Source organism: Chitinophaga eiseniae, from assembly GCF_012641265.1.
Classification (GTDB): domain Bacteria; phylum Bacteroidota; class Bacteroidia; order Chitinophagales; family Chitinophagaceae; genus Chitinophaga; species Chitinophaga eiseniae_A.
Map to the genome: position 1 here is coordinate 1 of NZ_JABAHZ010000003.1, position 57,671 is coordinate 57,671.

Genomic DNA, 57,671 nt, shown 5'->3' on the forward strand with positions numbered 1-57,671 from the left:
CATACCCAAATTTAACTACCCTGACCAACACTTGAAAGTCTTTTTTTCAACCAGATTATCTGGATAAATCAGCCCTTTTTTCTCAAAATTAAAGAGGGTGCCTCAAAATTACTTTTGAGACACCCTCTTTTCCTTATTTATTAGAATGAACGAAAGGATTATTCCCTTGCAGGAAATGCTTATTTACTATCAGCCGAAGGCATGAACCGCCATTTAATATCCTTATATGCCTGCTTTACTCCCTGCTTGTTTTCTATCACTACCTTTTCCTGCCATTTTCCCTGCTTATTCTTTTTAGCGGAAAGCTGGTACTGCATATATTTCCCTTGCTGGTAGTCATAAGATTCCCCGTCATCGTCATACAGTACTGATGCACTTTCCGCCTCTCCATAGTGGCGGATTTCCAGCGGAAGCTGCTCGCCGGGCGCCGGGGTATGTGTTACCGGTGGTATCATGGGGATAATGCCGCCGTCTTTTACATACAGGGGTATTTTATCCAGGCCTGGCTTAGCTACAATGATACTGCCGTTTCCAACATATTCGCCGGTGTAAAAGTCGTACCATTTGCCTTGCGGCAGTATCACCTTTCTTTCGGTTTGGCCAGCAAACATCGGTGCTACCAGGAGGTTATCTCCCAGCATAAACTGATCTTTTACATCTTCCCGCAGGGCTACCTGGTAGGGATTTTCTGTTCCATCCAGTGCTGCTTTCTCCGACTGATGATTAAACGAGAAGCCCTCCACCAGGTTCATGGCTCTAACCGGCGGTTTACCTTCCAGGTAGTATTGAGAGAAAACGGTATAGAGATAGGGGAATAACTGCATGCGCAGTAATGCCACATCCTTCACCTGTTTTTCCACTTCCGGGAAACTCCATGGTTTGGTACCATCTGCCCAGGCATTGAGCATGGCCATCGGGGAAAAGCAAGCCGACTGCATACGCCGCAACCATTCCTCCGCTGTTTTGGATGCCCTTACCTCCGGCGTCCAGAGCACGCCAATAAAACTACTGTTGCACAACGCTGTGATGAAATCACGATGGTTGTAATAATCATTATAGATCACATACGGCAGCGAAGACGCGCCAGCATTGGAAGCACGTACCAATCCGTAGGTACGCACCCCATTCTCTTTGAACCATTCTGCGGTGGCGCGCTGCATCATTACCCCAAACAATTGGCGCATTTGTTCAGCACTTGTTCCGGACGGGAAAGTAGCTACATCCGGCCATAGCCAGTTATCAAATCCATCTACTTCATCAATTTTGTAACCGGAAACGCCTATATCAACATGCTGCTTTTTGAAAAGCTGCTTATACAGCTCCTGCGCGGGCTGCAAAGTAAAATCCGGTACCAGCCCGTTCCATACTGTATGAGAACCTGATAATGGCTTCGCCACTTCATATAGCGATGAAGCTGGTGACAGGTAAGGATTCAACCATAAATTGAGACGAATACCTTTTGCCTTCATATCTTTTACAAAACCTGCCGGATCGGGGAATCTTGTTTTATCCCACTCAAAGGTGCAGGGATAGGCTTTTGTTTGCCAACCTGGCTCCAGCCCGATAAAATCCAGCGGAAAGCCATGTTGTTTGAATGCGTCCGCTTCTGCTTCCACCTGGTCTGCAGTAGACAACGTAGGCATACGATGTGTAAAACCGAGTCCCCATTTGGGAGGCAGCACACCTCCACCATTGAGCAGGTTATAACGTTGCACTACTTCCATCGGGGTATTACCGGCAAAAACATATACCTCTGTACCGGTTGTTGGCACCAACATTTCCACCGCGTCGGAATAGGGCTGCGCACTCCAGTCAGCTTCTGTGTTCCGGTCGTAAACCTTCGGAGGATGCTCACTGTTCACCCGCACGGCTGTTCCCGCATACACCGTGATATAACGGGCACTATTTACCAACACACCATATCCCTTGCTGGAAATATAAAAAGGAACCGGGGCATGGGAACGGCCATTATCGCTGCCGCCGTAGTGGTCCATGTGCAGGTCCAGTACTTGTCCCCGGCGGTTAACCGTTTTAAATTGCAGCCCCAGGCCAAACAGCTGTTCTTCTGCCTGTAAGGGAAAACGCAGGTAAACCTTTCCCTCCTTTACTTCCGCATTACAATCCGGCAAAGGAAGCGGGAATGGCTGTTCGCCCAGCTTTTGCAACGCCTCTTTCCGGGGTCTTCCGCCTGCTGTTCCCAACAGGTCTACCTTATCCGGCTGTCCTACAGTAGCTTTCCAGATACCTGGCGCCACCTGTTCCCATTTTAAAGGTACCCGCTGCGCCCGCGCTAATGATCCGATAAAAATGCAGATCAGAAAAAAAAGCAATTTTGTCTTCATAAAAATTATTGCAAGGGATCAAATGCACCTCCATCCCATCCGTTTGTCTGTTTGAGATTACCATTCAACTCCAGGTGCGTGGTGTTGATGGGATAAAAATAATAATTGCTTTTAAAATCAACCTTAAAAACCTTATCTACGGCTACCAGCGAATCCTTAAAATACTGGCTGTAGTTCTGGTCAAGATTAACCGTATCTTGTATTTTGCTGAATTCATTCTGTGGTATCAGTAATGTAATCACAAGGCCATGTCTTACTTTACCATTGAGTTCTTTTTCAAACAGCTTCCATCTGCGCAGGTCCCAGTAACGTTTTCCTTCATACGCAAACTCTATTTTTCTTTCCAGCCTGATAGCATCGCGCATAGCATCAGTGTTCATACCGGGTTTCATGCCGTATAGGTTATCGCCACCGGCTTCAATGCCGGCGCGTTTCCTGATCAGCTTGAGTATTTCATAGGCCTCACTGGTGTTACCCGTTTCGTTGGCACATTCCGCGAGGTTCATCAGCACTTCTGCGAAACGTATTTCCACCCAATCCGTACTGCTGTTGTAGGTAAAGAACCTGGAATAACTTACATCTACTGCTTTCTTGCAATAAAAGCCGGTTTCAGAAAGGAACTGTGTTTCTGCCCCTACGTAGTTCCATTGTCTTCGTCCCGCTTTCCCACTCAGCTCCCAGGGACAACCATTGTAAGCGATCGTTGCTGCAAAACGGGGATCCCTGTTTTTCCAATAGTGTACAGGATCATAGCCTGCCGCGGGATCGGTGATAGGCCGGCCGTCTTTCATAGGGAAAGCATTCACCATTTCCAGTGTGGGATGATTGGCGCCGGTGGCATTCTGCGCTTCACTCAGCGGGCGCGTAGCAGCATTCCAGTCATTCACCTTATCGGGGTATGCATAGCGGTTTACAAAAACCACTTCCTTATTCATTTCATCAAACCAGATATTGGCAAACTTATCATACAACCCTGCTCCTGCCGCCTCCAGTACTTCCCTTGCCATCTTATTGGCAGCATAGGCATTTTGCCATCTCACGGCATCGTTGGCGGGATTGAACTGGGGGCTTGCATAATATAGCAGTATCCTTCCTTTCAGCGCCAGGGCAGCTCCTTTAGTAACCCTGCCCAGGTCATCGCCAGTCCACGAGGCTGGTAAAAGTTTGGCCGCGTTGTCCAGGTCGGCCACCATCTGTGCAACACAGGCAGATGTTTTGTCTCTCGGTACTTCCAGGTTATCTGTGATCTTTTGTGGCTCCAGTATCAGCGGCACACCTCCATATAGCCGCACCATGCCAAAGTAGTCCCATGCTCTTAAAAAGAATGCCTGTCCTTTTAACAGGTCTTTTGTTGCAGCAGGAAGCGTCCCACCATCGATGTTCTTCAAAAGGATATTAATGTTCCTGATATTACTATAAGACCATAAGTCGAACGAGTTAATCGTAAGCTGACCGTACATAATAGCGTCCCCTCCAGGCGCTTCATCAGAAGTAGCGGCATCGGAAGTGTTCCAACCGGGGAGGTTATCGTCATATAATTTGTTTACATAGGCAGTAGCCAGTTTATTGTCCTTCCAGACATCAGACTCGTTAACAGCACCGAGATCTTTTTTGTCGAGTATTGCCTTGGTACAATGCGTGAAGCAACAAAGAAAAAACAAGGCATATATGGTAGTATATCTGAATTTCATAAATATTTTCTTTTCACGTTATAAAGTAATGTTCAGGCCAAAAGTGTAGTTCTTCATCAAAGGATAAGAGCGCATGCTCGCGGCTTCCGGATCCCTCACCTTCACGTGATCTTCCAGCAACAGCAAGTTGGTGCCTGTAAAGAACAGCCGCACGGCAGCGAGGCCGCTTCTTTTAACTAACAACCTGGGCAACTCATACGACAGGTTCACATTCTTTAACCGTAAAAAGGAGCCGTTCCGCAGCCAGAATGTCGACGCGTCGTCGGCAGTATTCCTTCCGGCGCGGGGAAATGCAGCATTAGGGTTTTCCGGCGTCCAGTGATCATTCCAGTAGGCAAAATTCGTTTCTTCTGTTCTGGCCTGTACATAGCGCACATCTATCATTGTTTTATAACCTGCCAGTCCCTGGAAAACGAGGTCCAGGCTCAGTCCTTTCCAGGTACATCCCATAGCTATACCATAATTGACAGGAGGAGTGTTGTGACTTGCAATGTATTGTGCATCATTTTCGTCTATTTTTCCATCCGGCTTATCATCTACCGCTCCGCGGGTATCGCGGTAATTAAGCATGCCTAACTCTGGTTTCTGCCCAAAAATGGTGTACCCGGCAGGTAAAGCATCAAGATCCGCCTGTGTACGGATAATCCCGGTAGCCTCATACCCCCAGATACGGTCCATGTTATACCCGAGAACAGATTTATAAGCGCGTTGATTCACTGGTTGATCCTGTACCTTTACTTCATTGGTAGCATATCCGACGTTGCCGGATACATAGTAACCGAAATTTTTGTTTACAACGCCATTGTATTTTACTGATAGTTCAAAGCCCTTTGAGTTGATAACACCATAATTTTCCGCCGGCAGTGTTGCCCCGAAAGTCGATGGAACACTTTTCTGCCGGGCCCCGAGAATGTCATAAGTATGTGTACGGAATATATCTGCTGAAAAACTTAATTTATTATTCAGCACGTAGGCGTCCAGTCCGCCATTCCAGGAGACAGATTTTTCCCAGGTAATATTGGGGTTCGACAACGAACCCGGAGCGATGCCGCTGGTTATACTGCCCAAAACAGCACCATTCGCAATATTATAGCGTTGCATCCATTGCCAGCCGCCGATGGCGTCATTACCTATCAAAGCGATCGTGCTTCTCAGCTTAAGGTCGTTGACAAAACTTATATTATTCCTGAAGAAGGGTTCTTCTGAAATCCGCCACACCGCAGACAAAGACGGAAAAAAGCCCCATCGTTGTGAGGGCGCAAACTTTACAGAGCCATCATATCTGAAGGCACCTTCCAGGATATACTTGTCAGCATAGTTATAATTCAATCTGCCTATATAGGAAGCACGCCCATCCTCCCATCCACTCCCATTGGCAAACTGACTGGCGGCGCTACCTGCAAACAGCTGGTCTATGGAAGGTGAAATAAAATTATTACGTTTCGCGTTAAAATTATCTCCCTTGCTTTCTGCCTGCTCATACACCAATAATGCGCTCAGCTTATGGGCGCCAAAGGAGCGATGATAGGAAATGTATCCATCCAGCTGGTAAGCTTCCTGGTTATCGTAAGATTCATAAAGGAATTCTCCGTCGTCGCGCACCTTTACACTCTCTAATTCATCTGTTACAATATGATTATGTTCCCCTCTGCGTTTAAATACAGATAATTCATACGGCAAACTAAACTGCTTCACGAAATTGTTCCTGGAATACTTATTGAACATGAGTTTAAGTTCAAGCCCGGGAAGAAATGGCGCCTTGTAACGTAGGGTGGCAATAGTGTTATAATCAACAAACTTCTTCTTGTTATAACCGGTTTGGCCGTTTGTTATAGCCACCGGGGACCATTCAACATAAGTACCATTCAACCTGCCATTGATATACGGGGGTACAGTCTGGGTTCTGAACAGAAAAGCCTTGTACAGGTCTTGCATGTTATCTCCATCATTGTCATACATCCAAAATGGTTTCTGATCATTCCTGACATCCATACTTACATTTAAAGAGGCGGTAAGATTGCTGGTAATATCAGCATCTACATTCGCTCTTAAAGTATTTTTGCGAAAATCCAGCTTATTGAAAGATCCTGTTGCATAAAAATAAGTGCCATTCATGAAGTAGCGGATTTTGGGTGAGCCGCCGCTTACAGACAATGAATGCCGGGTTGTTACGGGGTTTTTCCAGGCATCCTCAATCCAGTTCCAGTTATGTGTTTTGAAGTAATCCAACTCGTCAGGCGAATAATACCTGGCATCACTGGTGGGCACATTATCGATACGCAGCGCATCGTTGATCGTAATGGCCTGGTGATATGCATTCTGGGTTTCAGGAATGTGTATCGGCTTTTCCACGCCAATTGAACCATTATACGAAATGGTCGCTTTCCCTTCTCTACCCACCCTGGTTGTTACCAGCACAACACCATTAGCGGCGCGGGAACCGTATACGGCTGCGGAAGCTCCGTCCTTCAATATGGAGATGTTATCTACTTCACTTGGATCCAGTGCATCAAAAGCAAACTTATCGCGCACCACCCCGTCAATGACGTAAAGGGGATCAGTATTATTCCAGGTGCCGGCAGCACGGATACTAACAGAAGATGCCATGCCAGGCTTACCACCGGATTGCGTAATGCGCACTCCCGGAAGCCTTCCCGCTAATGCGTTGGAAAGATTTGCGACGGGCAGATCTTTTATCTCTTTCCCTGAAACAGTGGCAACAGCACCTGCAAGCGTGGCTTTTTTCTCTGTTCCGTACCCAACTACCACGATTTCATTCAGTCCGCTTAAGGTACTGCTCAATATCACATCCAGGAATGGTTTCCCTCCAAGGACAGTTTCCCGCCGGTCAAATCCTATATAAGAAAATACCAGGGTGGCATCCGGTTCCGCTTTAATGGCATAATGCCCGTTCTTATCGGTAACCGCTCCGCCAGGTGCCCCTTTTACCTGTACAGTAACACCTACCAGTGGCGTTCCAAGGGTATCTCTTACATTTCCTGAAACGAGGAAGGTATCTGCAGTTACAGCCTTCTCCTGGGGCTGGGCCGGGTTTCTTAAAGCACCCGGAGCCTGTTGAAAGTTACTTTGCAAGGCACCTTTTGGCATATTGGTCTTCACGGTAATAGTATTTCCCAACTGCTTGAAAGACCAGTTTAACTTTTCAGATAAACTGTCCAGTATATTGTCTACTGCTAAATGATGGCTGTTTATCCGTACAACTGTATCAAGATTGATACTACGGGCATCGAATACAAAAGTGATAGCAGTTTTTTGATTGATAATGGAAAATAGTTTTCTTACTGAAATGTTTCGAAGGTCTGCTGTAATGATGCTATTGGTTTGGGCATTTACATTTTTTCCCGACGAAGTGTTGAATGCTACTAGTTCTGCCAGGAAATAAATGATCAAACACCTGGCGCAGACCAGTAATACCTTAGGTAGTTTTTTTTTCATAACTTTAACGTGTTTTTGTTTAAGCAAACGTGTCCTGTGCACGGAGCTCCACTTCCGCACAGTAACGTATTTTTACACTAACCAGCCGGTAGTCCTCTCCGATTACCGGCTTTTTGCTAGATGCAGTTATTCCATATGTATCAGTATTTAAAATTCAGATAGGGTTACTTTTCCCGCTTCAATCCTGTATTTTAAATCATAGTTAAACGAAAGGCTTTCCAGTACTTCGGGAAGCGTTGGATTGCTATACTCCCCGGTGAGCCGCCATTGCCGCGACTTCAATTGGCTGATATCAAAATGTACACCGTAAAACCTTTCCAGTTTGGCAAGCACTTCGTCAATACCTGCGTTATCAAAATAAATTATCCGCTGCCTCCAGGCTAAGCGCTCCCTGGAATTAAATACCCCTTTTTCGAAATGGTCTGCTTTCCTGGTATATACCACCTCTTCCCCCGGTGTCAGCACAACTCCTTTTGCGTCATCTTTCTCTACCAATACTTTACCATTTGTCAGGGAAACTATTATCTGTGGATCATTGCCAAAGGCGGCTACGTTAAAGGCAGTTCCTAACGCGGTAACGGATAACTTCCCGGTATGCACCGTAAAAGCCTTTCCAGGCTGGGATCGTACGTCAAAACAGGCTTCCCCGCGAAGCTCCACATCACGATGCTTCTCACCAAAGTTACGCCCCACCTTTAGCACGGAACAGGCATTGAGTGTTACAGTAGTGCCATCTTCCAGGCGAATACTCCTAACCTCACCAAATGAAGTGGTATATTCTTTTTCATAACCGTGGAAATAGTTAAAGTAAACAAGACTTCCTCCCAGCAATAGGAACAACATAGCAGCAGCCAGCCACCACCTTCCACGGGAAGTATCGCTACTTCCGGGAGAAGGCACCGCACTGAGTCCTTCGTCAAGCCTGGCCAATTGCTTCCACCCTTCTCTCAACTTCCGTTCCTGCTTCCTTTTGCCATGCACGTCGGGATATTCGTCCAGGTCGTTCTCATCCAACCACCGGTATACCAGGCTTTCCTCTTCCGGACTACATGCTCCGTTGAAATATTTTTCTAATAATGCCTTATCTATGGGCGCCATAGCATTACGCTTAAAATTGACCGTCTATTATATAAGTGTAAAAAACACCCACTACACCCTAAACGAATTTGAAAAAAAAGTTAAATTTTTTGGGAAGCTATTTTTCTAAGGGCCAGGGACACGTGGTACTCCACTGTTTTCACGGATATCTCCATCCTACTGGCAATGTCTGCATAGGTAAGGCCACAATAGCGGCTCAGGTAAAAAATCTCCCGTGTTTTATGCGAAAGGGATTCCAGGAGATGATGAAGGTATGCCTGCATATCTTTATAACGTACATGCTCCTCCGGTCCGTCTAATGCCTGCGGAATGGCAGCATGTTCGGTAGCTTGTTTTTTCTTTTGCCTCATTTTGAGATAAAAAAAGGCAGTGTATTTAGCACAACGGGTAATATAGTTTTCAAGAGAGCCTTTTAATTCAATTTTTTCACGCCGCAACCAGAGGGAGGTAAACACGTCCTGTACAATATCTTCTGCATCTTCTTCCGAATCCGTATAATAAAAAGCGATGTTATATATACGCCGTTCATATGCCTGATAGATCAGGCGAAACACCATAGCATCGCCCTGGGCAAGCCCTGTTAATAAATAGATATCATCATTGGAAAGGAGCGGGAGTTCAGGCGCCATTCACTATTTAATTTGCAAGGAAGGTAGTAAAGTCTTTACCGATTTCATAGTATCATTTGACCGATTCCTACCAGTATTTTCACCAACCCATTTATCCTTTGCGCATCCTGCAGGTGCCTTTCACCTGCTAGCCAAATGAACATTTTTTAGTCCCCACGGAACTTTTAGTCTATATTTGCCCTGTTAAAATCCGGACGGGAGATAAGATTAAAGTCTTTACCGTCTTGAATGATACACAAAAGTGATATGGTTCACCTCTTACCTGCCTGGTAATAGGTGATTAAAAGGGAACACCGGTGTAAATCCGGGACAGTCCCGCTGCTGTAAGTCTCACACAATGCCAGGGCATTACTACAAAAACCACTGTCTCTACTGAGTAAAGATGGGAAGGTTGCCCGAAGCAGAGATAAGTCAGAATACCTGCCATACTACCTGGTTTTTAAGCTTTCGTGGAATGAAGCTTGGGAATAGTTGCTGGCAGCGGGTTTACGCCCGTCTACGATCGACTTCCTGGTTATTTTTTTTATGAACGAAAGCTGTTGATGAAATATTAACAGTAGAAATGACGCTTTTCGTTAAACGATGCAAACAGTCCGGCTGCCTGGCTGTGCTGCTGGGTTGTGCGCAACTTGCAGTGGCGCAACAAGCCGATAGCAGCCATACCAAACACTTACAGGAGGTATCGGTTACTGCGCCCAGAACCACTAAAGAAATCAGTCCCGGGCAAAAGCTGCAGGCCAAAGACCTGGAGCGGCTGAGCAGCCACTCCGTAGCGGATGCCATCCGCTTCTTTGCCGGCGTACAAATAAAAGACTACGGCGGCATAGGCGGCCTCAAAACCGTGGACATCCGTAGCATGGGCAGCAACCATACCGGCGTATTTTACGACGGTATCGCCATTGGCAACGCCCAGAACGGACAGGTAGACCTGGGCCGGTTTTCATTGGATAACATGGAAGAAATTGCCCTGTACAACGGGCAAAAAAGCAATATTTTCCAACCTGCCCGCGACTTTAGCACCGCTGGCGGTATTTACATGACCTCCCTGAAACCCCGCTTTGCAGCCGGAGAAAAAACACACGCCAGAGGTACCCTCAAAACCGGTTCCTTCGGGCTGTTCAACCCTTCACTGCTCTGGCAACAAAAAATCAACGACAAAGTATCCGCATCCTTCAGCACCGAATGGGTAAATGCTACCGGCAGGTATAAATTCAGGTATACCGTACGTGATAAACAAGGCAACATTGCCTACGACACCAGTGCTTACCGAAAAAATGGCGATATCAATGCTGTACGTGCTGAAGGCGGCTTTAACGGCGTAATGAATGAAGGCGAATGGAGCGCAAAAGTATACTACTACCAGTCAGAAAGAGGACTGCCGGGCTTTGTGGTAAATAATGTATTCGGGCACGTAGACCGTCAATGGGATCAGAGCATCTTCGTACAATCGTCCTTCCGCAAAGACATCAGCAAACGTTATAGCCTGCTGCTGAATGGTAAATATGCATACGATTATTCCCGCTACCTGGCGCCTGATACCGCCCGCTTATATGTAGACAATCATTACCGGACCTACGAGACCTATATATCCATGGCCAACCAATATGCACTGACCAGCTGGTGGAACCTCTCTGCCTCCGGTGATTTCCAATGGAGCCGGATGGACGCCGATTTGAAGAACTTCACGTTCCCTACGCGGTATACTACGCTTATAGCAGCAGCAACGGCTATCACCTTTAACCGGTGGAGCGCACAGGCCAGTATACTTGGTACTTTTGTTTCGGAAGATGTGAAAAAAAACACGGCCCTCGCCTATCAGCAAAAGTATACCCCGACGGTGATTGTTTCCTGGCAGCCCTTTTCCGTGGCAGACTTCCGGCTACGTGCCTTTTATAAAAATATCTTCCGCCTGCCGACTTTTAACGATCTCTTTTATACCGAAATCGGCAGCAAGATCCTGAAACCGGAATTTGCTACCCAGTACGATGTGGGCATTACCTGGAATAAAACCTTTACTAACCGAAACCTCGTACTGGCAGGCCTGGAAGCAGATGCTTACTACAACGATGTAACAGATAAAATTGTGGCCGTTCCCGGCCAAAACCAGGTCATCTGGACCATGCAGAACCTGGGCAAAGTGAAAATAAAAGGTCTCGATGTAAAGGCGAAAGCGGCCTGGCAAATAAAACAAGTCCTTCAACTGCAAACGAAACTGACGTACACCTTTCAGCGGGCGCAGGATTTCACCAATCCGTCCGACCGGTTTTATGGCCACCAGATCGTGTATATTCCACGCCACAGCGGGTCGGCGATACTGGGCGCCGACTACAAAAGCTGGCAGGCCAACTATAGCTTCATCTACACAGGAGAAAGATATAACGGCAAAGAAAATATACCGGAAAATTACGTACAGCCCTGGTATACCAGTGATATTTCTCTCGGTAAACAATTCAATTATAAACACACCCGCTTCAGGATCACTGCCCAGGTCAATAACCTGGCCAATCAATATTTTGAAGTAGTGCAGAGCTATCCTATGCCAGGAAGAAATTACCGGTTCATTTTAACAGTAAATATCTAATCATACAGCATGAAAAAATTATTATTCACCGTTCATATAGGGTTGGCTGTTACTGCCCTGCTACTGGCCAGTTGCAGGAAGGATGCCACCATTGTACCGCCGGTCGTTACACCGGTAACACCTCCCACTCCCAACGCCACTGTTACGGGGATGTACCTGCTCAACGAAGGTAACATGGGCAGCAACAAAGCATCTTTGGATTATTTCGATTTCACCACCGGCATTTATAACAAAAATATTTACGCTACGGCCAACCCCACCGCCGTAAAAGAACTGGGTGATGTAGGCAATGATATACAGGTATATGGCAGCAAGGTGTATGCGGTGATCAATGTGTCTAACAAGGTAGAAGTAATGAATGCCGCTACTGCCGTGCGCATCAAGTCAATTGATGTACTCAACTGCCGCTACATCACCTTTGCTAACGGTAAAGCCTATATTAGCTCCTATGCAGGTCCTGTACTGGTAGATCCCAATGCGCCCATTGGCTTCGTAGCAGAAGTGGATACCGCCACGCTGGAAATTACCCGCAAAGTAATAGTGGGCTATCAACCGGAGGAGATGGCGGTAGTGGGCAATAAATTGTATGTAGCCAATTCAGGCGGATACCGGGTTCCCAATTACGACCACACCGTGTCGGTGATTGATTTGAATACGTTTAAGGAAATCAAAAAGATTGATGTAGCGATTAATCTCGACCGGCTGAAGGCAGACAATACGGGTAATATCTACGTGAGCTCCAGGGGAGATTATTACAACGTTCCTTCCAGGCTGTTTATGATCGATACCAAAACAGACCAGGTAAAAACAACGTATGATATCGCCACCAGTAATTTCTGCATCATGGGCGACACGGCTTACCTCTACGGTTCTGCCTTCAATTACAATACCGCTAAGTGGACCATCAGCTACAATATGCTGAATGTAAAAACAGGCATGCTGCTCAACACCAACTTCATCACCGATGGTACCGAAAAAGAAATCAAGATGCCGTATGGCATAGCCGTAAATCCGGAAACCCGGGAAATTTTTGTGACCGATGCGCGCGACTATGTATCATCCGGTACGCTTTACTGCTTTAGTCCCGGGGGTAAAAAGAAATGGTCGGTAGCCACCGGCGAAATACCGGCACATATGGCCTTTGTATCCACCCGCTAATCATCCGTTTACTTCAACAATTACCTAAACACAGATATGAAAAGAAAACATTTACTCTTCGCGCTGACAGCCGCATTGGCCGCCGGCAGTTGCTCCAAAGACAAGAACGACGTACAGGCGCCAGGTAGCCAGATCGTGATCACGACTGCCGATGTAGTACCAGCTACCCAACTGAAATGGGTAAAAATCACTCCCCAGGTAGATAAGGCTGATAATGCCAGCTACCTCTGGACAATGGGCAAGGATACGCTGGCTGTTACCAAAGACCTGATGTATGCCTTTGATACCACCGGTAACATCTCCCTGAAATTTTCTGTAAAAACGGCTACTGACAGTAGTCAAAAAAATATTGTGGTACAACTGGCCGCTCCTGCCGCGCCGTATACCAATGCGGTGACCAAGGTATTTGAATACTTCCCGGCGCCCGGACAGTTCATCAACACATTGCCCGAATGGAAAGCCGGTCAAACCGATAAAGACATGGCCGATGCTGCTCTCGCAAAACTCAACAAAGAGAACATGATTTCTTTGGGCGGATTTGGCGGCTACGTGATAATGGGCTTCGACCATACCATCGTAAACAAGCCAGGTAAAAGCTCTTTCCTGGTATTGGGCAATGCATTTGCCAACAACGCCGAGCCAGGTGTGATCATGGTGGCTGCCGATGCCAATGGCAACGGCTTACCGGATGATCCGTGGTATGAAATTGCCGGTTCCGAATACAATAATCCCAAAACGATTAAAAACTACCAGATCACCTATTATAAACCTGACGAAAACAAAACGCCGGTAACCGATCCTAATGATCCATATTCCTCGGATGTTCAGTACATCCGCTGGGAAGATAACCAGGGTAAATCCGGCTACCTGGTTAAAAACCCATATCATACCCAGTCTTACTATCCCCAGTGGAAAGGCAACAGCATCGTATTTACCGGTACCAGGTTACCCGACGATCAGATCAGGAATACCTCTTCTAATCCGGCGTCTCCTTACTGGGTATTACCGGCGTTCCCGTATGGATACGTGGATAACCAGGCAAATACCGATGTAAATGCCCAGATAAAACTGGATTGGGCGGTAGATAATACCGGAAAACCCGTGAAACTGAGTGGTATCGATTTTATCAGGGTACACAGTGGTATCCGCAAAGAAGCCGGCTGGTTAGGGGAAGTGTCCACCGAAGTAGCCGGTGTCCGGGACCTGAACCTGAAATAATCGTCAACACCATTTACCTTTTGCCCTGGATTTTGCTGGTACCCACCAAAAAAATCCGGGGCTTTTTAGTGCTAAAATGTGTATTTTGTTGTCAAATCGTGATAACAGTGGGTAATGACGAAGCTGTTCTGTTGGGGAAACTGCAGGGAGGGGATGCAGACGCTTTTATAACATTATACAATCAATATTCCCCCTCACTTTATACCTACATCCTTCATTTTATCAACACACCAGCTTTAGCGGAAGATGTGCTGCAGGACGTGTTTATAAAAATCTGGGAGATCCGTGAGCGGATTAAACCAGAGTTGTCTTTCAGCGGGTACCTGTACCGGATTACCCGTAATCATGTTTTTAAATTACTGAAGAAAATAACAGCCGACGAAGCCCTGCGCCTCCGCGTGATGCAGGACCTGTACCAGCAAACTACCGATGCCGATACACTGCTGCAATGGAAGCAATATGAAACCTTATTGCATACCGCCATTGACCGGCTCCCACCCCAGCGCCAGAAGGTATTCCGGCTATGCCGGGAAGAGCTGAAAAGCTACGAAGAAGTGGCCCGTGAACTGGGCATTTCCCGCAATACCGTAAAAGAACACATGATGCTGGCCATGAAAAGCATCCGTTTCTTTGTTTATTCCAATGCCGATGGCATACTCCCGCTCCTGCTGACAGCCGCCCTGTTAAAAGACATCCCCAGGCCCTGAAAAATATTTTTCCGGACACACCCACCCTACCTGTCGGTTTTAGGATAGTATAGATATGCCGACATCCAAATCACCTGACCGGTACCAACAATTATTGCAACGCTGGCAACAGCGCACCTGTAGTCCACAGGAAGCCATTGAGCTGATGGAATACCTGCGGAACGACGCTTCCAACCGGGTATTGCTGGAGGAATTACAGGCCGCATTCCGGCAGGTACAGCCAGGAGAAGAGGGGATGTCTTCTCAGCCCATCAACAGGGTCAGGGAGGGGCTTTTAAAACATATACAGGGCGCCCCGGTGGTACCGATCCAGCGCTCCCGTAAACCGGGCGCCTGGCTACGCTGGTCGGCCGCTGCCGCTTTACTGGCCGCAATGGCCTTACCCGCCGGCTACGTTTTAAGACATCAAAGCGCCACATCATCTGCTAAAAAACCAATAGCTGCCGCTCCAGTGGCCGAACAACGTAAAACCGTGCTTACGCTGGCCAACGGGCAAAAGGTGGAACTGGACAAAGCAGGTATGGCGCAGCTGGCACAAGGCAATAGTACCATTCGCAATCAGAACGGACAACTCATCTACGAACAAACCAACAGCGGTCAGGCCGCATTGCTTTATAATACGCTCACCACCGCTCCCCGGGAAACTTATCCCCTGGTATTGGCCGATGGGAGTAAGATATGGCTCAACGCCGGCTCGTCCCTTCGCTTCCCGGCCGCCTTTGCCGGCAACGAGCGCAAAGTGGAGCTAACCGGGGAAGCCTACTTTGAAATTGCAACAGATGCACATAAGCCTTTCCGCATACAGGTAAAACAGATGACGGTAGAAGTGCTGGGCACCCATTTCAATATCAACGCCTATACCGACGAAACCACCATGAATACCACCCTGCTGGAAGGCGCCGTAAATATCAATAGCGGCAGGAGCAGCCTGCGGCTCGCCCCAGGTGAACAATCGCAGGTAAGCGGAGATGGACAAATAAAGAAAATTACCGGTGTAAACACCGACGAGATAATGGCCTGGAAAGAAGGCTACTTTAAGTTCGAGAACGCAGATCTGGCCACCGTATTAAGACAATTTTCACATTGGTACGATGTTGACGTGGTATACGAAGGCAACGTAAAACCAAGAAAATTCTTCGGCATGATCAGTCGCAAGAGCACCTTACCAAACGTATTAAAAATGCTGAATGCCAATGATATTGCCTACCGCATCGACGGTAGAAAGCTCATCATCGAGGGAAACTAATCGGGGAAAATTAAGGAACAGGATATAGGTGAACAATTATATCAACCAATAGTCAGGGTGAGTGCCAGCATAAAACATAGATAGAATATAATACTGTAACGCTCAACCAAACCATTTATCTAAATCAAAACTCAGTAGAGTATGCAATCCACTATTGCGGGTACGCGGTGTGATAGCCACCGGCGTTCAACCAAACATCTAAAGCTCAGGGGACTGGTCTCCCTGCTTTGCTTCGCTACCGGTATGCAGGCCAATGCGGCTTCGTCGCAGCAACAGCAACTGGTAAGCCTTTCTTTTAAAAATGCATCTGCCAAAGAAGTATTCCGTGAAATCAACAAACAAACGGGCTTAAACATCCTGGCAGATGAAGCCCTGCTGGAAAAAAGCGGCAAAGCCAATATTGTAGTCAACAATATGCCGGTTAGCGAAGCGCTGAATATCATCATGCGCAACCAGCCACTCACCTACACGATTGAAGGGGGTGCGATTATCGTTAAAACCAAGGCTGCCACGACGCAACCAGCCAGCACACCGGCTCCCCCGGTGGAGATCCACGGAGTGGTTACCAACGCCAAAGGTCAGCCACTCCCAGGCGCCACCATCACCGTAAAAGGTACACGACAGGGTACCGTATCAAAACCAGATGGTAGCTTTACTATCAACGTCAATCCCGGAGAAACCCTGGAAGTGAGCGTGATGGGCTACAAACCCTGGTCGATGAAAATAGATGGTAAAAACAGCACCCTGAAAGTATCGCTGGAAGAAGATGTAGCCAACCTCACCGACGTAGTGGTGGTGGGATATGGTACTACCAAAAAGAGAGACCTCACCGGTTCTATCAGCTCCATCAGCAGCGACCAGATGAACAATGGCGGCGTTACTTCCAATGCGGCACAAGCCATACAGGGGCGGGCAGCCGGCGTACAGGTAAGTCAGTCGAATGCCGCGCCAGGCGGACAAACCATCGTTCGTATCCGTGGTGGCAACTCCATCAAATCTACCAACGAACCGCTCTATATCGTTGACGGTTTCCCTTCCGAAACCGGAAAGGACATCAACCCGAACGATATTGACGACATACAAATCCTCAAAGATGCATCTTCCACCGCCATCTACGGTTCCCGTGGCGCCAATGGCGTAGTGATGATCACCACCAAAAGAGGTAAAACCGGCAAGCCCGCTATTCAATACGATGGCTACTACGGTACGCAACGCATCGTAAAAGAATACGACAAAATGAATGGCCTGGAAAATATGCAGGTCACCAATGCTAAAGCCATAGAAAAAGGACAGCCCGCTTTTTACACCGCTGCCGACCTGGCCAGTGGTCGCAATAATGACTGGTTTCAGCTGGCTACCCGCCCTGGTATGGTACAGAGCCATAACCTCAGCGTAAGCGGCGGCGCTGCCGAAGACCGGGTATCTTTATCCGGCAGCTATTTCAGACAAGATGGCGCCCTGAAAAATACCGCTTTTGAAAGGTATTCTGTGCGGTTAAACTACGACCGTCAATTTACGCCTCGCTTCAAAACCGGCGCCAGCGTTTACGCTTCACATGCCTATACCAACTTCAAAACTTATGATGGTAACATCGTTCCATCTAACGTAATGTATGGCGTACTCACCGCTTCTCCGGCCATCCCGGTGTATAACGACAATGGTACCTTTGCCCGGTTCAAAGGCCGCGACAACCCGCTGGCCTGGCTGCTGGCCCCTACCAACGACCGTTACGAAAATAAAGTCAATATCAACGCGTACGCCGACTACCAGATCCTCAATGGCTTCAACTTCCGTGTAAACGGCGGAACAGAATACGCTACCACGAAAGAAGGCACCTACCTGCCCCGCGACCTCGTAGATGGTGAAAAAGTAGGCGGTAAAGCCAGCGTAAATGATGTAGCTACCACCCGTAACCTGGTGGAAGCCTATTTCACTTATAAAAAGGTTTTCAATACTATCCATTCCGTGAACATGGTGGCAGGGGTATCTTACCAATCCGACATGTATTCCCGTCACTATTCACAGGTACAGAAATTCAGCACAGATGCTTTCCTGTATCACAACCTTGACGGCGGTACCGAGCGCCTGGCCAGCAGCAGTTCTGACCTACCTTCTAAAATGGCTTCTGCCTATGGTCGTTTAAACTACTCACTGAAAGATAAATACCTGCTCACCTTTACGTTCCGTCGTGATGGCTCCTCCAAATTCGGAGGCAACCGCCGCTTCGGTAACTACCCTTCCGGCTCTATCGCCTGGAGAGCGGGTGAAGAAGAATTCATCAAAAACCTGAATATATTTTCCAGCCTGAAATTCAGAGGCGGCTATGGTGTAACCGGTAATGACCGGATTCCTGACTTTATCTACATGTACCTCTTTGGTCCTACCAACGTATCACTGGGTACAGGCAGCGACAGCTATGGCGGCACAGTGGTAACCCGTCTGTCGAATCCCAACCTGCACTGGGAAAGCACCTCCCAATTCGATGCAGGGGTAGACATGGGCTTCTTCAACAACCGTGTTATGGCCACTATTGATTACTACCGGAAGAAAACCAATAGCCTGATCTTTGATATCCCTATCGGCGACTGGAATGGTTTCAGCACTCAAACAGTGAATGCCGGCGGCATTAGCAATAGAGGTATTGAATTGTCTATTAACACGGAAAACGTTACGGGTAAATCATTTACCTGGAACACTACCCTCAATATCGCTTATAACAAACAAACCGTACTTGATCTTGCTGGCCGTCCTTATATCATTACGCAAACAGCCAACCTGTATGGCGGTCGCGCTACCGATTTCACCAAACTGGAAAAGGGACAGGAGCTCAGTACTTTCTACGGCTATGTATATGACGGCGTTATCAAAACCGGCGAAGCACATACCGCACAGCCTAATTCCAAACCGGGCGATCCCAAGTATAAAGACATCAGCGGTCCCAATGGCAAACCAGATGGTATCATTGATGCCAACGACCGTACTTACCTGGGCCATGCCAACCCTCATTACATCTATGGTATCAATAACAACTTTACCTGGAAAAATTTTGAGCTGAACATCTTCCTGCAGGGCGCATTGGATTACAGCCTTTACAACGCTACCGCCCTGGTGCTGGAATCTGGCCCTGGTAAAGCTGCGCTGAACCGGTGGACAACCAGCAACGAAAATACCGACATCCCCCGGGATGGATATGCCATTCCTTATGGCGGCATGATCAACTCCCGCTTCGTGGAAAATGCTTCTTACCTGCGTTGTAAAATGATCACACTGGGCTATAATCTTCCCGTAGCTAAAACTTTCCTGAAAAGCCTGAGAAGCGTGAAAGTATACGGGTCCGTACAAAATTTATTTACGATTACTAAATATACAGGATCAGATCCCGAGGTAAATACCAACCTGAATAGCAGTGGGGCCAACGCCAACCTTTCTTCCGGATTGGATTACACCGCCTTCCCTGCTTATCGCACGTTTACCGCGGGCCTTAAACTGAATTTTTAACCTGTAAATTCCGGAACAAATGAAATACGCATATATCGCCTTCACCGCACTATTATTAGGAACGAGTTCCTGTAAAAAACTGGTGGAACCCAAAGTATATAGTTCTCTGACCGATGCCAACGCCTTCCTGACGCTAAGTGATGCCAAGGCAGCCGTGAACGGTGTTTACTCCCGGCTGAAGCAGCCCAGCGGCCGCTCCGATGCCTGGATGTATTACGCCGGCTTCCAGGTAACCATCTCCGACCTGACCACCGATGTAGGACACGCCAGCTCCGGCGGCGACGTAGGACTGATGTCGGATTGCCTTTGGGCACCCGCCAACACTTACCTTGCTTTTGCCTGGCAGCACCAGTATAAACTGGTGACGGATGCCAACACCTCCCTGTATTATATTCCGAAGATGACCAGCATCACGGATGCACAGAAAAATCAATTTACGGCAGAACTGAGATTCCTGCGGGCATTAGGTTATGTGGACCTGACCGATGCCTTTGGCCCGGTGATCCTCGTAACAGAAGAAACCGTAGCACAGAACCTGAAAAATCCAACTTATGATGCTCCCACGCCCACTACACCGGTAGCAGACATCAATAAGCTGATCATCAGCGACCTGGAATATGCTGCGCAAACCCTGCCTGTCAACTACCTGAACAGCGACATTTATACTACCAATGATGTGGGCCGTGCTACCAAAGGCGCCGCCATGTCGTTGCTGTGCAAACTGTATATGCGCGAACACGAATGGCAGAAAGCCCTCGATCTTACCACCGAAATCATGAAGCTGGGCTATGACCTGTATCCTTCCTACGCCGGTTTGTTTGCAGAAAAAAACAAATGGTGCCAGGAAAGTATTTTCAGCGCACTGGCCGACCCGCTGAACGACGCCGTAGAAATCATGAACCACTTTGGTCCTATCAACAACCCGGTAGTAACCGACAGATGGCAGTACTTTGCCCTCACCTGGTACTTCTGGAATACTTTTGCCGCCAACGATGACCGTAAACAAATGTTCTATTACGATTACGTTGGTACCGACGGACTCCATTACATGCAGGCGCCTGCCGGGCAAACCAATCCGCCTGCCGGCTTCTACTACATGCCGGATGTGGCTACCATGAAATTTGCCGATCCTAAAGGTTCTACCACCTACTACGATGGTCACGTATTCCCGATTCTCCGTTATGCCGATATCCTGCTTTGCCGCGCCGAAGCGCTCAATGAGTTGAGTGGTCCTACCGATGAAGCCATTGGCCTCATTAACCGGGTAAAAAGCCGCTCCCATGCTACCGGCCTGGGTAGCGCCGCTTTGTTCAACAAACAATCGCTCCGCGATGCCATCCTGCAGGAACGTGGCTGGGAATTTTTCTTCGAATGCAAACGCAGACAAGATCTCATCCGCATGGGCAAATATGAAAGTGTAGTAAATACCTACCTGACTGCCGTAGGAAAAACAGGTTCCATTACCCTGCCGAGAGATAAATACTTCCCTTATCCACAGGCACAGGTAGACTTAAATAAAAGTTTAAATAATAGCGACCGCCGTCACTAACTTTAATGCTTCAACATTAGACATGATGATGAGATGGAATATAATACAACGCATGCTGCCATTGGTATCAATGGCAGCAGCGTTTTTATGGTGCCTGCCTGGTTGTAGCAGTGGCGGTAATGATATCACCGAGATCCACCTCGATCCCCGGGGACAAAATGCCCTGAAGGTAAAAGTGACGGTGCAATGTACCGACACGGTAGATGCCACCGTGGAGTATTGGCCCAAAGGAAAGGAGCAACAGCGCAGCACAGCGCCATTGTCGATCCACCAGCTTCGACATACCATTGTACTCACCAATCTCCAACCGGTACAAGCATATGAATACCGTATTCTGACCGGCCATGGTAAAGCACTTTATCCCAGCAAGGTATATTCCTTTACCACCAACGATTTCCCGGTATGGATGAAAGATATGTTCAGCGTTATTTGTCCCGATAGTTCGGTACTGCCGGCTGCCTTCCGGAAAGGATATGTGATGGTATCCCGCCGTGAAGACCCGGGTGTGCTGTTCCTGCTGAATGCCAGAGGAGCGATCGTATGGTATCACCAGGTAAGCGGCACCGGCTTTAAGGTAGCCCGTTTCACCGATCAGCATACCTTCCTGGCCCTGCTGGGCGGCCCTGGTTATGAAACCAGCTATGGCGACCAGCTGCTGGAAGTATCGCTCGCCGGCGACACGCTGCTGAACCTGAAAAAAGGGCAAGGCGACTTTAAACAAACCATCCACCACGAAATACTATTAAATCCAAAAAATCAACTGGTGACCCTCTGCGTGGAAGAAAGAATTGTAGACCTGCGCAGCAGAGGAGGACTGGAAAAAGACACCGTGAAAGGCGACGGCATCCTGGTGCTGGACCGGCAGGGCAAACAGGTATGGAAATGGACGGTATTTGACGCACTGAATCCTTTGGACGATAAAAATATCTCCAAAGAAAAAAAAGATTGGATGCACGCCAACTGCATTGCATTTGACACAGACGGTAACTACCTGGTTTCTTTCTATAACAATGGGCAGATCTGGAAAATAGATGCCCGCACCGGCAAACGCCTCTGGACATTCGGCAAAAACGGTGACTTCCCACTGCCCGATTCCGCACTGTTTGATCAGGCCCACGCCATTCACATCAACAAACAGGGCGACCTGATGTTTTTTGACAATGGCGTCAGCAAAAAAATATCCCGTACACTGGCATTTAAACTGGATGAAGACAAACGACAGGCGCAGCTGACGCTCGATACAAAATTGCCGCCGGAAAACTACAACGAGCGAATGGGCAGCAGCTACCTGGTTAACGACAGCACGCTGTTACAATGCGCTACCAAGCGCAATACCGTGATACTGACCGATAAGAGTGGCCGGTTTTTATGGCTGTTGAGAAAGGGCATGTCGTCGTACCGGGCCTCCTTTATCCCGGCAGAAGATGTGGCGCCGTTTGTAGCACAGCCAGGATACCCGCATTAACATCTACCTAAAAAGACAACACATGAGAAACTTAATAGTGATGAGTTTGATAGCCGTGGGCGGATATGCTATGATAGCTTCCTGTGGCTCATCTGCAGAGAGTAAAAAAGCAGTACCGGCGATCGCCGACGCGGAAAAATATTACAGCGCTGATACCAGCCTGATTCCTCATGATCAGTTTGGAGATGCCGTGCGTTACGGCCGGGAGCTGATGGTGAATACCGCGCAATATATTGGGCCGGATGGAAGCGCCGGGAAATTTGCCGGCAATAAACTCAACTGTACCAACTGCCACCAGGATGCGGGCACCAAGGCGTTTTCCTTTAACCTGATGGCTTCGCATGAAAACTACCCACAATACAGGGGCAGGGAAGGTAAAGTGTTAACGCTGGCGGAGCGGGTCAACAACTGCCTCACCCGCCCGCACAATGGCAAGCCATTGCCGCTGGACAGCAAAGAAATGGTGGCATTCCTGGCTTACCTCAAATGGATCAACAGCTTTGTGCCCAAGGGTACGCATTTTAAAGGAGCTAAAAATTTGGCGGTGAGCTTTCCCACCACCGCCGCCAGTCCGGAACACGGGCAGGTACTATACCAGGCCAACTGTTCCCGCTGTCATGGCCCCAATGGAGAAGGGCAATGGAATGCAGATAAGAGCACGTATGTATACCCGCCGCTCTGGGGCAACAATTCCTATCAGCCTGGTTCCAGTATGCATCGGGTGATCAAGCAGGCGGAATGGCTGAAAAACAACATGCCTTTCGATAAAGCTATGCCGGGCAAGCCGTTCCTCTCCGATGCCGATGCGCTGGACATTGCCGCCTTCGTGAACAACGATGCTATTCATCCGCGGCCTAACCCGAAGAGCTTCGACTATCCGCATATCGCTGAAAAAGCTATCGACTACGACCATGGCCCTTTTGCAGACACGTTTTCTATTGCCCAACATAAGTTCGGGCCTTACACGCCGATTATCGACTATTGGAAATCGAAAGGGATAAAACCTATTTACTGATAGTTTTATTTTTTAGGGAGAGATGGGAGAAGAGCGGCGCTGCTGATAGCACCGTTCTTCTCCCATCTCTCTTTATAATACTGAAGTTGTTTATAACGAAATAGATAAACTCGATCAGCCCCGGGTGATTATTGTCCTACTTTTGTAGATATAGCACAATAAAAGGCTTCAATAGAAAAAATAGTCACCATGCCAGTCAGTAAGAACGCAAACGGATATAGCCGTCACCAGGAAGTAGTAAATGGGCTCATACATGGGCTGGGCATCATTTTCGGGGTAAGCGCACTACCTATGCTCGCCGGGATAGCCGCTACACATGGCAACACGCCCGGTATTGTGGGCGCCTGTATTTATACCTTCTGTTTTATTTTATTATTTACCAATTCCACCATCTATCATTTGTCGCAGGAAACGGCCATTAAAAAGCTGTTCCTCGTATTCGACCATATCAGCATTTATTTTTTGATTGCCGGCACGTATACCCCGTTTCTACTGGTGTATATGAACAACTCCTTTGGTATTACCCTCCTGTCGGTACTCTGGAGCCTTACGCTGATAGGCGTGTTCTTTAAAATATGGTTTACGGGGAAATACGATATTGTATCTACCATTATTTACCTCGCCATGGGCTGGATTATGGTAGCCGGCGGGCGACGCTTTTTCGACACCCTGCCCCTGCCGGTGATGATCATGCTGGCCATTGGTGGCGGGTTATACACGATAGGGGTTATTTTTTATATCTGGGATAAATACAAATATACCCATGCCATCTGGCACCTGCTGGTATTGGTGGCGGCTATCTGTCACTACGTAGCGGTGTTGATGACCATGTAGTTGGTCGCGGAATTATCAGCCACTCATTCCCGGCTGATAATTCCTCTCTGCCCACATCTTTTTCCGGTATTCCGTAGGGTTGATCCCGTTATACTTCTTAAAGGTTTTGTTCAGGTGGCTTTCATCAGTAAAGCCCAATTCTTCCACAATTTCACTCATCCGCATATCGCTGTATTGCAACCGGGTTTCCACCAGCTTCAGCTTATAATTCGTGATATACCGCTGTATGGTATTGCCGGTGAGTTTTTTAATATATTCCCCGATATAGTTTTGGGAGATATTAAATTTCGCCGCCAGTTTCTCTGCCTTTAACAGCTCCGGATAGTAGATGTTCTGGTGTATATAACTGATAATTTCGTTAGACACCTCGCTATTCCCCGCCGCCGGCTCCGGCCGCATCAGGGATACGTTGCGCGCTACTATAGTGATAATGGTGTTCACCAGCTGCTGCACCACTTCATTGCGCATGGACTGCTCCCTGGAATATTCCAGTATGAGGGCATTCATCAGCGCTCTTACCACAGGTTTATCATCTTTATTTTGCAGGATACAACCCGGGAAATGGTGATTATTATGGAAAATATACTCCAGTTTCCGGGCCCAGTCGCCCAGGTTACTATGGGGATTACCGGCACGTTGCGCCTCCAGGTAGATCCCGTTAAACCGGATGAATACAAAAGCCGTCCGCGTACTCACCCTGGTATGCACGGTGTTCTGCGGCATCATCAGGAAAAAATTTTCTTCTGCATAGTCATATATATGCTGATTGTTGTGTAAAGTGCCTGTACCCTTTAAAATATATACCAGCTCAAAGAAATTATTCCGGTGTTGTCCCATCGGGCATACCTCCTCCTCCGCATATATGATGTCGAACGGTTTATAAAGATTTATTACCTGCATAACCTGAATTTGTACAAAATGAACCCCAATTGATACAAGGGGGGAACTACAAATTTATTGGAATTTTGACTCATCAAATCACAAAAAACAAACTACTTATATGAAAGCAATCGTATTACAACAGACTGGCGGCGTAGAAAACCTGGTCACCAAAGAGGTTCCCACCCCAGCTATCAAAGACAACGAAGTATTGATCAGCAACAAAGCCATCAGCATCAACCCGGTAGACAACTACGTAAGAGCCGTAGACGAAGCGTTAAAGGCCTTTGTTCGCCCTGCCGCCGGCGAAGACATCATCCTCGGCTGGGACATCGCAGGAGAAGTAGTAGCCACCGGCAAAGCCGTTACCCACCTCAAAACCGGCGACACCGTATTTGGCATGGTTAATTTCCCCGGCCATGGTAAAGCCTACGCCGAATACGTAGCTGCCCCTGAAGACCAGCTGGCCCTGAAACCAGCCGCCACTTCCTTTGAAGAAGCTGCCGCCGCCACCCTGGCTGCCCTCACCGCCTGGCAAGCCCTGGTAACCTACGGCCACATAAAGAAAGGCCACCGGGTACTGATCCATAGCGCTGCCGGCGGCGTAGGCCACTATGCCATCCAGATCGCCAAACATTTCGGCGCCTACGTGATCGCCTCCGCATCACCCGCCAAAAAAGCTACCGTACTGGAACTGGGCGCCGATGAACATATTGACTACACCCAGCAACCGTTCGAAACCGTAGTGAAAGACGTAGACCTGGTACTCGATACACAAGCCGTTCCCGGCCACCTCGAACGTTCCCTCTCTGTGCTGAAAGATGGAGGTCGCCTGATTTCCATACTCGGCAACATCGATGAAGCCCTGCAGCAAAAAGCCGCCGCGAGGAATGTATACACACATCGCTTACTAGTGCACTCCAACGGGGAGGATATGAAGTCTATTGCGGCGTTGATGGAGCAGGGAGTATTGCGGTCCATTGTAGCTCAGACATTTGGATTTGAAGAGATGGGTAAGGCGCATACGCAGGTAGCAACGGGGAAAACGCAGGGGAAATTGGTGGTGAGGGTGTAAACCTACATTATCCCGGATAAAGTTTTAACGACATATCCGCAAGTAATGCTTGCGGATATGCTATTTTTGTATTGGTCTGTTAAAAATGGGCCAATCCTTCACATACTGGATATCTATAGAATCTCCTATTTGAAGCTGCGGGTCTTGTGAGTCATTATCAAATGCTTTGCCATTAATATAAAAACGGTAGGAATAAGACCAGGTATGACTTACGGGACTGTTACCCCAGTAATTCCTATCATCAATAATTACCGCCCTAGCTCGCCGCGGATCATGTTTTAATAAATATTTTGCCAGTTGCACTTTGCCTATCTTATAAAAGATGTAACCAAACATTACTAAAAGTGTAATAATTGTCGTAATACTCTTTAGCTTACTCATGCACTTTGCTTCTTTTACTATGAGCGTATTTCCGTTACCTCTACTCCTTCGGCAAGTATCTTTATTTCGCCACCAGTTGAAGATGTCTTCAGTATATAGCAATTCAACTTAACGTGATCAAACAACCCCTTCCATCCCCGGTAAAACGATAATAGATCCGGATCATCAGCTGGTGCAGTGTAAGCCGTATCGATGGATTCATTGGCAATAATTCCGAAATTCATGGTGGCTTTAAACAGGTATGCTTTTTTGAAAATAAGTCTTGACTTAGGCTGTTCTTCGTACCAGTCAATCACCATCTCCACGCTGTCATTGTAACCTGGATTACTCCGATCGATAAAGATGCTTTCGAGAATGGAGTCGTGCCAATAACAGTCATCAAAATCAAAATTCATAAGTCAATTATTTATAATCAAGGTAATATTTCAGGTCTTTTTAGCAATAGGACAAAAGCCCTATTCTTTCTTCTCCCCGAATGCTACGAGGAGATATTTTGAATTCAATATTAAAAAAAATGAAAATAAAAGTAATGCCAATGGCTGAAAAACAGGAAACTTCAAGGGCCCTATAGAAAATTGCCAGATGGTGATGTTTACGGTAAATGCAGCCAAATTAATTACAGCGAGTAACAATGTGATGCCGGTCAATAAAACGCCCATTCTGAAGCTAAAGAAATATAACACTGCATTTATTAGCACTAAGCCTCCACCAATAAAATGCCTGACTTTTCCAGCATGCGCTACAGCCAAAATATCTATCCATGTTACAGTTGTAAATATAAGCAGTATAAGAAAAGGGATCAAATTCAATAACCTCTTATAATTCATTCGTATAATTTTCAAGCTTTAGGAGCCTATTATGGCAATAATACAACTCTTAATATCCATTATCTAACTCTGTCACTACCATTTCGGGCCTGTCTAAGGCATACCGAAAGTTGATTGAATCTCCTTCTCTCAAATTATGCGGGTTACTATTCCACCCTCCAGCATACTTATATTCCTTACCCCTAATCTGATATCTTACCTCAATACTATGCCCCTTGTAAGACCGCAGCTGTACAATAATTCCTTTAGAATAGTCGTAGCGCTTATTTATCAACTCCAGTTTAGCAGATTTTGACTTATTTGCGGACTTGGAAATAAAATACAGCGCACCAGTAACGACGCCTATGATTACAATAAATATCAAGACTATCTTTAGTCGATTCATTTGCTACCATTTTTCGGCAAAATTGCTTATTTGAATACATTGTTCAAAAGAAGCACAATTTCCTTTGCCCTTGTTCCCGATCCAATATCAGAAAATAAAAATTCATCACCGTTTTTTAGAATGACATAAAGACGATATCTTTTGAACGAAGGCTTTTGCTGAGTCGATCTATAAGAGAATCTGGCAATATCAGAAACCGCAAATGTCACCTCCTGGTTCATAAAAAAGAGGAGCCGTGTAATTGGGCTTCTTCGTTTTATTATTGAGCTATTACTGTCAAAACTGGCTTTAAAATCGTTAACTGCTTCGAAATCGTACCATAGTGAGAAAAATGCTACTCCAAATAACAATAATCCTATAAAAAGATTGACTCTCTGCATCAGTAATACAACCAGCGGCAATAGAACTAATGTAGTAACGCTGTTATAGTCAAAGAGCGGCGAGCTAATATTGAATCCGCCCTCATCAAACTTGAACTTAGGAGATGAAATGCCTTCATTTTCAATATAATCACTCAGTTTATCAAGAAATGCCGTTCTCATGTTTATTTAATAATAAATTATCAACTCATTGTAAAGAAACAACTCCAGTTTTCCACTATGCTTTTCGCCCCACCAAGTAACATCTGGCGCGTAGGCTAATGATATGATTAGAATATATGATCTTCTTTAATCCTTCTTTTCACTCCAAATTACGAAACCATTTCTTTTTGCCACGAGAGAGTCCACTATTTTTTGATAGGCGAGAATAAGACTTCCTTCCAATACTTCATTTGTACGATCATACCCAAGTTCAAAAATAACAACCCACCTTCTTTCATTCCCTGTCAAAGAAGATAATAAATTTACTAACACACCATTCTCATTTATAGTATCCAGAGAAATTTCAATCATCAAATCATCAAGCCCTTCAACTATCGAGATACACTGCCACTGGCATTTTCGAAACTTATCTGGCAATAATGATATAATGTGTTCTGGCACATTTGATTTAATCAATTTAAAATAATGGAGTCTCGCTTCTTCCGACCTTGGGGATATTCTTCCTTCAACCATTCGAAAGCTGGCTGTTCAAAATTGATTAGTGATATTCCTGATTCTACAGGTAATAAAATTTCGAAACCGATGTCCATAAAATGTCATTTCCAGAAGAAAGTATAATGCTTTCTTTTTGTCAGCATACACATGCCATCCTCTCTTGTCGTATTCATCTTACAAGATATAGCTATAGTCACTAGATTTTACTTGAATGCTTTGAAAAATTCATCGGTAAAAACCATTATTCAATTCTATTAACCGAAAATTGTGTTAAATTCCTGAATTCACCTTTCAAACGAGGAAATGGAGGTAACTCCTTAATATCTGTATCTTCTTTGTCCATTACAAGCGATTGGACAGATTTAGCTTTCAAATAGTGCAAGAAGGCGTCTCTCTTACATGCCTAGTACCTATACCTAACGAAAACCCAGTACATCAAAACTAGCGCCGCTATACTTCTATAGTCAAACAGAAGTTAACAACACGCCTCTCCATCTTGAAGTGAGAAGATGAAATCCCTTCTTTTCAATGTAACTACTCATTCTGTCAGAAAACTCTCGATTACGAGGGTACAAAAAAATAGTACAAAGTCAACAGAAGAACAAGAAGAGATATAATATATCCTGCCCACATATTTCGAGTTTCATGGTTAGCTATCTCTTCAGATAGCCTGCCCTTAAATCCTTTTAATATCCAGAAAAAAATGGCCCCTATCCAAATGGAAGTGAGTCGTGCTGCAAAAGGTTCTTTCGCCATATATTCCTTATTTATATTTCGCTCTTATTTTATCCAATGTGGAAAAAAATTGGCCCGCCGCGTTACTATTGAAGTCTGTGACGTCTAATTGATTCTTCTTTAATATAACGCTATAAGTGCTGTTGCTCGCATGACCTCGACTGATAATCTGTTCCCCCAGACTTCCCCATCCAACTGTCGCCCCGTCAGACGCCCCCGGAATATCAGGAGTCATATCATCTCGCTTCTGGCCATCATTTTTTACTGGCACCGGGAAGTAACTATGATCCTCCTTCAAATATGCTTCAAACGTAGAAGCAACTGGAGCTGTAATAGAATTATCTACAGTATTTATCTCATTTACAGAAGAAACACCTCCATAGGCAAAATTTTCGTGGCCTACCCCATATTCTTTTATGGTTGTAGTAGTCTTTATATTGACATTATTTGACTTACTGACTATTTCACCTTTAGAGTTTACTACAGTAGTAGATGATATTGTAGTGGCTTTTTCAACAGTAGTTTCCCTTGTAATAGAATTAGCCGTTGGCCCTTTAGTTTTAATCTTTTCTTTAGAAACATTAACAGAGTTTACTGTAGTAGTTTCCTTTATAGTATATGTCTTTTTCTTTTCATCATAAGAAATGCCATTTAACTGAGATCCATCATCAAAAGCCATTGGTGCCATGCCGTCTGGATCGATAAACCTAATTGGGTTATCAAATGCATATACATAAGGGCTCCAGCGCCTCATCAAATCTGCTTTAGGATCCAAAACATTCCACCGGCCTAGCTGGGGATCATACATACGGTTCCCAAAATCTAATAATTCAAGGCCGGTACCGTCAGACATCTCGAAATGCTGGATTTCCTTGCCGTTAAACTGATAGCGATTCTCCGGATAATTCGCTCCCTTCAACGCATTCGAACTAATCCCCGCCATCGTCAACCCAAATGGATAATAATGTGTTTCTTCAAGCAAGGGGCCAGAATTAACTCCCAATATAATATTATCAAAAAACACCGGTTCCGCACTTTCATTACTGGTATACGCGTACAAGAACCCGGTCTTTTTAATCACCATCTTATCCTGACCCAGTGTCTGCAACTCATCTGGTGTTGCTTTCACCTGTTTTACCCCGCTATTTTCTTCTACTAATTTAAACTCATCATCGAAAAGTACAAAATTAAGATAGGCTTTCGGGCGGTCTGCGTTAGGTTGATCTGGTTCTTTCTCTTTCAGGCGGCGGTAGTCATTATTATAGAAATTATTGTTAAAAGGTGTCAATTGGTCTGATGTGGCCTCTCCATGTGCACCGTTATTCTGGCCAGCATTTCCGTTGAAGGCCTGAACGAGGTCCGCTACCATGTTTTCCGCAGTGGCCACAGCTGATTTACCCTCTTTAGGACCATTCGATTTGTAAAACGCCTTGGCACTCAGCTGAATAGTATCACCAGCCATTACGCGTAATACAATGGAAGGTCCGATTTTTTTACCAGCGCCTGTTGCAGTGAGTTTTGCTACAGAGGCATTCTGCCCGGCACTTTCATCTGCGGGATAACCTACCGGTTTATCGGTGCGGGTATTATCAATGTTGCTGAACAAAGCGGTTTCTGTAGCTGCTGCCGGGGCTTCCATCGTAGCAGCATACATGGTAAAGTCGGTCTGGTCCGTTAATACCATACGCACATTGCCCAAATGATCTTTCACAAAGTAATCGAAAGGATACTGGGTAGCCTGTCCTGTTTTAAATATAGGCCGTATCCTGCCTTCCTCATGCGCCAGGAACTGCAAAGTGTCATTCTGGTAAGCAAAACCACCTATATAGTCGGTAACGGTCACTTTATCCGTACTGGTGGTTTTATCCGTTACAATCTTTCTCCACTTTACGCCAGCGGCATCGTACAGGTATTTGATTCTCCCCTTGCCGGTGATTACAATACTATCCGGCAGGTTCAGGTGGTTATAAGTGATGGAGGTAATGTTTTTGTTGAGGTCTTTGATCAAATTACCATTGGCATCATAATCATAATCATCTCCGCTATTGGTACCGTTGATAAAATCTCCCAGTTTAGCGCTGGCAGTATTAGCGGTATCGGCTACCGCAGCCAGTTTGTTGCTGGTGGACCGGTATGTGTAGGTAAGACGGTCGATCATCGTTTTACCAGTACCCACCATCCCCATCTGGTTCATAGCCGTAATATTACCATTGGCATCATACCCCAGGTTGCTCACAGAAAAATCTTTCTGATCTGCAGTCCAGTTGGAGCTACCGCTGTTTTGCTGTGAAAAAGGCGCCGACAGAAGGCGATTTACCTTATCATAGCTATAGCCATAGGCACGTGCGATACCATCACTTTTGCTCTTCCAGGTACTTCCCGCAATGTTTCCATTATACTGCAAGGCAGTGAACCCAGAATCATAGGCCAATGTTTGCCCAAACCAGTTAGTGGAACTATTGGGAGCACTTGCGTAAGCTTTGTTGATACCAGTCAGCCAACCGCGGATATTATAATCGTAAGTTAATGTTTCCAGCTGCGAGCTACCTGCAATGCCCAAACGCTTTGTTTTCAGTTGCCCCAACTCATCGTAGGTATTCACCGCAACAGTTTTATCCAGGGTCGGACTGGCGTCATTAAGCCGCTTCTTAACGCTGGTGAGCCGGCCAGCGGCATCGTAGTGGAGCATCGTTAATACCGTCGTTTGCGGAGAAAGGCTACTACGGAGGTTTTTATGCCGCAGATAAGTACTGAGTACCTTACCATTAAAATCATACAGACTAGTCATAATATCCAATCCGCCATTAATATTCTCTGCCAATACCTGGATAACCCGGCCCTTATCGTTATAGCAATTGGTAGTGGTTAACCATTGTTGGGTACCTAATATTCTAACTTTCGTACCGGTCACCAATCCCTTCGTCAGGTTACTGCGGGCAGCCGGCAGTGCCTCCGAATTCAGGCTGCCATCCGCCTGGGGCTTGCCAATGTCATTACTGAAATAACTCTGCGCTCCGGGGAAAGTATAATCGTCATAGTAAGTATAGGTCAACGGCGTCAGGGAATCCGCCGGAATGGTCGATAGCGTAACACTGGCTGCAACATTACCGCTGCCGTTGGTAGCTGCCGGGTTAATTACCATATCTGTGGCTGCACCTGTACCCGTATCAAATCCATCCACCACGCTAATGCTGTTGCCTGCCTGGTACAGGGGCTTCAAATCGAAACTATCCAGGATCAGATCAGCCGGCACAGGGAAGTTGTAAGCAATAGTTTGACTGCTGCTGCCACTCACACCATTCAACGTAGTTTGTAAAGATTCACGGGTAAGAGTAGCATTTTTATATAAGGCTGTCATTACCGGTCGGTTTAGCCCATCATAAAAAGTAGCCAGCCAGTTTTTTCCTTTCATATTACCATCCCGGCTAAACGCCAATCTATCCCGCACATCATACACCATTTCAGTAGAGTCAGCGCCAGGCACTTTCTTTACCATCATGCGGTTGCGGCCATCATAGCGGTATATAAAACAAAGCTCGCCTGCCACAGCAGTACTGATCACCCAATTGCTGGCAAGGGCCGCCTCCACCGCTTTGGGAGGAATCACAAAACGAAGGTTCCCTAAGTCATCGTAGGCATAGTAAGTACACAACCATCCCATATGCCCGGTACCCGGCGTGGCGGAAAGCTGCACCTTTTTGAGCACTACCCGGTTTTCCTTGTCTTTATATTCCACTACCTGGTTGCCAGCTTCATCAATACCTACATTCTCATATAACTGGCCCGCAGCATATACGCGGCCAGCAGCGCTGGTTGGTATTACCTGCCCATTTGCGAAGTCCCAAATCCTTACAGAGTCACTGACTGCATTCACGAGGTACTGATTCTCTACATATTTATTCCCTCCTCGTTCTATGCCAGCGGGATTGTTCTTTGCCCAGCTGGCGCCAGGAGCATACGTCTTCAGCACCCGGTTTAAAGGCGAAGCCTCGAAATCAATGCTGCTGTAATGCACTTTTTCACCCGGCGTTTGGGATAAGTAAAAAGTATTTTGCGCATTAAAGGGATCGGTCTTAAACTTTCCATCGGCGGTTCCGGGAGCTGTATAAGGCAAGTACTTCTGTTGCTCTCTCCCAAAGGCATCGTATATAACCGGCGCCACCAGGTCTTTACCTCCCGGGCTAACGGCTTTGGATACCGTTTGCAGCGGCCTGCCAAGGCCATCAAAGTATTGGGTAGTTTGCCGCACCTGGTCTACGGTACGCGCAGCCGCCGCAACATAGGCAGTATCGGTAGTAGATACCGCGGGCTCCCAGGTACGTACATAGTTGATAGTAGTATTGGTATATGCCGCTGGCACAGCTATCGGTGTAGCCGCAGGCCGCACCGTGGATGTAGGCGTTTGCGCAGTAGCCATTCCTCCTCCACTCAGCAGAAGAATAATAGCCACCAGCTTTTTATTTAAAATAGGGATATTTTTCATGCTACATTCATTAAGGGGTTATTAACGTAACAGGGATTGATACTGGTAATCGAATTGTTTAAGGACGCTTTTATTCTGATCACGGATCACTTTCAGTCTTCCCATTTCATCGTACTCATAATAGATCGTTTTACCAGACGGATCGGTTTCACTCGTCATACCAAACAAAGGAGTATAGGTGAAAGTAGTTACCAAAGCCTGTGGTAAACTCGTACGAATACCATTTAAAGCTGTTCTTAACTGATCAGGAGTATAACTATCCGTATTGGTTAAATAAGCGGGAGCAATGTACTTCATCACGGTATCATAGGTACTGCCCACAATCTTAGCCACAGGGAATTGCTCATTATAGCCCCACAGATATACCTCGCGTACATCATTGGCATTAGCCTTCTCTTGTATATTTCCTTTAGATGTATAACTGATCACACTCACCCGGTCCTCCGTTGGATTATTAACAATCTGCTCCTTCAGATTTTGAAAAGCAATGATCTGCTTGTCGGACCTGGTAAACATATAAGATACCGTTTTCTGATCCATCTGCCCTGTTCCCACTTTTTTGGTCAATGATATAATTGGCGCAATCATATTCCTGTTAATCATGCTATCATATACCGCGCTGGTTCCTTTAAGGTCCAATGGGTAAGTATAGGCCATCGACTGTACTTTTCCATCACTCTGGTTTTCTGATACATCCCGGATCATAACGCGATTCGTATCATTGATATAGGAATAGGTCAGCATCTTTTCCACTAGCTTGCCTGAGTTATCACTGGCATATGTCCGCTCCGTCGTTGACTGTAACCTTTTCCGCATGAAAACAAGCGGATATTTCTCAATATCCAGACTTATAAGGTCTTGATCATTGGGCTCTGGAGTTTTACATGGTGGGGAAGCTAACTTTCTGACATTGTAATTGAAAACATTTCCCTTAATCAATAAATCATAAACATTTTCAATGGATTTTATTAGCTGTAGCGAGTCAACACCCGGGGAAAGAATCCGCTTATACATATTTGTTTTGGTTTCTCCTATCATAAAATCACCGTATGCACAACGCGGTGTCCCCAGTATCCTGTTATTCCATACGATACTGGAATTAAGAATACCATTGAACGAGAATATATGCTCGGTTGTCTGTACTTCACCCAATCCTTCAATGGTTTCAATAATTGAAGAGTGATATGTACTGGATCCCCCAATAGTTGTGGTAGGCATTACAATGTTATTCCCAATATTTACATACCATAAGTTTGCTAACGACGAACAGGGAGTTCCACCTGAACACGTAGGAAAAAATGGGGTCTTTACTTTTTCATACATATTCTTGCTGAAGTAAACTCCAAAAGTAGAAATAGAAGAATCTTTCAGATTCATGTAATTAAATAATCGTTTGAGCGCTTTGGTTCCACTATCTGTATAAGAGGTGATAGAGGAAACACTCACGGCTCCAATAGGTACAATTATCGGAATAGTATCTGCTTCCTGGTTCTCCAGGACAAAGTCTACCGATCCAATTGTACAGCCACCTACTACAGTCAGACTCAAAATATATTGCCCTGGGTTGAGCCATAATGACAGTGAATCTGATTTATCAATACCAACGCCTCTCGTTGCAATGACACTCAAAGTTGCAGCGTCTTTAATGGTAAAAGTAGCTTTCTGATGAATGGGATCATAATTACAATCCGGGTTATAAGTATCGAAGTTAACATTGGTATAGGCTATTACTGGCTGATAGAATGGAATAGTTATATTTTGGGTAATGGTAACAGTTCCTGTGAAGCCACTACCATGGGTTATAAGATTTTCATGTTGAAAGTGGTGGACTATTTTAGTATCAGGTCCTTTATTATAACTATATCCTATCGAATCATAGCCTCCCGTTGGATATGTTATTGTTTTTAACATTCCATAAGTCATTAATGTTGTATCTGGTGTACGATCTCCAAACCTTGGCTTTCCAGCAGGCATATTATTGTAAATCCCCGGATATTGATAGCTAACATCTGGCATCTGGTATTCATTTGACAGCTTACCATTGTAATAACCATAATAATCCTGGGCTCCTGACATACGCACTGGCAGGTCATTACCATGAATATAATCAAACTTATATCTCAACAACTTACTGGTATCTGCCAAACTATTTCCGGCAATTTTACATTCACTCAGATATAACCTATACTTCAGCGTAGTATCCAAAGACCCTATCTTTTTCTCTCCTTTGAGAAAGCTGTCATTAATATCAGTGCTTGAAAAATAGTCCTGTTCCAACACCATTTGCTTTACTATCTGGCCCTGATTATTTTTAACATAAATCCCATTTAATGCGAGCCCGCCCCCATCTTTTCTATTGGTATAACCAAAATCAACACTTCCATTAGTAAATGTAATGTGACTCAAGGCCTTACCTTCTATTTTATTTGAAGTAATCCCACAGTTGTAGGTATTTGTCTTCAACGGTGGAGGCGGATTTGAACAAGGTCCGCCAGTTTCTTGGCTATCCCACAGGATAGTAAATAATTCACTCAAATTCGCCAGATAGGTATGGGTATAATAGCTATAGCTCAACTGTATTGTATCTTGATTCGGCTTGATGATCGATGTCAAGTACCATGAAGTAGGAAGCGGATCAGGAAATGGCTTGGGTCCTTGATACCCACTTTCAATAGTAGCATTAGTTTCAACAGCGTCAAATGTATAGACAATCCCATTTTCATCTGTAACTTGGAACCCGCTTGTTAACGTGGCTCCAAGCTTCTTTATCCGAAGATTTGTTGTATTCAGGCTCGCAGGCTCATTATTCGCATCCATTATAAATTTAGCATCTAACCCATTCATATTAATGGAAAAAAGATCAGACTCTCTATCAGCCAAAGTTTGCTCCATAGCGAAGTCAAAAACCGCTCTGTTCAGTAAATGGAAATCAGTGTTAAAATTATCAAGCACCTGCCCCCATTCTGCTCTCTTCTCATCTGGCTTCCCCAATACAATCCTTGAAATCGCGCCACCGCAATTAAGACTCCAGCCCAATCCCACATTCGACGCCAACTCATTCACCCTGATCCCATTGGAGGCATAATTGATCGATATCGGCAAACTCAGGGACCTAGAATTGATAGTATAAAAAGGAATCCCCACACTCGGCGTACCAGTCGAGAGGTTCACGCTCGCATCAGCTCCTTTATTAATGGTCGCGGCGTTCGGTGAAGGTAACAATATTCGATTGGGCTCCAGGTTGGGCACATCAGACGACGTCTGGGCAACCCCACCTATCACCACTCCTAAAAAAACACTTAGGAACAAAACAGATTTCCACATAAAAGACAAACCACATAATCTGTCATTATGCCCGGGATAAATAACCATTGCTTTATTATCAGTTGAATTTACAATTACCATTGACGGCGATTTTGGTATAGGAGAATAACACCAGGAAACTCCTGCTGCATATGTTTGGGGATACTAAATACTTGCTAAATATTCACAGACTAAGTCAAATACTTCAAATCAATACTCATAAGTACAGAAATTTTTATTACGGGTTACGAAAATGTTGACAAACAAATTACCTCTCTAAGGTATACAATTTTAAAACTAATCTCAAATTTTTACTAAAATCCCCTCCCGTCACGCACCCTACATGCGCACGTGAAAAAAACAGCCATGGTCTTCCTACCAACCAAAACAAGCAAACAACAAATAGATTTAGAGTATATACCCGCCTACCAAAACCGCACGTAAATCACCGATAATAACAACAAAATAGTGACCGCCAATATAACAGACGACGGCTTCAATTTAAACATTTCATAATCCAGTGCAAACGCCTTGGCACTCACTTTCGGCCCCGCCAGGCTAATAGCCACCATCACCAGCACCGTGGTCAGGAACGACCATCCCAGGCTGATAAAAAACGGGATCTCATATACGCCGCTGGCATTGTGGAACGCGGAATACAACATGGTTTCCGGTCCAAACGCTTTTACCGCTACCTGGTTAAAAAACAGCGAAGCGCCAAAACCAGTGATGATACCGGCGATAGCGGCAGCTCCACTGGTGCGCTTCCAGAACATGCCCAATATAAAAGTGGCGAATACACCCGGGCTGATAAAGCTGGAATACTTCTGCACAAAGGTATATCCTCCGGCGCCACCGATGTCCAGCACATCGTTCCAGGTAAAGAACACGCCGATAACAACAGCTACTATAATGGTTAAACGACCTACCCACACCAGCTGCTTTTCGTCGGCCTGCGTATTGATATATTTCTTATAAACGTCTAACGTAAAAATAGTAGAGATGCTGTTCGACTTGCCCGCCAGTGAAGCCACAATGGCAGCGGTCAATGCAGCGATGGCCAGTCCTTTTAACCCTGCCGGCAGCAAGGTGAGGATGGCAGCGTAGGCGCCATCTTTATGTCCCCCTTCCAGTTGTGGTAAATGCCCATGCTGGTATAATACATACGCTACAATACCTGGCAACATTACAATCACCGGCATCAATATCTTTAACAAACCTGCGAATAAAATACCGGTGCGTGCAGTCTGCAAATCAGCCCCCAGCGCACGTTGCGTAATGTACTGGTTGCAGCCCCAGTAATTCAGGTTGCTGATCCATTGTCCTGCTATATACATCCCGAAACCAGGTAGTATCAGGTATTTGTTTACATAGTCTTGTGGCGCGTCTATAGCCGGCTTCTTCAGCATCATATGAAAATGATCCGGCGCTTCTTTCATCAAAATATTAAAACCGGCCAGTACATCTTTCCCAAATCCAAATTTTTCACTCACCACGGTCAACGCCATATAAGTTGTAGCCAGGCCACCAATAATCAATACGCCTACCTGTATCACATCAGTATAACCAATTACTTTCATGCCTCCCAGGGTAATGATAATGGAAAAGATGGCCAGCGCCAGCATCACCTCATGGAAATAAGCACCGCCTAAAAGCCCATTGATGGCTAATGCCCCCAGGTATAAAATGGAAGTGAGGTTTACAAATACATACAGGAACAACCAGAATATCGACATGATCAACGCCACCGTTTCATTATACCGCGTTTTCAAAAACTGCGGCATGGTGTATATCTTGTTTTTGATATATACCGGCATGAGAAAAATGGCCACGATGATCAATGCTGCCGCCCCTACCCATTCATACACGGATACGGCAATACCCACAAAAAAACCATCGCCGCTCATACCAATGAACTGCTCTGCTGAAATGTTCGACGCGATAATGGAAGCACCTATGGCCCACCAGGTCAGTGAACCCTCTGCAAGAAAGAAATTCTTGGAAGCACTCGTTACACCTTTCTTCTTCCGCTTGTAAATCCAGTAACCATAGGTAGCAACAATAACAAAATACAATGCAAACACCAGGTAGTCCTTGAGGACAAGTTGATAACTCATAAGTGGATCGATAACGTGGGTATAAAATACCTGGACTGAATATAACCAATTCCGGCGTGGAAAACTTAAAAAACTATCGGGTTGGATGTAATAGCACCCATACCCGATAATATTGATACTAGCTGATTAATCAGAACTTTAAAGTAGATGGCAGGTATTTCGCCACCAGGTCTTCATAATATGGTTTTAACGCTTTCCAGTTAGGCGGGTTGGGACTCTTGGAATACAAGTCATACGGATTAAACAAATCCACCCACTTAAACATTTCCACATCATGCGCATTCATCAGGTGGCCATAGGCATGCTCTCTATGCTGCGGATAAAAAGAGTGATAACGCAGCATATACAACCCTGGCTCCGGCAAGTGTGGCTTCATGATCTGGTAAATATATTCGTCGTGCCCCCAGCTCATATGCACATTATCCAGTCCGCAATTGGCCTCGTATACACCGTATTTGGTGTTGTAATCCGGGTTATTGATATCCGAATTGTTTTTGAAGAATTCAGGAAAAACAATCTTATCAGAAAAAGCACAGCCCACCGGGAAAGTATCTCCTACTACGGCCCATTGCGGCTCGCCAAACAAACACAGTACCTTGCCCATGTCATGGAATAAACCAGTCAATACCATCCAGTCAGGATGACCATCCGCACGGATCGCTTCTGATGTTTGCAATAAATGCTGGAACTGATCCAGGTCGGTATCCGGGTCAGAGTCATCTACCAGCTGGTTCAGGAAATCAAAAGCATCCCATACCGACATCTCTCTTTTGTTGAAGGAAAGAAATTCCTGTTCTTTCTGCCTTACAAATGCATATGACTGGTAAGTATGATTCAGACGGTAAAATTCGCGTACAGTATCCCGGGGAGGCGCATCATAATTCCGGAATTCACTGGTGCTTTTTTCCTTGTTGATATTGGCGGGATCGGGATAGCGCTCCAATAAATCATCTTCCCATTGGTCCAGCGATTGAAGAGGTGCAGGATCAGGCTGCCCGTTAACGTTATCCATAATATCAGGTTTTTAAAAAGTTCGTGGAAAAGCAGGAATAGTTCCTTTGCTAAATATGCAATCTTTTTAAAAATCTTCCGCATAATAGAATAACTTTATTTACTTAACCGATTAAGTAACACGGGGTAAAATATGGAGAATGTCACGATCCGGATGCTGGCAGAACGACTGCAACTGTCTACCGCCACTATTTCGAAAGCATTGAATAACAGCCATGAAATCAGCGAGGAAACCCGGCAACGGGTGCTGGCACTGGCTGCCGAGCTCAATTACGTGCCCAATCCATATGCCAGCAGCCTCAGGAAAAAGGCCAGCAACACTATCGCAGTGGTGATCCCCGAAGTAGCCGACAGCTTCTTCGCCGAAGCGATTAACGGCATCGAAGCGGTAGCCCAGGAAAAAGGATACCACGTACTCATCTATCTCTCCCACGAAAACTGCCAGAAAGAACAAACCATCCTGAAAGATTTCCAGAGCGGCCGGGTAGACGGGGTCCTGATTTCGGTAACCACAGAAACTACGGCTACCGGGCTGGAACAACTGGTCCGCGACAAACCCGTGGTATTTTTCGACCGGGTCTGTGAAGAAGTAAAAGCCGCTAAAATTACCACCGATGATGCCGCCGCTGCCTACCGGGCCACCACGCACCTCATCGCAGGCGGATGCCGCCGTATAGGGCTGTTATCGGCCTCCCGGCAACTTTCTATCAGCAACAAACGCGCAGAAGGATTCCAGCAGGCACTGCTAGATCATCAACTTCCCCTCCTGCCCAACGCCATTACCTATTGCACCAACGATAGCGCCGCCAACCACCAGCTGCTGAAAACAGCCTTCCTGGAAAATGACTATGACGGCATTATCGCTACTACGGAAAAGCTGTCTACCGCTGTATACGAGGTATGCGAAGCGCTGCAATGGCGCATCCCGGAAGACTTACAGGTGATAGGATTCTCTAACCTGTCTACCGCCCGCTTCCTCCACCCTTCCCTCACCACCATCACCCAACCGGCTTTTGAAATGGGCAAAGCGGCAGCTACCCTGCTGTTTCGCGCCCTAAAAAGCAATAACTTCCCATTGCAACAGCAACAGGAAGTTATTCCTTCTTCTCTCATCGCCAGGAACTCCACCCTGGCTAAGGATAAGTAATACGAACAATGCGGTTGGCCGTACGGAAATCGAACTTCGTAAAACTACCCACTACCAGCAGCGACTTTTCCCCCGCCTGCGGTATCACCCGGGTTACGCTGTTCACATTCCCATTCGCCCCGTTATCACCTACCGCCGAAAATCCCCCGAAACTATTGTAGGTAGCGTGTACAGAGCCATCGGCATTCAGTATAATCATATTGTTGCGCTGCCGTCAGACCGCATGCAAAACGTCGCATACACACAACAGGACAATACTTGTAATCTGTCCGGAATATTATACAAATTAATATGCCCGGTCGGTGGTATAACGAACCAACTCCTCCAAAGCAGCGCGAACAGGGGATGCGGGGAATTTATATAAAATTTCGAATGCCTCATCACGAAATATCATCATCTGCCTGGCGGCATAATCCAATCCACCTGACTGGTTTACTATATCTACCACGTAATTTACTTTATCTCTGTCAGTATGCTGATGTTTTACAATATACAATAGCTTTTTGCGGGTAACAGGATCGGCATGCTGTATAGTATAGATAAGCGGAAGCGTTACTTTCTTTTCTTTAATATCATTGCCAGTAGGTTTTCCCACATCGTTTTTACCATAGTCGAATAAATCATCTTTAAGCTGGAAAGCCATCCCTACTTTTTGTCCGAAGGCATGCAGCAATTGTACAGTATCTGGATCCCTGGCAGTAGAAGCAGCACCGGCAGCACAAGCTGCCGCTAAAAAAGAAGCTGTTTTAGCATGAATGAGTGCATAGTAATCTGACTCCTCGAAACTCAGCTTATTGGATTTGGTCATTTGTATTAACTCCCCCTCTATCATCTGCTGTATAGCATCGGAATAAATTTGCAGCAAGACAGGATCGTTGTTATCAAGTGCCAATAATACACCTTTGGTAAACAGCTGATCTCCCACCAGCACAGACACTTTATTTTTCCACAGGGCATTCACGGAAAATGCGCCACGACGCCTCATCGCGTCATCCACCATATCATCATGCACCAGCGAAGCCGTATGCAACAACTCTACCAGCAAAGCAGCCCGGTAGCTACTGTCATTAACGTCTCCGCATAAACGTGCGCACAACAATACAAACATAGGTCGCATTTGCTTCCCTTTATGAGCGGCAATATCAGCCATAATGCGGTTCAGCAGCACCACATCACTTTTCATGGCATCATTAAATATTTGTTCAAATTGTTGTAACTCGCTACAGATCGTTTCCCTGGCTAATTGCATAGAATGATTGCTAAGAATGCGCCGAAAATACTACATCTGCCGGAAAAATGATATTATATCCAAAAAGGTAACCGGCTAAGAACGTTCCAGGAAATAGTCGACGCCTATCCTTCCTCCTCCAAATATCAGCAGGGTAAATAGCATTACCAGGTAATACAACGGTATTTCATAGCCGTTATCCCCGGCAGCAAACCCATTGCTCCAGTGAACGGTGGCAATAGCTACCACCATACTAAACATAAGCGGAAGTGTAATATAGCGTACAAACAAGCCAAGGGTTAACAACACTACGCCCGCAACCTCGGTACATCCTACCAGGTAAGCGCTGATATAAGGCAAAGGAATATGCAATTGTTTAAACCAATCCCCTATACCATGTATATCACTCCACTTCATGCTGGCCGGCAGGTAAAAACCATAAGCCAATACCAGTCGCATCAATAATAGTGGCAGGTCGCTGATCACCGATAAACAGCGCGCCATCCGGGCATATGTACGCATAAATTACGATTGAAATCCCAATACAAAATGTTGCTGCTGCATCTCCTTCAAAAATGCCAGCGTATCCAACTCCAGCGTATCCGTGTCCGTTATATGTAACTGTGGTGCGTAATCCAGTATATCCCTTACCGTTATTCCCATGGCCAGCTGCTCTGTTAAAAATGCCAGCCAGGGCGATAAATCCGTAAACTGGATGTTGCCCGTTTCCGGATGACGGTATAATAATGCGAAGTAAATGCCTTTACGGGTCATCAGCTCCCTGCGTTTTGCTTTCAGGTGAACAGGCCAGCTAAACGACAATAGCCGGTGCTCCGGGTTCAATACCAGTGGCGTATCCAGCCAGCTACCTTCTATGCGGTAGGTTGGTACCGGAATGTCCTCCATGTTATATAGCTCCATTTCCGCCCACTCAAATGCCAGCAGGTCATTCAGGTAAGGAATGTCGTATTGCTCGTCCCAGCTATGTTCCACGGCATAGGTATAAAACTCCAGCGGCAGCTTCCACAGCTGGTACGACTGACAGGCATGATCCGCAAAAAAATCTTTTACCATCTTATTCCACTTGCGGGAGGGAATATTAGTAAAGGCAATGGGAAAAGCACTTTCCATGGTATCCCGGATATTATTAAATACCAGGCGCCGGTAGTGAGCCAATCTATCGGCCACTACGCCAGGCAGCTGTACTTTTTTACCGGTTCTGCACCCCTCCGAAAAGGTTTGCTGTATATGATAAGTGTCAGGCAACAAGTTCATCTTTCAATTTCCATTGTTTGTGACAAATACTTTTCAATCTTGTTATTTCACCCTGTAATTCAGCCATCTCCGGGATATTAAAATCTCTTTCCAGCAATACAGGTACCGGTTGCAGATGCGCCAGGGTCCATTCAAACAGGTCATATACCGGATCTATAATAGGCTCTCCATGTGTGTCAATAATCAGGTCGGGCGCTACCTGTTCATGCCCTGCCATATGTATATAAGCAATGCTGCTCAGCGGCAGTTGTTGAATAAATGCCTTTGCATCATACTGATGGTTGAAAGCATTTACATAAATATTATTTACATCCAGTAATAACTGGCAACCGGAACGCTTTACTACTTCATTGATAAAATCAATCTCGCTCATTTCTGCGGCTACCGGCGTATAATAAGAAACAATTTCCATGGCCAGTGAGCGCTGCAGATAGTCCTGCACCTGCTGTATGCGCGAAACGATATGCTGTACGGCGTCCATCCGGAAAGGAATGGGCAACAGGTCATACATGTGTGCATTGTCGCATTTGGAATAACTCAGGTGCTCTGAATACAGCTGTACTTTATACTCCTGGAGAAATGTCTTTACATACGCCAGGAACTCCTTATCCAACGCATCAGGGCTACCGATTGATAATGAAAGCCCATGACATAACACGAGATATTTTTCCACCACGCGGTGCAATATCTTCTTCCAATAACCTCCTATGTTCATCCAGTTTTCGGGGGCCAACTCAATAAAATCTGGCCTGATATGTTCGCCGCTGATCAGCTCTTCGGCAAACTCCCTCCTGAAACCAACACCTACCATGACTATACGATTTAGGGTGTTCAAAAATGAGGAAAGGCTGGCGGTTGCGTACTACACCAGCCATTCCTGCTGATAAAAAATTACTGGCCAGACTTAGTGGTAGTTGGCTTGGTCTTGCCTTTTGCATCGCCTTTTTTCTCGCCTTTTTTGTTACCGCATTTGCCTTCTCCACATTTGCCCTGTCCGCATTTGCTGTCTTTTGATTTACCGGCAGAGGCACTGTCTTTTTTTGCACCGCAGTTGAGTTCAATAGCGCTGGCAGTAGCACCGGAAGTACCTGTCAACGCATTTCTCACAGCTGCGCCAGAACCCAGGTTAGTGTAACTAACGGGTTTCGCAGATACCTGCAGGGAAGCTAAACCCATGATAGCACCGGCTACCAGTGAACCGGAAAACAGTACATTCTTGTTGATGGCTTTGTTGTTTTTCATGATCTTAGAATTTTTAAAAAACGGAGTGAAAAAAAGTATGTATGTAGTTGTTTAGACGCAGTGATGAAATTTTCCTTACAGGTTTCCGGCATTATTTTTTAAATATGTTGCAATCAATACTTCCCACTGCTGTTTTACCTGCTCATCTGGTGCGGCAAAAGCAGTCTCCCTGTACTTCTCCAACTGCCGGTGTATAATAGCTATCTGCTTTACATATCTCCTGCAGTATACGCACATCAGTAAATGGAATTTTAATCCCATTCGTTGTATCCAGGTAAGCGGCTCCTGCTGTAAACGTTTCTCTGCCAGCATCGTCACGTCTTTACAACAGGGCATCAGGTGATGTAAATGTTTTCCCATTGTCAATTACTGAACCAATTTTTTTCAAGACATGCCCTTAATTGTAACCGGGCCCGGTGAATGATCACCCAATAGTTAGACGAGGTAAGCGAAAGATCCTTACAGATATCCTTAGATTTTTTTTCATCGAGATATTTATGTTGTATAACTGCTTTGCCTAAACTTGTTAATTTATCCATGCAGGTGCGTAATATCCGGAAGAAATCGGCCTGTTCCGCTTTACTATTAATAGTAGTTGCCCATGCCTGTGGGGCCATTTCGCTTCGCCAATGCCCTTTCTCATTAAAAAAAGTCAGCTGTGGATCAGGGTCTTCAATATCAATTGTTGTTATAGCAGCTTTACTTGCCGTTCGAAAGTGATCATTTATTTTATTCTTAAGAATGGCCAGCAGCCAGGTTTTCTCTGAGCTCTCACCCCGAAATTGGTTCATAGACTGTAAGCCGCTGAGAAAAGTATCCTGTACCAGGTCTTGTGCCAGCCCGGTATCTGATACCCGGCTACAGGCAAATTTATACAATTCGTCTGCATATAACTTTACCCACACCGTTGGATTACAGGTTGTCATAACTTGTAGTACTATTGACTGCCATCTTTCTGCCTGCTTATACACTGAGGTATATCGCTGAAGAATGATTACGGAAATATACCTGTTTTGGTTTTCTCATGAGCCCAAAAAAATGTTAAAGGCGGATGACTGGTGACAAAGGAATGGTAAAAGGCAATAGAGGGCCTTACTACTATTCGGCGTTTTATAGTAATTTTGACAAGTACCCAATGAAATATGAATTAAACTCGGCCCATGAAAAATGAAATGTCGCCTGTAACGTACACTTACTTTGTTACATTATTAAAAGCGTATCTACGCGGTACTAAAACAAGACAGGAGCTGATTGAAGAGCTGCGTGGTGTTACCCCATGGGAGGAAAAAGAGGAAAACATACATACCGAAGTTAGCCGCCTGTTGTTTCAGGTCGCCAACGAGGTAAATGAAAATTTCTACCAGGATATTGTGAGTGCCATCACCCATGCTACCGATACTGCTCCCACCAGGGAAGGCGTGATCCACCAGTTGGAAGCCGTCCTCACCGGGTTCATAACGCCTGAACAATTGTACCAGTGGGCTACCTGGCATAATGAACCGGATATGGATGCCGTTTCGTTCTTTAACGACATTGCGGTTGACTATTTCTGCACCCAGCTGTTACCGGCCTCCTTTGAGGAGCTGGCGCTCACGGACTATAAACAGGCCCTGAAAATCTTCCAGTCGCCCCATCACGACAGCCTGAAAGATAAAGTGGCCCTGGTACTGCTTTCCCAGAAGGAAAGGCAGCGCTTCCTGTTCTACCTGGGCGATTATATCCAGGGACATAGTTCCCCGGAACAACTGGATGTATATCTTTTACACAAATTTGGAATGGACCACCATTCATTTCCTTATATGTCAGCGCTCTCTGCCATGATGCATGAACCGGCTAAGTTACCGGCACTGTTGCACATGGCCGCCATGAGCGAATAATTCAACTTACCATCAGGCTGCACCCTCTCAGCGCTGAATTATCCAATCGGCCCAGCACTTCAAACAAACCATTGGCGTGTATGCGTCCAATATCTTCGGTGGCGATAAAGGCACAGGAATGGATATTGGCCAGGTCAATAACATTAATGACCCCGGCGCCTTTACCCGTGCTCAGCTGAAACGGATCATTCTCATCTCTCAGCAAAATTTTCATCCAGGGTGGGGTAGCAAACAAACCATTCCCTTTGGAATAGGCCTGCGACAATAGCTCGGTCATCCCATATTCGGCATGAATAACGGAAGCGCCCAAACGTTCCTGCAGGAACGCATGTACTTCCTGGCGGGTCCATTCCTCCCGGCGTCCCTTCATCCCGCCAGTTTCCATCACAATGGTATGGCGCAGATCCAGGGTATACTGCTCGGCAAAATCCAGCAGCCCGAAAGTGACCCCAATTAACAATACCCGCTGTCCCCTGGCCTCCAGCGCCCGTAGCTGGTGATACAACTTATCATGTTCATACAGGTAAAAGCCGCTCTCCGGATGGTCGCTGCGGGTCACCATTTCCTGCACCATCCTCACCAGTGATGAATGCTGCCGCTCCAGGTAAGAAGGCAGCAATCCCAGGATCACGTAATCGTCTACCGGGCCATAAAACTGTTCGAAGGCCGTCATGAAACTACGGGTATAAATGGCGGATTCCTTCACCAGGTGGCGGCTGTTGATCGTTTGGGTGGTACCGCTGCTCTCAAATAGCAGCTCCGGCTCAAAAGTGCCGCTGACCACCGTATGGGATTTGAAAAATTGTATCGGTAGATAAGGAATTTCCAGGATGCTTTTTACGGAAGCCGGTGCAATGCGCAAGGCATCCGTATAAGCCCGGTACAGGTCATTTTCCCGGTACTGGTAACGGAAAAGCTCCAGGGCAGCGGCTTCCAGTCCGTTGTCCTGCAGTGAAAAAATAGTGTCCGGTGATACCACGGTCATGTATAGCTGGCTTTAAAATCTGACAAAGTTAGGGAGAAGAATAAATCTAACGCCAGTAAGTAACAATTGGCATGAAAAAACGTTTTTAGGAAGAAGGGTAGAGATAGCTGAATATTTGTATATTTCCTAAATTAATGTAGGTTTGTTTTATGAAGAAAATTCTGTTTTTGTTCCTGGTGGCTGGATTACTTTACGCCTGTAAAAAAGATAAGATAGGTAGCAAGCCTATTCTCTCCTTCAAAGGATATACAGCGGATAGTGTTACAAATACCACGCAACAGCTGGGCGTTATTATGAATGTCCGGGATGGAGATGGCGATATAGAAGACTCCCTCTGGATAGCCGTTCGATATAGAAATTCTGGCACATCCGATACATTATATACCATTAAACAAATGGGCAGCATTGGTGCCAATAAAGGTAATAGCGTCAACGCCGATGTATATATCAACCTCCTGCCTACCCAGTTCAAAATATCACACCCCTTTATTGCAGACGACAGCATTCACTTTGTAGTATTCATAAAGGATAATGCCGGGAACTTTAGCGATACCATTGGTACCAGGGGCATTCCTTACAATGCACAATAACTAAAATAGCTTACATTTACGATATTGCAGGGATTCCTTTAATAAAGGAATCCTTTTATTTTTAGTTTTACTACTCATTTCTAGCATATGGATAAATTAGAGGAATTACAGTCGAAGATAGCCGAAGCCATGTTGGGTGGCGGCGAAGTACGCATCGCCTCCCAGCATAAAAAGGGTAAGCTTACCGCCCGCGAAAGGATACAGCTGTTGATGGATGAAGGCTCCTTCGAAGAGCTGGATATGCTGGTAACGAACCGCAACCGGGGCCAGACAGCCGACCAGGAACAATTCCTCGGCGATGGCGTAGTAACCGGTTATGGTACTATCAATGGACGCCTTACCTACGTATTTTCCCAGGACTTTACCGTTTACGGCGGTAGCCTCTCCGAACCCCACGCCCGTAAGATCTGTAAAATTATGGACCTGGCCATGCAAAACGGCGCGCCCATCATCGGGCTCAACGACAGCGGAGGCGCCCGCATCCAGGAAGGCGTGGTAAGCCTGGGTGGCTATGCCGATATCTTTTACCGCAACACCAGGGCCTCCGGCGTTATCCCCCAGATATCCGCTATCATGGGCCCCTGCGCCGGCGGAGCCGTATACTCTCCCGCTATCACCGACTTTATCCTCATGGTGGAACAAACCTCCTATATGTTTGTGACCGGTCCTAACGTGGTAAAGACCGTTACCCATGAAGAAGTGACCTCGGAAGAGCTGGGCGGCGCCCAAACCCATGCCGCCAAAAGCGGCGTTACCCACTTCGCCTGCGCCAACGAGGTGGAATGCATACAATATGTAAAACAACTGCTGAGCTATGTTCCGCAAAACTGCGAAGAAACTGCCCCCGTATACCCTTACGAACCGGGCAACGAACGCAGGGAAGCCCTCAACACCCTGATCCCGCTGCATCCCAATCAGCCCTACGATATGAAAGAGGCTATTGAACAAATCGTGGATAAGGGCAGCTTCTTCGAAGTACACAAAGACTTTGCAGAAAACATGATCGTAGGCTTTGCCCGCATTGCCGGCAGAAGCATCGGTATCGTGGCCAACCAGCCAGCGCACCTCGCCGGCGTACTCGATATACATGCCTCTGTGAAAGGCGCCCGCTTTACCCGCTTCTGCGATGCCTTCAACGTGCCCCTGCTGGTACTGGTAGATGTACCCGGCTTCCTCCCCGGCACCGACCAGGAATGGAATGGTATCATCACCAACGGCGCCAAATTACTGTACGCACTCAGTGAGGCTACAGTACCCAAATTGACCGTCACCACCCGCAAAGCCTATGGCGGCGCCTACTGCGTGATGAACTCCAAACATATCGGGGCCGACCTCAACTTTGCCTTCCCCCAGGCCGAAATCGCCGTAATGGGCGCTAAAGGTGCAGTAGAAATCATCTTCAAAAAAGAAATTGATACCGCCCCCGATCCGGAAACACGCATGAACGAGCTGGTGGCCGATTATACGGAACGATTCGCGAACCCTTACCTGGCAGCAGAAAAAGGATATATCGATGAAGTAATCTCCCCGGATCAAACCAGGATCAAACTGATCAAAGCATTCAAAATGCTGGAAAATAAAGTGGTAAATATGCCGAGAAAAAAACACGGCAACATACCTTTGTAGTAGCTGGGCATCAGCGGTTGGCAGTACCTCCCATTGCCAGCCGCCGATAGTTAAAAGCACACCCGTTACTATGTTTCGACAAATTTTCAACTTTATCCTTTTCACATCGATCTATATTTCGCTGTGCGCACTATTGATGATCTGGCAAACCAATCGACTGCTGGACCTTCAATACCCGGAAAATACCTTCTATCTCTTTGTTTTCTTTTCCACGATCTGCAGCTATAACTTCCACTGGTACCTTACTCCCGGCACCTATTCGTCTTCGGAAAGGATCCGCTGGGGCAACCGGCACCGTATCCTTATGCTCCTGCTCTGTGGCGTTGGCGCTATCGGCTCGCTCTGGTTCTTCTGGCAACTCAGGGAACATTGGCTGGTGCTCTCCGGCAGCGCTATCCTTACCTTCCTCTATTCAGCACCTAAAGTACCTCATGCTGCTTTCCGCTGGCTCAGCAAAATAGCCATCGGCAAAACCCTGTTCCTGACGTTTGTATGGACGTATGTTACTACCGTATTGCCTGCATTGGTAGCCTGCAAATTCCAGGTAGAAGCCCTGGTATTCCTCTCCCTCCACCGCTTCTTCCTGATTTATGCCATCTGCATTTTGTTCGACTACCGCGACCTGGAATCCGATAAAAAAGAAGGCATCCGCAGCCTGATCACCTTCCTTGACGAAAAAAATCTCAACAGGCTATACTATTTCTCTTTGCTCATGGCAGCGGTATCAGCAGGACTCATGGGCCCCTTCTCCACCCTGCCCGCCATCATGACGTTGATGGTACCGGTGATTACTACCGCCCTCATCACGCGTAAAGCGCAGCATACCGACTCTGACTACCTCTTCTATTTCGTACTCGATGGATTTATGGCGCTATCTGCATTGTTATACCTGCTGGGTAATCTCTAAAAAGCTATTTTCCTTACATTTGTCCGGTCTCAATCTGGAACATTATGTCTAAAAAACAGAAATCAATATTTACCAAGGAATCACTGGCATTCCTCGCCAATTACCTGAATAACCCTTCTCCGACCGGCTTTGAAAAAGAAGGACAAAAACTCTGGTTGAAATATCTTACGCCTTATATCGACGAACACTTCGTAGATGCCTATGGCTCCGCGGTGGGTGTTATCAATCCTAAGGCGCCTTTTAAGGTAGTCATTGAAGCACATGCCGATGAAATTTCCTGGTTTGTAAACTATATCTCACCGGAAGGGCTGATCTACGTTATCCGCAATGGTGGCTCCGATCAACAGATTGCTCCCTCCAAGAGAGTAAATATCCATACAGAAAAAGGCGTGGTAAAGGCTGTATTCGGCTGGCCCGCCATACATACCCGCATTCGCAGCGGAGACGGCAAAGAACCACAACCTAAAGTAGAAAATATCTTCCTCGACTGTGGCGCCCGTTCCCGTAAAGAAGTAGAAGACCTGGGCATCCACGTGGGTTGTGTATGTACTTTTGAAGATGGATTTGAAGAGCTAAACTACGACTACTATATCTGCCGCGCCATAGATAACCGTATCGGCGGTTTCATGATTGCAGAAGTAGCCCGCCTGCTGAAAGAAAAGAAACAGGAGCTGCCTTTCGGTCTTTATATCGTCAACGCCGTGCAGGAAGAAGTAGGTTTAAGGGGCGCAGAAATGATTGCCAAACGCATTAAACCCAATGTGGCCATCATTACCGATGTGACCCACGATACTACCACACCGATGATCAATAAAAACATCGAAGGAGAAATCAAATGTGGCAATGGTCCCAGCATCACCTACGGTCCGGCGGTACACAACATTCTCCGCGACCTGATCATCAAAACAGCTAAAAAGAACGATATCCCGCACCAGCTGCACGCCGTAAGCCGCAGCACCGGCACCGATACCGACGCTTTTGCGTACAGCAATGATGGTACGCCTTCTGCCCTCATCAGCCTTCCACTCCGCTATATGCACACTACCGTGGAAATGGTGAAGAAAGATGATATCGAGAATACCATCCAGCTTATTTATCATACCCTGCTGAATATTACCCCTAAGACGAATTTTCAGTATTTGTAATCACGCAAAGTAATAAAGAAGCAAAGCCGCAAAGGATAATATCTTTGCGGCTTTGCTTCTTTATTACTTTGCGTGACATTAGTTCTTAAAGAAATCCTGCGCCCTGGTGGTCTGCTCTACCCAGGCGCCTGAATTAGGCTGCATCACATACTCGCTCAATCCCACATGCTTGGCGCCCGGCGCCCAATCGTAAGTATATCCCATCCGTGTCCAGGGGTAGTGATAATCCGTAGCGGCGGTAAGCGGGCGATAATAAGCGAAAATAATGTAGTTGTTAAACCAGGTGGTATAGTCGGCCGACACACTGCCCACCAGCACAGGGCCGGTAGTTTTGGTGTCGATCGCCGGGTTGCCGGCCGGCCGGTACAGGCGATCAGCCTTTACCCACATAGTGGATATATGCGTATTAGTTTTGGCATTCACTGGTGGAAGTCCTAACAGCTGGCAAATACGTTGAATGGTATCGGAACTGGCCGTAAAAGAAGGACCAATCTTGTTTTTCATCTGTTTGGGAATAAACAGCCAGGCATCCCCCCAAACCGTGGTAATGGAGTCGCCGGCTGGGTAGCTGGAAGGATAACGCATAAAGGTGCCCATCAGCACATACGACTGCCCATTGATAGTTTTCCATTGCAAATCCGGGTTGGTGGGCGTAATGGGCCACAGCTGATCGGTAATTTCGCTGCTATCCGCCACCATGGCATCCTGTACGGCCTGGGCATACAACTGTGCTAAGCTGGGGGTAGGCGGTGGTATTGGGTCATCATTTTTTTTACAACCTGTAAAAACGAGAGCGGCCATTAAAAAGAGCGTCAGCAGCGCCTGACCATTGAGGTGATAGTGTTTCATAGAAGTGGTTTTCTGGATAATGGTGATGAAAATATTGATTATTTCGAGCGCTGCAAGTATATGTATTTCAAGGGAATAAACAAAAAAACGATTTACACGCAGAGAAGCGAAGGAGCAAACACACAAAAGAATTTATTATCTCTTTGCGTCTTTGCTCCTTCGCTTCTTTGCGTGTTATCTTATTCGCGTACTAATCAATCACAAAATACTCCACTCCCAACTGGTACCCCTTCAAACCCAGGCCACAGATACAGCCTACGCACTTAGGCGCAATCAGGGAGGTATGCCGGAATTCTTCCCGGGCATATACGTTGCTGATATGGATTTCCAGCACCGGTGTTTTGATCCCTGCAATAGCATCCCGGATGGCAACGGAAGTATGCGTATAGGCGCCCGCGTTAAGCAGGACACCATCATAGGAAAAACCCACTTCATGCAGATAGTTGACCAGTTCCCCTTCTACATTGCTTTGGTAGTAAGTAAAAGTGATGTCGGGGAAATGTCTTTGCAGGTGCTTAAAATATTGTTCGAAAGATTCACTGCCGTAAATGCCTGTTTCACGCTTCCCGAGCAGGTTTAAGTTAGGCCCGTTAATAATAGCTATTTGCATGATAATGGTTATAAAATTGATGAATACGGCTAAGATAATTAATCCTCTTTATTATCACTACCCCAGCGGAAGGTTTGTTGTTCTATACCCGCCAGGTCAATGATCCGGTCTACCACGGTGGCCGCCATTTCTTCGAGGGTGGCAGGCACGCTGTAAAACGAAGGCGTAGCCGGGCAAATGATGCCACCGGCCATCGTTACCGCTTCCATGTTCTTAATATGTACCAGGTTATAGGGCGTTTCCCTGACCACGCAAATCAGTTTCCGCCGCTCTTTTAATACCACGTCTGCGGCGCGGGTGATCAGGTCGTTCGAAATACCGGTAGCAATACGCCCCAGCGTACCCATAGAACAAGGGCAAATAATCATGGTATTAAACCTCCCGGAGCCGGAAGCAAAAGGTGCATGGAAATCCTGTTGGGTATAAAAGCGGAAAGGCAATTGCTTATAATCTTCGTCTCTCAGTTCTGTTTCCCATACAGTCTTGGCATTTTCGGTCATTACAACGGCTACCTGGTCCAGCTGCGCCTGCGCAGCCTGTAGCTTTTGTAACAACTGTCGGGCATAGATGGAACCACTTGCCCCGGTAACTGCTACTACTATACGATGTTTCATTGGCTATGCTGTTGATGACACAAAGCTAGCCTATTATCCGTTACCGGGTGACAGTTCTTTATAAAACCGGAAGATTATAACCCTGCCTGGTCAGTAATTTCATCCATCAGGATGCCACTATGACTCTCATTGTAAATGCAAACGCCATTACGGATCAGCAGTACCTGTGGAGATTCGTGAGGTACCTGGTATAGTGCGGCGATTTTATCAGATATTGGACGGTAAGACAGTAAGTCCAGGTAGTAAAACGTTAACCCTGCCGGCTCACCTGCCCGTTCCAATCTCGCTTTTGCCATCGAACTGATAGAACAACGCGTGCTGTGCTTAAAAATAGCTACCGGCTGATGAGCAGATGCAGTATTGATCTCAGATAGTTGTTCCTCGCTGGTTAACGTTTTCCAATTCATTTTTTAACATGCTTTATTAGGTGCTGTCGCGTGCGTCTTCGCCATGCCTCTCATCGGACATCCTAGTTTCTGGTGCGTTGCGCAGGACGTTAAGAGAAGCGCAAAGATACAAACCATACCGGTGTAGCCCAAAATTCTTACAAAAGATTGCATACTGGGAGATTTAAAATATTATAACTAAAACGAATTTTTCACAGGAATTATGATACGACAACTTTTTTAATCGTCTTTTGTGACGTTATTTTGCAAATATAGAAAATACATTAAAAAAAACAACAATGTCATTTTCGGGCAGCCCGAAAATATTCAGCGTTATGACAAAAGTACATTTTATTGCTATAGGCGGCAGCGTAATGCATCAACTGGCCATTGCGCTCAAAAATAAAGGCTACCAGGTGACCGGCAGCGATGACGAAATATTCGAACCCGCACTGTCAAACCTCCGGCTGGCAGGCATCTTGCCGGACCATACCGGCTGGGACGCCACGCGCATAACGCCCGACCTCAACGCCGTTATCCTCGGCATGCACGCCCGGGAAGACAACCCCGAACTGATTAAAGCCCGGGAATTACAACTCAAAATATACTCCTTCCCGGAATACATCTTCCAGGAAAGTAAAAATAAAACACGGGTAGCCATCGGTGGTAGCCACGGCAAAACCACCACCACCGCCATGGTCATGCATGCCCTCCAATACCAGCACACGGCATTCGACTACCTCGTAGGCGCCAAATTGGAAGGATTTGCCCAGTCGGTAAATATTACAGACGCCCCGGTCATCGTATGCGAAGCGGACGAATACCCCGCCTCCGCCATCGAAAAAAGACCAAAATTTCATTTCCTCCACCCGCAAATTGCCGTACTAACCGGCATTGCATGGGATCATATCAACGTGTTTCCCACCTACGAGATCTATAAAGAACAATTTGCCATATTTATACGCCAGATGGAACCCGGACAGGTACTGATTTATAACAGTACTGACGCCGAATTATCCAACCTGGTTACCGCCACCGGGCAACACCTCACCCTGATCCCCTACGCATTGCCGGAACACCGCATTACCAATGGGGTTACTGAGGTATTTTTCGGGGATCACCACGCCAGCCTGGAAGTATTCGGGGATCATAACCTGCTCAACCTCCACGCCGCCAAACTGGTATGCAACCAGCTGGGACTCTCCGATGAAGCATTTCTCGCCGCCATTGCCAGCTTCAAAGGCGCCGCAAAGCGACTGGAACTGGTGGCGAAGAATGAACACGGCGTCATTTACCGCGATTTCGCGCATGCCCCTTCCAAGGTAAAAGCCACCATGGAAGCCACCCGGCACCAGTTCCCCAACCGGAAACTCATCGCTGTACTGGAACTCCATACCTATAGCAGCCTCAACGCTGACTTCCTGGAGCAATACCAGGGCGCATTAGACAGCGCCGATATCGCTGTTGTGTTCTACAGCAAACATGCCCTCGAAATTAAAAGAATGCCCGACCTGGCGCCGGAACTGGTAAAGCAACGCTTTGGCCGCAATGACCTCCACGTTTTCTCCAACCGGGAAAACCTGGAAGCCTTCCTTCATGCCCAGCAATACCAGGACACCAACCTGCTCCTGATGAGCTCCGGCACGTACGACGGCCTCGATTTCAGCAAGCTGAAAGAACTATTACCCAATCACTAAATCTCCCAATCACAAAATATAAATATTATATATAATGCCTTCTTTGCTCCTCAAAAGGCCGCTGGCCGTTATCGATCTCGAAACTACCGGTACTAACGTAGCTTCTGATCGTATCATCGAAATTGCGATCATTAAAGTATTTCCGGACAAAACAACCCAGTCCAAAGTAAAACGTATTAACCCCGGAATGCCGATCCCCGCAGGATCTACAGCAATTCATGGTATCAGGGACGAAGATGTGAAAGATGCCCCCACCTTTAAACAGGCGGCACATGAACTCAAACAATTTATGGACAATTGCGACCTCGCCGGTTACAATTCCAATCGCTTCGATATCCCCCTGCTGGTAGAAGAATTCCTCCGCGCCAGCGTTGAATTCGACATCAGCAAACGTAAATTCGTAGATGTACAGCGGATTTTCCACCTCATGGAAAAACGTACCCTCGCCGCTGCCTATAAGTTCTATTGTGATAAACAACTGGAAAACGCCCACAGCGCAGAAGCCGACGCTCTGGCCACCTACGAAATACTGGAAGCCCAGCTCGGACGCTATGAACACCTGCAGCAAGATGTGGATGCCCTCGCGGAATTCACCAAAGAAGAAGACTATATCGACTTCGCCAGACGCCTTGTAATGCAGGGTGGACAAGAGGTTTTCAACTTCGGAAAATACAAGGGCCGCTCCGTCAGAGAAGTGCTCAAGGCCGAACCACAATATTACGACTGGATGATGAAAGCCGATTTCCCGCTCAATACAAAACAAAAACTGTCAG

47 protein-coding genes and 1 riboswitch (1 of these 48 running past the window's edge) are annotated in these 57,671 nt (G+C 46.3%); of the genes, 19 read left to right on the forward strand and 28 right to left on the reverse strand.

Translation table 11 applies throughout. The features are described from left to right. Positions 1 to 179 precede the first annotated feature (179 nt). The 5 genes from HGH91_RS13835 to HGH91_RS13855 all read right to left on the reverse strand — a co-directional run bounded on the left by HGH91_RS13835 (position 180) and on the right by HGH91_RS13855 (position 9,216). Complete coding sequence (locus HGH91_RS13835) at positions 180 to 2,342, reverse strand: TIM-barrel domain-containing protein (RefSeq protein WP_168739076.1); 2,163 nt, start codon at positions 2,340 to 2,342, stop codon at positions 180 to 182. A gap of 5 nt (positions 2,343 to 2,347) precedes the next feature. Continuing rightward, the gene (locus tag HGH91_RS13840; RefSeq protein WP_168739078.1) at positions 2,348 to 4,033 is read right to left on the reverse strand and encodes a RagB/SusD family nutrient uptake outer membrane protein; all 1,686 of its coding nucleotides are present in this window, start codon (positions 4,031 to 4,033) and stop codon (positions 2,348 to 2,350) included. Positions 4,034 to 4,051: 18 nt separating this feature from the next. Beyond that, the gene (locus HGH91_RS13845; protein ID WP_168739080.1) at positions 4,052 to 7,489 is read right to left on the reverse strand and encodes a SusC/RagA family TonB-linked outer membrane protein; all 3,438 of its coding nucleotides are present in this window, start codon (positions 7,487 to 7,489) and stop codon (positions 4,052 to 4,054) included. 147 nt (positions 7,490 to 7,636) lie between these two features. Further along, complete coding sequence (locus HGH91_RS13850) at positions 7,637 to 8,587, reverse strand: FecR family protein (protein WP_168739082.1); 951 nt, start codon at positions 8,585 to 8,587, stop codon at positions 7,637 to 7,639. 80 nt (positions 8,588 to 8,667) lie between these two features. After that, complete coding sequence (locus tag HGH91_RS13855) at positions 8,668 to 9,216, reverse strand: RNA polymerase sigma-70 factor (RefSeq protein WP_168739084.1); 549 nt, start codon at positions 9,214 to 9,216, stop codon at positions 8,668 to 8,670. Positions 9,217 to 9,446: 230 nt separating this feature from the next. Then, positions 9,447 to 9,659: riboswitch (cobalamin riboswitch) on the forward strand. A gap of 119 nt (positions 9,660 to 9,778) precedes the next feature. Between HGH91_RS13855 and HGH91_RS13860 the strand changes: the two genes are divergently transcribed. The 10 genes from HGH91_RS13860 (at position 9,779) to trhA (ending at position 24,487) form a co-directional block, all read left to right on the forward strand. Next, positions 9,779 to 11,797, forward strand: a complete 2,019-nt coding sequence (locus HGH91_RS13860; RefSeq protein ID WP_168739085.1) for a TonB-dependent receptor plug domain-containing protein — start codon at positions 9,779 to 9,781, stop codon at positions 11,795 to 11,797. A gap of 9 nt (positions 11,798 to 11,806) precedes the next feature. Then, positions 11,807 to 12,955 (forward strand): YncE family protein, encoded by a 1,149-nt coding sequence (locus HGH91_RS13865; protein ID WP_168739087.1) that lies wholly within the window; start codon positions 11,807 to 11,809, stop codon positions 12,953 to 12,955. 36 nt (positions 12,956 to 12,991) lie between these two features. Beyond that, positions 12,992 to 14,173 carry a cell surface protein gene (locus HGH91_RS13870; RefSeq protein ID WP_168739089.1) on the forward strand — a complete coding sequence of 394 codons (1,182 nt, stop codon included), beginning with the start codon at positions 12,992 to 12,994 and terminating at the stop codon, positions 14,171 to 14,173. 107 nt (positions 14,174 to 14,280) lie between these two features. Continuing rightward, positions 14,281 to 14,880: an RNA polymerase sigma factor gene (locus HGH91_RS13875; protein WP_168739091.1), complete on the forward strand. Its 600-nt coding sequence runs from the start codon at positions 14,281 to 14,283 to the stop codon at positions 14,878 to 14,880. A gap of 55 nt (positions 14,881 to 14,935) precedes the next feature. After that, positions 14,936 to 16,126, forward strand: coding sequence for a FecR family protein (locus HGH91_RS13880; RefSeq protein ID WP_168739093.1), 1,191 nt, complete (start codon positions 14,936 to 14,938; stop codon positions 16,124 to 16,126). Positions 16,127 to 16,267: 141 nt separating this feature from the next. Beyond that, on the forward strand, positions 16,268 to 19,624 hold the full coding sequence (locus HGH91_RS13885; protein WP_168739095.1) for a TonB-dependent receptor: 3,357 nt from the start codon (positions 16,268 to 16,270) through the stop codon (positions 19,622 to 19,624). Between the two features lie 19 nt (positions 19,625 to 19,643). Beyond that, positions 19,644 to 21,173, forward strand: a complete 1,530-nt coding sequence (locus HGH91_RS13890) for a RagB/SusD family nutrient uptake outer membrane protein (protein ID WP_168739097.1) — start codon at positions 19,644 to 19,646, stop codon at positions 21,171 to 21,173. Between the two features lie 28 nt (positions 21,174 to 21,201). Beyond that, positions 21,202 to 22,638 carry an aryl-sulfate sulfotransferase gene (locus tag HGH91_RS13895; protein WP_168739099.1) on the forward strand — a complete coding sequence of 479 codons (1,437 nt, stop codon included), beginning with the start codon at positions 21,202 to 21,204 and terminating at the stop codon, positions 22,636 to 22,638. Between the two features lie 22 nt (positions 22,639 to 22,660). Then, positions 22,661 to 23,653: a c-type cytochrome gene (locus HGH91_RS13900; protein WP_168739101.1), complete on the forward strand. Its 993-nt coding sequence runs from the start codon at positions 22,661 to 22,663 to the stop codon at positions 23,651 to 23,653. 189 nt (positions 23,654 to 23,842) lie between these two features. Beyond that, positions 23,843 to 24,487, forward strand: a complete 645-nt coding sequence (gene trhA, locus HGH91_RS13905; protein WP_168739102.1) for a PAQR family membrane homeostasis protein TrhA — start codon at positions 23,843 to 23,845, stop codon at positions 24,485 to 24,487. A gap of 15 nt (positions 24,488 to 24,502) precedes the next feature. On the opposite strand, the gene HGH91_RS13910 is transcribed toward trhA, so the two are convergent. Next, on the reverse strand, positions 24,503 to 25,387 hold the full coding sequence (locus HGH91_RS13910) for an AraC family transcriptional regulator (protein ID WP_168739105.1): 885 nt from the start codon (positions 25,385 to 25,387) through the stop codon (positions 24,503 to 24,505). A 100-nt stretch (positions 25,388 to 25,487) separates the two neighbouring features. On the opposite strand from HGH91_RS13910, the gene HGH91_RS13915 reads away from it, so the two are divergent. Then, positions 25,488 to 26,441 carry an NADP-dependent oxidoreductase gene (locus HGH91_RS13915; RefSeq protein WP_168739106.1) on the forward strand — a complete coding sequence of 318 codons (954 nt, stop codon included), beginning with the start codon at positions 25,488 to 25,490 and terminating at the stop codon, positions 26,439 to 26,441. Between the two features lie 60 nt (positions 26,442 to 26,501). Here the strand turns inward: HGH91_RS13915 and HGH91_RS13920 are convergent, their stop codons facing one another. From HGH91_RS13920 to HGH91_RS13960, 9 genes are all read right to left on the reverse strand, one after another. Beyond that, complete coding sequence (locus HGH91_RS13920; protein WP_168739108.1) at positions 26,502 to 26,822, reverse strand: hypothetical protein; 321 nt, start codon at positions 26,820 to 26,822, stop codon at positions 26,502 to 26,504. Positions 26,823 to 26,839: 17 nt separating this feature from the next. Then, positions 26,840 to 27,217 carry a hypothetical protein gene (locus HGH91_RS13925; RefSeq protein WP_168739110.1) on the reverse strand — a complete coding sequence of 126 codons (378 nt, stop codon included), beginning with the start codon at positions 27,215 to 27,217 and terminating at the stop codon, positions 26,840 to 26,842. Between the two features lie 60 nt (positions 27,218 to 27,277). Continuing rightward, a complete protein-coding gene (locus tag HGH91_RS13930) occupies positions 27,278 to 27,649 on the reverse strand; it encodes a hypothetical protein (RefSeq protein ID WP_168739112.1) in 372 nt (123 codons plus the stop codon). A gap of 411 nt (positions 27,650 to 28,060) precedes the next feature. Further along, positions 28,061 to 28,576, reverse strand: a complete 516-nt coding sequence (locus tag HGH91_RS13935) for a hypothetical protein (RefSeq protein ID WP_168739113.1) — start codon at positions 28,574 to 28,576, stop codon at positions 28,061 to 28,063. Positions 28,577 to 28,702: 126 nt separating this feature from the next. Next, positions 28,703 to 29,089 carry a hypothetical protein gene (locus HGH91_RS13940; RefSeq protein ID WP_168739114.1) on the reverse strand — a complete coding sequence of 129 codons (387 nt, stop codon included), beginning with the start codon at positions 29,087 to 29,089 and terminating at the stop codon, positions 28,703 to 28,705. A gap of 745 nt (positions 29,090 to 29,834) precedes the next feature. Continuing rightward, positions 29,835 to 34,289, reverse strand: coding sequence for a DUF6443 domain-containing protein (locus HGH91_RS13945; protein ID WP_211092302.1), 4,455 nt, complete (start codon positions 34,287 to 34,289; stop codon positions 29,835 to 29,837). A gap of 21 nt (positions 34,290 to 34,310) precedes the next feature. Further along, positions 34,311 to 37,694: an RHS repeat domain-containing protein gene (locus tag HGH91_RS13950; RefSeq protein ID WP_168739115.1), complete on the reverse strand. Its 3,384-nt coding sequence runs from the start codon at positions 37,692 to 37,694 to the stop codon at positions 34,311 to 34,313. A gap of 323 nt (positions 37,695 to 38,017) precedes the next feature. After that, positions 38,018 to 39,709, reverse strand: a complete 1,692-nt coding sequence (locus HGH91_RS13955; RefSeq protein WP_168739116.1) for a sodium:solute symporter family transporter — start codon at positions 39,707 to 39,709, stop codon at positions 38,018 to 38,020. Positions 39,710 to 39,839: 130 nt separating this feature from the next. Then, positions 39,840 to 40,721, reverse strand: coding sequence for an inositol oxygenase family protein (locus tag HGH91_RS13960; protein WP_168739117.1), 882 nt, complete (start codon positions 40,719 to 40,721; stop codon positions 39,840 to 39,842). Positions 40,722 to 40,853: 132 nt separating this feature from the next. On the opposite strand from HGH91_RS13960, the gene HGH91_RS13965 reads away from it, so the two are divergent. Further along, positions 40,854 to 41,867, forward strand: coding sequence for a LacI family DNA-binding transcriptional regulator (locus HGH91_RS13965; RefSeq protein WP_168739118.1), 1,014 nt, complete (start codon positions 40,854 to 40,856; stop codon positions 41,865 to 41,867). Here HGH91_RS13965 and HGH91_RS13970 read toward each other — a convergent pair. From HGH91_RS13970 to HGH91_RS14005, 8 genes are all read right to left on the reverse strand, one after another. Then, positions 41,854 to 42,066: a hypothetical protein gene (locus HGH91_RS13970; RefSeq protein WP_168739119.1), complete on the reverse strand. Its 213-nt coding sequence runs from the start codon at positions 42,064 to 42,066 to the stop codon at positions 41,854 to 41,856. The genes HGH91_RS13965 and HGH91_RS13970 overlap by 14 nt on opposite strands. 87 nt (positions 42,067 to 42,153) lie before the next feature. Further along, positions 42,154 to 43,116: a polyprenyl synthetase family protein gene (locus HGH91_RS13975; RefSeq protein ID WP_168739120.1), complete on the reverse strand. Its 963-nt coding sequence runs from the start codon at positions 43,114 to 43,116 to the stop codon at positions 42,154 to 42,156. Between the two features lie 75 nt (positions 43,117 to 43,191). After that, positions 43,192 to 43,617, reverse strand: a complete 426-nt coding sequence (locus HGH91_RS13980; RefSeq protein ID WP_168739121.1) for a DoxX family protein — start codon at positions 43,615 to 43,617, stop codon at positions 43,192 to 43,194. A 3-nt stretch (positions 43,618 to 43,620) separates the two neighbouring features. Beyond that, on the reverse strand, positions 43,621 to 44,370 hold the full coding sequence (locus tag HGH91_RS13985) for a DUF2063 domain-containing protein (RefSeq protein WP_168739122.1): 750 nt from the start codon (positions 44,368 to 44,370) through the stop codon (positions 43,621 to 43,623). Beyond that, positions 44,354 to 45,181: a DUF692 domain-containing protein gene (locus tag HGH91_RS13990; RefSeq protein WP_168739123.1), complete on the reverse strand. Its 828-nt coding sequence runs from the start codon at positions 45,179 to 45,181 to the stop codon at positions 44,354 to 44,356. Before HGH91_RS13990 ends, HGH91_RS13985 begins: the two co-directional genes overlap by 17 nt. Positions 45,182 to 45,261: 80 nt before the next feature. Next, on the reverse strand, positions 45,262 to 45,612 hold the full coding sequence (locus HGH91_RS13995; protein WP_168739124.1) for a hypothetical protein: 351 nt from the start codon (positions 45,610 to 45,612) through the stop codon (positions 45,262 to 45,264). Positions 45,613 to 45,687: 75 nt separating this feature from the next. Continuing rightward, positions 45,688 to 45,972, reverse strand: a complete 285-nt coding sequence (locus HGH91_RS14000) for a hypothetical protein (protein ID WP_168739125.1) — start codon at positions 45,970 to 45,972, stop codon at positions 45,688 to 45,690. Between the two features lie 2 nt (positions 45,973 to 45,974). Further along, a complete protein-coding gene (locus tag HGH91_RS14005; RefSeq protein ID WP_168739126.1) occupies positions 45,975 to 46,538 on the reverse strand; it encodes a sigma-70 family RNA polymerase sigma factor in 564 nt (187 codons plus the stop codon). A gap of 234 nt (positions 46,539 to 46,772) precedes the next feature. On the opposite strand from HGH91_RS14005, the gene HGH91_RS14010 reads away from it, so the two are divergent. Beyond that, on the forward strand, positions 46,773 to 47,489 hold the full coding sequence (locus HGH91_RS14010; RefSeq protein WP_168739127.1) for a hypothetical protein: 717 nt from the start codon (positions 46,773 to 46,775) through the stop codon (positions 47,487 to 47,489). Between the two features lies 1 nt (position 47,490). Here HGH91_RS14010 and HGH91_RS14015 read toward each other — a convergent pair whose 3' ends face one another. After that, positions 47,491 to 48,474, reverse strand: coding sequence for an acyl transferase (locus HGH91_RS14015; protein WP_168739128.1), 984 nt, complete (start codon positions 48,472 to 48,474; stop codon positions 47,491 to 47,493). 149 nt (positions 48,475 to 48,623) lie between these two features. Here HGH91_RS14015 and HGH91_RS14020 point away from each other — a divergent pair, with 149 nt between their 5' ends. The 4 genes from HGH91_RS14020 (at position 48,624) to HGH91_RS14035 (ending at position 52,742) form a co-directional block, all read left to right on the forward strand. Then, positions 48,624 to 49,064, forward strand: a complete 441-nt coding sequence (locus HGH91_RS14020) for a hypothetical protein (RefSeq protein WP_168739129.1) — start codon at positions 48,624 to 48,626, stop codon at positions 49,062 to 49,064. Positions 49,065 to 49,151: 87 nt separating this feature from the next. Further along, positions 49,152 to 50,690 carry an acyl-CoA carboxylase subunit beta gene (locus tag HGH91_RS14025; RefSeq protein ID WP_168739130.1) on the forward strand — a complete coding sequence of 513 codons (1,539 nt, stop codon included), beginning with the start codon at positions 49,152 to 49,154 and terminating at the stop codon, positions 50,688 to 50,690. 70 nt (positions 50,691 to 50,760) lie between these two features. Beyond that, a complete protein-coding gene (locus HGH91_RS14030) occupies positions 50,761 to 51,597 on the forward strand; it encodes a UbiA family prenyltransferase (protein WP_168739132.1) in 837 nt (278 codons plus the stop codon). A 44-nt stretch (positions 51,598 to 51,641) separates the two neighbouring features. Then, positions 51,642 to 52,742, forward strand: coding sequence for a M42 family metallopeptidase (locus HGH91_RS14035; RefSeq protein ID WP_168739133.1), 1,101 nt, complete (start codon positions 51,642 to 51,644; stop codon positions 52,740 to 52,742). Between the two features lie 78 nt (positions 52,743 to 52,820). On the opposite strand, the gene HGH91_RS14040 is transcribed toward HGH91_RS14035, so the two are convergent. From HGH91_RS14040 to ytxJ, 4 genes are all read right to left on the reverse strand, one after another. After that, complete coding sequence (locus HGH91_RS14040) at positions 52,821 to 53,591, reverse strand: hypothetical protein (protein ID WP_168739135.1); 771 nt, start codon at positions 53,589 to 53,591, stop codon at positions 52,821 to 52,823. A gap of 190 nt (positions 53,592 to 53,781) precedes the next feature. Next, on the reverse strand, positions 53,782 to 54,201 hold the full coding sequence (gene aroQ, locus HGH91_RS14045; RefSeq protein WP_168739137.1) for a type II 3-dehydroquinate dehydratase: 420 nt from the start codon (positions 54,199 to 54,201) through the stop codon (positions 53,782 to 53,784). A gap of 38 nt (positions 54,202 to 54,239) precedes the next feature. Then, positions 54,240 to 54,815 carry a UbiX family flavin prenyltransferase gene (locus HGH91_RS14050; RefSeq protein ID WP_168739139.1) on the reverse strand — a complete coding sequence of 192 codons (576 nt, stop codon included), beginning with the start codon at positions 54,813 to 54,815 and terminating at the stop codon, positions 54,240 to 54,242. Positions 54,816 to 54,889: 74 nt separating this feature from the next. Next, on the reverse strand, positions 54,890 to 55,222 hold the full coding sequence (gene ytxJ, locus HGH91_RS14055) for a bacillithiol system redox-active protein YtxJ (protein WP_168739141.1): 333 nt from the start codon (positions 55,220 to 55,222) through the stop codon (positions 54,890 to 54,892). A gap of 314 nt (positions 55,223 to 55,536) precedes the next feature. On the opposite strand from ytxJ, the gene HGH91_RS14060 reads away from it, so the two are divergent. Then, positions 55,537 to 56,898 (forward strand): UDP-N-acetylmuramate--L-alanine ligase, encoded by a 1,362-nt coding sequence (locus HGH91_RS14060; protein ID WP_168739143.1) that lies wholly within the window; start codon positions 55,537 to 55,539, stop codon positions 56,896 to 56,898. Between the two features lie 34 nt (positions 56,899 to 56,932). Then, positions 56,933 to 57,671 carry the 5' portion of a 3'-5' exonuclease gene (locus HGH91_RS14065; RefSeq protein ID WP_168739145.1) on the forward strand. It continues 35 nt past the right edge of the window, so only the first 739 of its 774 coding nucleotides appear in the window; the start codon lies at positions 56,933 to 56,935; its stop codon lies beyond the right edge, outside the window.

What these genes read in the sequence shown, in the direction of transcription:
- HGH91_RS13860 (WP_168739085.1), top strand. Translation starts at nt 9,779, where the DNA reads ATGACGCTTTTCGTTAAACGATGCAAACAGTCCGGCTGCCTGGCTGTG.
- HGH91_RS14005 (WP_168739126.1), bottom strand. Translation starts at nt 46,538, where the DNA reads ATGACAACCTGTAATCCAACGGTGTGGGTAAAGTTATATGCAGACGAA.
- HGH91_RS13925 (WP_168739110.1), bottom strand. Translation starts at nt 27,217, where the DNA reads ATGAATTTTGATTTTGATGACTGTTATTGGCACGACTCCATTCTCGAA.
- HGH91_RS13870 (WP_168739089.1), top strand. Translation starts at nt 12,992, where the DNA reads ATGAAAAGAAAACATTTACTCTTCGCGCTGACAGCCGCATTGGCCGCC.
- HGH91_RS13920 (WP_168739108.1), bottom strand. Translation starts at nt 26,822, where the DNA reads ATGAGTAAGCTAAAGAGTATTACGACAATTATTACACTTTTAGTAATG.
- ytxJ (WP_168739141.1), bottom strand. Translation starts at nt 55,222, where the DNA reads ATGAATTGGAAAACGTTAACCAGCGAGGAACAACTATCTGAGATCAAT.
- HGH91_RS14015 (WP_168739128.1), bottom strand. Translation starts at nt 48,474, where the DNA reads ATGACCGTGGTATCACCGGACACTATTTTTTCACTGCAGGACAACGGA.
- HGH91_RS13960 (WP_168739117.1), bottom strand. Translation starts at nt 40,721, where the DNA reads ATGGATAACGTTAACGGGCAGCCTGATCCTGCACCTCTTCAATCGCTG.
- HGH91_RS13915 (WP_168739106.1), top strand. Translation starts at nt 25,488, where the DNA reads ATGAAAGCAATCGTATTACAACAGACTGGCGGCGTAGAAAACCTGGTC.
- HGH91_RS14020 (WP_168739129.1), top strand. Translation starts at nt 48,624, where the DNA reads ATGAAGAAAATTCTGTTTTTGTTCCTGGTGGCTGGATTACTTTACGCC.
- HGH91_RS13865 (WP_168739087.1), top strand. Translation starts at nt 11,807, where the DNA reads ATGAAAAAATTATTATTCACCGTTCATATAGGGTTGGCTGTTACTGCC.
- aroQ (WP_168739137.1), bottom strand. Translation starts at nt 54,201, where the DNA reads ATGCAAATAGCTATTATTAACGGGCCTAACTTAAACCTGCTCGGGAAG.
- HGH91_RS14030 (WP_168739132.1), top strand. Translation starts at nt 50,761, where the DNA reads ATGTTTCGACAAATTTTCAACTTTATCCTTTTCACATCGATCTATATT.
- HGH91_RS13945 (WP_211092302.1), bottom strand. Translation starts at nt 34,289, where the DNA reads ATGAAAAATATCCCTATTTTAAATAAAAAGCTGGTGGCTATTATTCTT.
- HGH91_RS13935 (WP_168739113.1), bottom strand. Translation starts at nt 28,576, where the DNA reads ATGAGAACGGCATTTCTTGATAAACTGAGTGATTATATTGAAAATGAA.
- HGH91_RS13985 (WP_168739122.1), bottom strand. Translation starts at nt 44,370, where the DNA reads ATGAACTTGTTGCCTGACACTTATCATATACAGCAAACCTTTTCGGAG.
- HGH91_RS13855 (WP_168739084.1), bottom strand. Translation starts at nt 9,216, where the DNA reads ATGGCGCCTGAACTCCCGCTCCTTTCCAATGATGATATCTATTTATTA.
- HGH91_RS13845 (WP_168739080.1), bottom strand. Translation starts at nt 7,489, where the DNA reads ATGAAAAAAAAACTACCTAAGGTATTACTGGTCTGCGCCAGGTGTTTG.
- HGH91_RS13950 (WP_168739115.1), bottom strand. Translation starts at nt 37,694, where the DNA reads ATGGTAATTGTAAATTCAACTGATAATAAAGCAATGGTTATTTATCCC.
- HGH91_RS13970 (WP_168739119.1), bottom strand. Translation starts at nt 42,066, where the DNA reads ATGATTATACTGAATGCCGATGGCTCTGTACACGCTACCTACAATAGT.
- HGH91_RS14010 (WP_168739127.1), top strand. Translation starts at nt 46,773, where the DNA reads ATGAAAAATGAAATGTCGCCTGTAACGTACACTTACTTTGTTACATTA.
- HGH91_RS13840 (WP_168739078.1), bottom strand. Translation starts at nt 4,033, where the DNA reads ATGAAATTCAGATATACTACCATATATGCCTTGTTTTTTCTTTGTTGC.
- HGH91_RS13895 (WP_168739099.1), top strand. Translation starts at nt 21,202, where the DNA reads ATGAGATGGAATATAATACAACGCATGCTGCCATTGGTATCAATGGCA.
- HGH91_RS13940 (WP_168739114.1), bottom strand. Translation starts at nt 29,089, where the DNA reads ATGGTTGAAGGAAGAATATCCCCAAGGTCGGAAGAAGCGAGACTCCAT.
- HGH91_RS13975 (WP_168739120.1), bottom strand. Translation starts at nt 43,116, where the DNA reads ATGCAATTAGCCAGGGAAACGATCTGTAGCGAGTTACAACAATTTGAA.
- HGH91_RS13910 (WP_168739105.1), bottom strand. Translation starts at nt 25,387, where the DNA reads ATGCAGGTAATAAATCTTTATAAACCGTTCGACATCATATATGCGGAG.
- HGH91_RS13850 (WP_168739082.1), bottom strand. Translation starts at nt 8,587, where the DNA reads ATGGCGCCCATAGATAAGGCATTATTAGAAAAATATTTCAACGGAGCA.
- HGH91_RS13955 (WP_168739116.1), bottom strand. Translation starts at nt 39,709, where the DNA reads ATGAGTTATCAACTTGTCCTCAAGGACTACCTGGTGTTTGCATTGTAT.
- trhA (WP_168739102.1), top strand. Translation starts at nt 23,843, where the DNA reads ATGCCAGTCAGTAAGAACGCAAACGGATATAGCCGTCACCAGGAAGTA.
- HGH91_RS14040 (WP_168739135.1), bottom strand. Translation starts at nt 53,591, where the DNA reads ATGAAACACTATCACCTCAATGGTCAGGCGCTGCTGACGCTCTTTTTA.
- HGH91_RS13990 (WP_168739123.1), bottom strand. Translation starts at nt 45,181, where the DNA reads ATGGTAGGTGTTGGTTTCAGGAGGGAGTTTGCCGAAGAGCTGATCAGC.
- HGH91_RS14035 (WP_168739133.1), top strand. Translation starts at nt 51,642, where the DNA reads ATGTCTAAAAAACAGAAATCAATATTTACCAAGGAATCACTGGCATTC.
- HGH91_RS13890 (WP_168739097.1), top strand. Translation starts at nt 19,644, where the DNA reads ATGAAATACGCATATATCGCCTTCACCGCACTATTATTAGGAACGAGT.
- HGH91_RS13835 (WP_168739076.1), bottom strand. Translation starts at nt 2,342, where the DNA reads ATGAAGACAAAATTGCTTTTTTTTCTGATCTGCATTTTTATCGGATCA.
- HGH91_RS13880 (WP_168739093.1), top strand. Translation starts at nt 14,936, where the DNA reads ATGCCGACATCCAAATCACCTGACCGGTACCAACAATTATTGCAACGC.
- HGH91_RS13980 (WP_168739121.1), bottom strand. Translation starts at nt 43,617, where the DNA reads ATGCGTACATATGCCCGGATGGCGCGCTGTTTATCGGTGATCAGCGAC.
- HGH91_RS14025 (WP_168739130.1), top strand. Translation starts at nt 49,152, where the DNA reads ATGGATAAATTAGAGGAATTACAGTCGAAGATAGCCGAAGCCATGTTG.
- HGH91_RS13995 (WP_168739124.1), bottom strand. Translation starts at nt 45,612, where the DNA reads ATGAAAAACAACAAAGCCATCAACAAGAATGTACTGTTTTCCGGTTCA.
- HGH91_RS14060 (WP_168739143.1), top strand. Translation starts at nt 55,537, where the DNA reads ATGACAAAAGTACATTTTATTGCTATAGGCGGCAGCGTAATGCATCAA.
- HGH91_RS13930 (WP_168739112.1), bottom strand. Translation starts at nt 27,649, where the DNA reads ATGAATTATAAGAGGTTATTGAATTTGATCCCTTTTCTTATACTGCTT.
- HGH91_RS13965 (WP_168739118.1), top strand. Translation starts at nt 40,854, where the DNA reads ATGGAGAATGTCACGATCCGGATGCTGGCAGAACGACTGCAACTGTCT.
- HGH91_RS13900 (WP_168739101.1), top strand. Translation starts at nt 22,661, where the DNA reads ATGAGAAACTTAATAGTGATGAGTTTGATAGCCGTGGGCGGATATGCT.
- HGH91_RS13885 (WP_168739095.1), top strand. Translation starts at nt 16,268, where the DNA reads ATGCAATCCACTATTGCGGGTACGCGGTGTGATAGCCACCGGCGTTCA.
- HGH91_RS14050 (WP_168739139.1), bottom strand. Translation starts at nt 54,815, where the DNA reads ATGAAACATCGTATAGTAGTAGCAGTTACCGGGGCAAGTGGTTCCATC.
- HGH91_RS14000 (WP_168739125.1), bottom strand. Translation starts at nt 45,972, where the DNA reads ATGGGAAAACATTTACATCACCTGATGCCCTGTTGTAAAGACGTGACG.